We start from the raw sequence: 54,654 nt of genomic DNA, 5'->3' as shown, positions 1-54,654 counted from the left end.
GTACGGCTCGAAGGTGGCGGTGACGCGCTCGATGTACTCCGCGATCTCGGGGTGCGGCGCGGCCTCGCGGAGATGGGCTACGGCGTAGGCGGTCATGGGTCCTCCACGGCGTCGGCGATCATCGGATCTTCGTACCCCGGCGATGCTTCCACCCCCGCCGACCGGCGTCGATGGTCCGTCGGAAGATCGACTCCGACACGCCGTGCTGTGAGATCCACCCCCTCCGCCGGGCCGCACGTGTGCTAGTCTTTCTCTTGTTGCAGTTGTGGTACCCATGAACTTTATGTGCGCCTGACGGGAAATGTTTTCTCTTTGGGCGCATTTTGTTTTCCGGCATCTTCCGGATGGGGCCTCTGCCATCAGAAGGAGAAAGTCATGGCACAGGGAACCGTCAAGTGGTTCAACTCTGAAAAGGGTTTCGGCTTCATCGAGCAGGACGGTGGCGGTCCGGACGTCTTCGCCCACTACTCGAACATCGCCACCCAGGGCTTCCGTGAGCTCCAGGAGGGCCAGCGGGTCAGCTTCGACGTCACGCAGGGCCAGAAGGGCCCGCAGGCCGAGAACATCGTTCCCGCCTAATTGCGGGACGCGTATTCCGCTCACCGGGGTCCGCACCGTCATGGTGCGGACCCCGGTTTGTGCTGTGTTGAGGAAGGCAGTAACCGCATGCCCCGCAGGTATCAGAAGCCGAACCGCGGCTCGTCGCCGTCCAGGCCCTCGTCTGCTCCCCAGGCTCCCCAGGAATTCCGCCTGCCGGAGAGCACGACGCCCGCACTGCCCGCCGTCGCTGAGTTCGCCGACCTCGACATGCCCGCGGCACTGCTGAAGACGCTCACCGCGCAAGGGGTGACCACCCCCTTCCCCATCCAGGCCGCCACGCTGCCCAACTCGCTGGCCGGCCGGGATCTCCTGGGCCGTGGCCGCACCGGCTCCGGCAAGACCCTCGCCTTCGGCCTCGCCCTCCTCGCCCGTACGGCGGGCCGGCGCGCCGAGCCCAAGGCGCCCCTCTCACTGATCCTGGTGCCCACCCGCGAGCTGGCCCAGCAGGTGACCGACGCGCTGACCCCGTACGCGACGGCGGTCAACCTGCGGATGGCGACCGTGGTCGGCGGTCTGTCGATCACCAAGCAGGCCGCCACGCTCCGGCGCGGTGTCGAGGTGCTGGTGGCGAGCCCCGGCCGCCTCAACGACCTGGTGGAGCGCGGCGACTGCGTGCTGCACGACGTCGGCATCACGGTGCTGGACGAGGCCGACCAGATGACCGACATGGGCTTCCTGCCGCAGATCACCCGGCTGATCCAGCAGGTGCGCCCCGACGGCCAGCGGATGCTGTTCTCGGCCACCCTGGACAAGAACATCGACAAGCTGGTGCAGCGGTTCCTGACCGACCCCGTGGTGCACTCGGTGGACCCGTCCGCCGGTGCGGTGACCACGATGGAGCACCACCTGCTCCACCTCCAGGACGAGACCGACAAGAAGGCCGTCACCACGCGCATCGCGGCCCGTGACGGCCGGGTCATCCTGTTCCTGGACACCAAGCGCTCCGCCGACCGGCTCGCCAAGCGGCTGCTCTCGGTCGGCGTCCGCGCCGCCGCCCTGCACGGCGGCCGCTCCCAGCCGCAGCGCAACCGCGCCCTGGAGCAGTTCAAGACCGGCGAGATCACCGCGCTGGTGGCGACGAACGTCGCGGCGCGCGGTATACACATCGACGACCTCGACCTCGTCGTGAACGTCGACCCGCCGACCGACCACAAGGACTACCTGCACCGCGGCGGCCGCACCGCCCGCGCGGGTGGTTCCGGCAGCGTGGTCACGCTGGTGCTGCCCGAGCAGAAGCGGGAGGTCAACCAGCTCATGTCGGCCGCCGGCATCCGCCCGAAGACCGCCCGCGTCACCTCCAGCGCGCCCGAGCTGGTCACCATCACCGGCGCTCGTGAGCCCTCCGGCGTGGCCGTGGTCGTCGCGGTCCCGGAGCCCACGCCGCCGAAGGCGCGTCCGGCCCGCAGGTCCGGTGCCGGTGCCGAGGGTGCCGGCCGCGCCGGCCGCCGTCGTCGCCCGGCCGGTGCCGGCGAGGGCGCGGGCGGCCAGGGCCGCAAGCCCGAGGGCCGGTCCAAGCCGGGCACGGCGGGCGCCGGTGCGTCCGGTGGCCGCCGTACCAGCGCCGAGGGTGCCAAGGGCGGGGGCGCCTCCGGGCGCCGTAGCGCCGGTGGCGCGGCTCCCGGCAAGACGGGCGCGCGCGGCACCGCCCGCAGGGCGCCGGGTGAGCGCACGGCGGGCACCGGCGGCTCCGACCGCCGTGGCGGCCGCCGCCCGGCCGCGAGCTGAGCGCGAAGAAGAAACAGAACGCCCCCCGACCGGGCCGGTCGGGGGGTGTTTCGCGTATCCGGCTCACTTCCGCCGGGGCAGGCGGACCACCTGGACGAAGAAGTCGTCGATCTGGCGGACGGCGGCGATGAACTGGTCGAGGTCGACCGGCTTGGTGACATACGCGTTGGCGTGCAGCTTGTAGCTGCGGAGGATGTCCTCCTCGGCCGCCGAGGTGGTCAGGACGACCACCGGGATGTCCGCGAGGTCCTGGTCGGACTTGATGCGCTCCAGGACCTGACGCCCGTCGTACTTGGGCAGGTTGAGGTCGAGCAGGATCAGGTCGGGCCGGGGCGCGCCGGTGTGGTTGCCGCGCCGGTAGAGGAAGTCGAGCGCCTCCTCGCCGTCGCGGACCACGTGCAGCGTGTTGCCGATCTTGTTGTCCTCGAACGCCTCCCGGGTCATCAGCTCGTCACCGGGGTCGTCCTCCACCAGGAGGACGTCGATCGGGGTGGCGTCGGGAGTCGTCATGTGAGGGCCTTCTCCTGGGTGATGCCGGGCTCGTCCGGGGCGGTGGCCACGGGCAGGGTGAAGCGGAAACGGGTGCCGTCGGTGTGCTCGGTGTCCAGCCAGATCCTGCCGCCGTGATGTTCCACGATCTTCTTGCAGAGTGCCAGACCGATCCCGGTACCACCGTAGGCGTCCCGGCTGTGCAGTCGCTGGAAGATGACGAAGACCTTGTCGGCGAACTCGCCGGGGATGCCGATGCCGTTGTCCGTGACGCTGAGCTGGACGCTGCCGGGCTCGTCCGGGTCGGGCTCGCAGGTGACGGTGACCTGCGGGGCGCGGTCGGGGTGGCGGAACTTCAGGGCGTTGCCGATCAGGTTCTGCCAGAGCATGGTGAACAGGGTGGGGTCGCCCACCACCTCGGGCATCTCCTGGGGCCGTTCCACGCGGGCGCCGGACTCCTCCACGGCGGCGGCGAGGTTCATCATCGCCTTCTCCAGCGTCTTGTCCAGGCCGACGGGCACGCGGTCGTCGGTGAGACGGCCGACGCGGGAGAAGGTGAGCAGGTCGTTGATGAGCACCTGCATGCGCTTGGCGCCGTCCACCGCGAAGTCGATGTACTGCCGGCCGCGGTCGTCCAGCTTGTCGTAGTACCGCTTCTCCAGGAGCTGGCAGAAGGAGGCGACCTTGCGCAGCGGTTCCTGGAGGTCGTGGGAGGCGACGTAGGCGAACTGTTCCAGCTCGACGTTGGAGCGGCGCAGTTCGACCGCCTGGGCGTCCAGGTCGGCGGCCTGGGTGGTGAGGATGCGCTGCTGGGTGTGGGAGGCGTCCAGCTCGGCCACGATCCGCTTGCGCATGCCCTCCACGTCGACGGCCACGGCGGTCAGGTCGGCCGGCCCGGCGCCGGTGATGACGTGGTCGAAGTCGCCGCCCGCGACCCGGCGGGAGGCGGTGCGCAGCCGCTCCAGGGGCCGGGTGACGAGCAGGCGGACGAAGACGGCGAGGACCAGGCCGGTCAGCAGGAACGCGGCGACCATGGCGACGAGCACCGAGTTGCGCAGGGTGCGTTCGTGGGCGATGTGGGCGCGGCCGTCCTCGACCACGCGGGTCAGGTGGGCGTTCTGGTCGGCCCAGCTCTTGCGCAGCTTGTCGAAGTCCTCCTTGCCGCGTTCCACCTTGCGCAGGTCGACGGCCTTGGGGGCGCCGGGGGTGACGGAGCCGACGAGCGGCTCGGCGTAGGTGAGGCGCCACTGGGCCGCCTGGCGCTCGACGGCGTCCAGGTCGGCTCGCAGGTCGGGGCGGTCACCGACAAGACGGCGCAGCCGGTCGGCCGACTGCGCCTCGTTCTTCTTGCCCTCGGTGTACGGGGTGAGGAAGCGCTTGTCGGCGCTGATGGCGTAGCCCCGGATGCCGGTCTCCTGGTTGACCAGGGCGGCCTGGAGCCGGTACGCCTCCGTCTGCGCGGGCTGGACGCCCAGCAGCAGCTTGTCGGTGGCGTCGGCGGTGCGGTTGAGGAGGTTGGCGCCCACCACGGTGCCGACCAGCACCAGGAGGGTCATGAGCGACAGCACGAGGTAGAACCAGCCCTGCACGGTCAGGCGGCGCCCGGTCCACGGCTTGCCCGCGAGGTTGTTCACCCTGTGCTCCGTACCGACTCGTCACTCACGCGTCCCACTCGTTTCTCTCGTCTCACGTTTCTCAGTTCCAGCTCACATGGACGACGGCGACGTCGTCCGCGAGCCCGCCCTGTTCCTCGGCCAGTCCCTCGGCCTCGCCGATGAGCCGGTCCACGAACTCGTCGGGCGCCAGTCCGGCCGCCTCGCGGGCGAGTTCGAGCAGCCCCTCCTCGCCGAGGCGCTGCGGGCCCCGGCTGACGTGCCCCTCGAACAGCCCGTCGGTGAACAGGACGACGGAGGCGCCCGGCGGCACCGGCAGTTCCGCGGTGGGCCAGCGGGCACCGCCGGGGATGAGGCCCAGCGCGGGTCCGCCCGGCACCTCGACCCAGTCCACGTCCCGGGGACCGCGCCGCAGCAGTCCGTGGTGGCCGGCCCGCACCACGGTGGCGTGCTGCTCACCGGGTACGGCGGACAGGCTGACCAGGGTGGCGAAGACCTCGTCCCGGGCGCGCTCGGCGACCAGGATCTCCTCCAGGCGAGCCACCTGCTCGACGCCGGTGATACCGCTGAGGACCAGTGTGCGCCAGGCTATCCGCAGGGCGACACCGAGGGCGGCCTCGTCCGGGCCGTGCCCGGAGACGTCCCCGACGACGGCGTGCACGGTGCCGTCCGCGCTCTGCACGATGTCGTAGAAGTCGCCGCCGAGCAGCGCCTGGGCGCGGCCGGGGCGGTAGCGGGCGACGACCTGGACGCCGTCGGCGCGCAGCAGCGGGCGGGGCAGCAGGCCGCGTTCCAGGCGGGCGTTCTCCTGGGCCTGCATCAGGCTGGCCTGGAGCGCCACCGCCGACTGCTCGGCCTGCTTGCGCTGGATCGCGTAGCGGACCGCGCGGCCGAAGAGTTCGGGTTCGACGCGGCCCTTGACCAGGTAGTCCTGGGCGCCGGCGGTGACCGCGGCGAGCCCGGTCTGCTCCTCGGCGAGGCCGGTGAGGACGACGATGGCCACCCGGTCGGCGTGCGCCTTGACCAGGGAGACCGCTTCCAGACCGCTCGCGTCCGGCAGGTGCAGGTCGAGCAGGACGCAGTCCGGGCGCTCGGTGGCGAGCACCCCGGCGGCCTCGGCCATCGAACGCACCCAGCGCAGCCGCATCTTCAGGGCGCTGTCGGCGACCAGTTCCTCGACCAGCAGCGCGTCGCCGGCATCGTCCTCCACCAGCAGTACGGACGGCTGTCGCTCGTCCCACTCCGTGTCGATCCCGTCCACGGTCACCGGCATCAGCTCATCGGCATCAGCCCGCGACGTCACCATGGTCCCGCCCTTTCCGCGCCGCTCGTGCCGCCCGCCGTCATAAGTTGTCGACCGACAACATTGGATGAGCATACTCAGTGCGAAGATCCGGGCGTGACCAGTCCGGGTGACATCATTCACCCATCCGGACTCGAACGCGACGACATGGTGCCGGTCGGTGCGGGTTCAGCCCTCGAAGCGATAGCCCATGCCGGGCTCGGTGATGAGGTAGCGCGGGTGGGCGGGGTCCGCCTCCAGCTTGCGGCGTAGCTGGGCCATGTAGACGCGCAGGTAGTTCGTGCGGTCGCTCAGGGAGACCCCCCAGACCTCGCGCAGCAGGTGTTTCCGGCTCACCAGGCGGCCGGGGCTGGTGACAAGTATCTCCAGCAGATGCCACTCGGTCGGGGTGAGGCGGATGTCACGCCCGTCGCGCACCGCCTTCTTGGCGGCGAGGTCCAGGGTGAAGTCGGCCGTCCGCACCAGGGTGGTCTCCGGGGCGGCCCGGCCGGCCTCGGTACGGCGGACGGCGGCGCGGAGCCGGGCCAGGAGTTCGTCCATGCTGAACGGCTTGGTGACGTAGTCGTCGGCCCCGGCGTCCAGTGCGGCGACCTTCTCCTCGGACGCCTGGCGGGCGGAGAGGACGAGGATCGGCACCCGGCTGCGGCCGCCGCGCAGGGACCGTATGACGTCGGCGCCGTCCATGTCGGGCAGCCCGAGGTCGAGCACCACCACGTCCGGCCCGCGGTCGGCCGCGAGCCGGAGCGCGGTGGCGCCGTCCGGGGCCGCGTCGACGGCGTACCGGCGGGCCTTGAGGTTGATCACGAGGGCCCGTACGAGCTGCGGGTCGTCCTCCACCACGAGCACCCGTGTCATGGACGCGCGCCCTCCTGTCGTACGCCTCAGTGGACCGAGGGCAGCAACCTACGGCATCGGGGCGGGAGCCGGGGGCCCAGGTGCGGCTTCCGGACACCGTCGCGGCGGTTCAGGGCCGGGCCGTCAGCTCCTTGAGGGCGATGTTCAGCTCCAGCACGTTGACGCGGGGCTCGCCCAGGAAGCCCAGGGTGCGGCCCTCGGTGTGGTCGCGGACGAGCCGGGCGACCTCGGGCACGGGCAGGTGGTTGCGGGCGGCGACGCGGTGGATCTGGAGCCGGGCGTACTCCGGGGAGATGTCCGGGTCGAGGCCGGAGCCGGAGGAGGTGACGGCGTCGGCGGGCACGTCGGCCGGGCTCACCGGACGGCCGGGTACGGAGTTGTCCCGGACGACGGCGGCCTTGGCGTCCGCCACCCGCTGGACCAGGATCTTGTTGTCGGCGGCGAGATTGGTGGCGCCGGAGAGCAGCAGTGAGTAGCGGGTGTTCTCGGTGTTGGTGCCGAGCCCGGCCGCCGGGCGCCCCTGGAACCACCTGAGGTCCGGCTCCGCCGTCTCCTGTCCCTTCTTCAGCGGCAGTGTGTACGACTGCCCGATGAGGGAGGAGCCGACGACCCGCCCGTCCGACCGGACCTCGGAGCCGTTCGCCCGGCCTGGCAGGAGGAGCTGGGACACGCCGGTCACGGCGAGGGGATAGAGGACGCCGGTGACGAGGGTGAGCACGAGCAGGGCGCGCAGGCCCGCGCCGAGGGACCGGAGCTTGCCGGTGAGGGAGGTGTTCATGGTCAGCCGATCCCGGGGATCAAGGAGAGGAGCAGGTCGATGAGTTTGATGCCGACGAAGGGCGCGACGAGTCCGCCGAGTCCGTAGACGGCGAGGTTGCGCCGCAGCAGACGGTCGGCGCTGACCGGCCGGTACCGCACCCCGCGCAGGGAGAGCGGGACCAGCGCGATGATGATCAGCGCGTTGAAGACGACGGCCGAGAGGATCGCGGAGTCGGGCGAGGCCAGCCGCATGATGTTCAGCCGGTCGAGCCCCGGATACACGGCGGCGAACAGCGCCGGGATGATCGCGAAGTACTTGGCCACGTCGTTGGCGATGGAGAACGTGGTCAGCGCGCCCCTCGTGATGAGGAGCTGCTTGCCGATCCCGACGATCTCGATGAGCTTGGTCGGGTCGGAGTCCAGGTCGACCATGTTGCCGGCCTCCTTGGCGGCCGACGTACCGGTGTTCATGGCCACGCCGACGTCCGCCTGGGCCAGCGCGGGGGCGTCGTTGGTGCCGTCCCCGGTCATGGCGACGAGCTTGCCGCCCGCCTGCTCCCGCTTGATGAGGGCCATCTTGTCCTCGGGAGTGGCCTCCGCGAGGAAGTCGTCGACCCCGGCCTCCTCCGCGATGGCCTTGGCGGTCAGCGGGTTGTCCCCGGTGATCATGACGGTGCGGATGCCCATCCGGCGCAGCTCGGCGAACCGTTCCCGCATGCCGTCCTTGACGACGTCCTTGAGGTGGACGACACCGAGCACGCGGGCGCCTCGGCCGTCCCGCACCGCGACCAGCAGCGGGGTGCCGCCCGCGCGGGAGATCCGGTCGGCGGCGGCTTCCGTGTCCTCGGCGACCGTGCCGCCCTGCTCGCGCACCCAGCGCAGTACGGAGGCCGCGGCCCCCTTGCGGACGCTGCGCCCGTCCACGTCGACGCCGGACATCCGGGTCTGCGCGGTGAACGCGACCCACTCGGCACCGGCCAGCTCGCCCTGGTGGCGCTCGCGCAGGCCGTACGCCTCCTTGGCGAGGACGACGACGGAACGGCCCTCGGGAGTCTCGTCGGCCAGCGAGGAGAGCTGGGCCGCGTCCGCGAGTTCGGCCTCGTCCGCGCCGCCCACCGGCACGAACGCGGCGGCCCGGCGGTTGCCGAGGGTGATGGTGCCGGTCTTGTCCAGCAGCAGGGTCGACACGTCACCGGCCGCCTCGACGGCCCGGCCCGACATGGCCAGCACATTGCGCTGGACCAGGCGGTCCATGCCCGCGATGCCGATGGCGGAGAGCAGGGCGCCGATGGTGGTGGGGATCAGGCACACCAGCAGCGCGACCAGCACGACCATCGTCAGGTGCGTGCCCGCGTGCGCGGCGAACGGCGGCAGCGTGGCGCAGGCCAGCAGGAAGACGAGGGTCAGCGAGGCCAGCAGGATGTTGAGCGCGATCTCGTTGGGCGTGCGCTGCCGGGCCGCGCCCTCCACCAGTCCGATCATCCGGTCGATGAAGGTCTCCCCCGGCCGGGTGGTGATCCGGACGACGATCCGGTCGGAGAGCACCTTGGTACCGCCCGTGACGGCGCTCCGGTCGCCCCCGGACTCCCGGATGACCGGGGCCGACTCGCCCGTGATCGCGGACTCGTCCACCGAGGCGACGCCCTCCACGACATCGCCGTCGCCGGGGATCACCTCGCCCGCCTCGCAGACGACCAGGTCGCCGACGCGCAGCTCGGTGCCGGGGACGTGCTCCTCGGCGGTGCCGGTCAGCCGGCGGGCGACGGTGTCCGCCCTGGCCTTGCGCAGGGTGTCGGCCTGCGCCTTGCCCCGGCCCTCGGCGACCGCCTCCGCGAGGTTGGCGAAGAGCACGGTCAGCCACAGCCAGACGCTGATCGTCCAGCCGAACCAGTCGGTGGGGTCGGTGAGGGAGAACGCCGTGGTCAGCACGGAGCCGATCCACACCACGAACATCACGGGCGACTTGACCATGACCCGCGGATCGAGCTTGCGGAAGGCGTCGGGCAGCGATCTGACCAACTGCCGGGGATCGAACAGGCCCGCGCCGACCCGGCCCCCGCCGGACGGGCCCCCGGCCGCCGCCTCGTCGTGCGGCACGCGGGTGGGAGTGGCTGTGGACATGGCTGCCTCTGGATGGTGGGTACGGGTGGACGGCTCGTCGGTACGGGGAGGTGACGTGCGAGGTGTCATGCCAGCCCCTCCGCGAGCGGTCCCAGCGCCAGCGCCGGGAAGTACGTCAGGCCGGTGATGATGAGGATCGCCCCGACCAGCAGACCCGCGAACAGGGGCTTCTCGGTGCGCAGGGTGCCCGCGCTCTCGGGGACGGGCCGCTGCGCGGCGAGCGAGCCGGCCAGCGCGAGGACGAACACCATGGGCAGGAAGCGGCCCAGCAGCATGGCGAGCCCGGTCGTGGTGTTGAACCAGTCGGTGTTGGCGTTCAGCCCGGCGAAGGCCGAGCCGTTGTTGTTGGCGGCCGATGTGAAGGCGTAGAGCACCTCGGAGAACCCGTGCGCGCCCGGATTGAGCATCGAGTGCGGCGGGGTCGGCAGGGCCAGCGAGGCCGCGGTGAAGACGAGGACCAGCGCCGGGGTGACCAGGATGTAGCAGGCGGCGAGCTTCATCTCGCGCGCGCCGATCTTCTTGCCCAGGTACTCGGGGGTGCGGCCGACCATCAGACCGGCGAGGAACACCGCGATCACGGCCATGATCAGCATGCCGTACAGCCCGGAGCCGGTGCCGCCGGGCGCGATCTCGCCCAGCATCATGCCGAGCATGGTGACGCCGCCGCCGAGCCCGGTGAAGGAGGAGTGGAAGGAGTCCACGGCGCCGGTGGAGGTGAGGGTGGTGGACACCGCGAACAGCGCGGAGCCGCCGACGCCGAAGCGGACCTCCTTGCCCTCCATCGCACCGCCCGCGGCCTGGAGCGCCGGGCCGTGGTGACCGAACTCGGCCGCCATCATCAGGGCGGTGAAGCCCAGCCAGATGGTGGCCATGGTGGCGAGGATCGCGTAGCCCTGCCGGACGCTGCCGACCATCAGGCCGAAGGTGCGGGTCAGCGAGAACGGGATGACCAGGATCAGGAAGATCTCGAACCAGTTGGTGAAGGGGGTCGGGTTCTCGAAGGGGTGGGCGCTGTTGGCGTTGAAGTAGCCGCCGCCGTTGGTGCCCAGCTCCTTGATGGCCTCCTGGGAGGCGACGGCGCCGCCGTTCCACTGCTGGGTGCTCCCCATGAACTGGCCGACCTCATGGATGCCGGAGAAGTTCTGGACGGCGCCGCACGCGACGAGGATCAGCGCGCCGAGCACGGCCGCCGGGACCAGGACGCGCAGCGTGCCGCGCACCAGGTCGGCCCAGAAGTTGCCCAGTTCGCCGGAGCGGGACCGGGCGAAGCCGCGCACCAGGGCGACCGCGACGGCCATGCCCACGGCGGCGGACACGAAGTTCTGCACCGCGAGCCCGGCCGTCTGCACGACATGGCCCATGGTCTGTTCGCCGTAGTACGACTGCCAGTTGGTGTTGGTGACGAAGGAGACGGCCGTGTTGAAGGACTGCGCCGGGTTCACCGAGGAGAACCCGAGCGAGCCGGGCAGCACCCCCTGGAGCCGCTGGAGCAGGTAGAGGAAGAGAACACCGGCGAGGGAGAAGGCGAGCACCCCGCGCAGATACGCCGGCCAGCGCATCTCGGTGTCGGGGTCGGCGCCGATGGCCCGGTAGATCCAGCGCTCGACGCGCAGATGACGGCGCGAGGAGTACACCTTGGCCATATAGCCCCCGGCGGGGGCGTGGACGAGGGCCAGCGCGCCTATGAGGGCGAGGAGCTGGAGCACGCCCGCGAGTACGGAACCCATGTCTGCTCTCAGAACCTCTCCGGGAAGATCAGGGCGAGGACGAGATAGCCCAGCAGGGCGACGGCCACGACCAGGCCGACGACGTTCTCGGCGGTCACAGCTTCGTCACCCCCTTGGCGACGAGTGCCACCAGCGCGAACGCCGCGAGCACGGTGACGACGAAGGCCAGGTCGGCCATCTTGGGACTCCTGAACGGACTCGGGGTCGAAAGGGGAACGCTTCGAGGAAACCCCTGCTCCAAGGGGTCGGGGCCCCGCGTTGACGCCTCCCATACGGGCAGGGGCGCCCCTTTGACGGCTCTCTGACGGGGGCGCGCGACGGAGCGCGGCGAGGGGGGTGCGCTTCCCTCGATCGAACGAGTTTGGGAACGACGACCCTTGGCGCGCCGGGCCGAGCGGGGGATGCGAACACGCGTTCCGGAAATTGCCTCGCCCGAGCCGTAACAAGGCCGGTGCCCGGCGCGTTTTTAGAGCACCAGTTCACTTCCCACCCGGATGGAGGAGGTCGACGACATGAGTACGTTCGCCCCCGGTTCCGCCCACCTCACCTGCCGCGCGCTCGTCATCGACCACGAGGGACGGTTCCTGCGCGTCCGGGCCCCTTCCGAGTTGCCCGGCGCGCGGGCCGAGGCAGTCGACCACACCTTGCTGGAGACCGCACTGCGGGCAGCGACCGAGCGGACCGGTCTCGCCCGGGGCGACCTATGCCTCACCCCGGAGCTACTGACCACCCCGGCCCACGTCGAGACGATCGCACCGGGCCACTACGAATTCACCTTCGCCCTGTACTTGACCCACGACCTGCCCGAACCCTTCGAGGGCACCGACTGGTTACCTGTGGAGCAGCTCAAGGCGGGCTCCCTGCAAGCAAGGTTGAGCGCCCTGAAGCTGAACGGAGAACCGGCTCCCGTGAACGCCTCGGCCCCGGTGATCCCCCGCCCGGCCAAGGCGCCGGACGCTGGCGGTACGGAGTTGAACATCGTCGGGGTTCATCTGTATGCCGAGGACGACGGGGGCCGTGTGCTGCTCGGGCTGCGCCATCCGGACTCGGCCTTCGCGGGGGGCACCTGGCACTTTCTGGCCGGGCACTGCGAGCGGGAGTCGGCTGTGGCGTGCCTGGTGCGGGAGGCGTATGAGGAGGCCGGGCTGGTGATCGATGCCGCCGACCTGGAGCTGGCCCATGTGGTGCACGTGCTGCACGGGCCGAGTGCGCGGCCGCGCATGCAACTGGTCTTCCGTGCCCGCCGCTTGGGCGGGACGCCATGGCTGAGGGAGCCGGACAAGTGCCTCGCCTGGCGCTGGTGGGACCCGGACGTGCTGCCGGAGCCCCTCGTCCCCTACGCCCGCACGGCCATCGACGGCATCCGTGCCGGCCGGACCTACTCGGAGATGGGCTGGTGCCCGGCATGAGCGGGCGTCAGCGGTACACCGTGCCGGTGGACGTGCATCTGATCCTGCGCCGGGACAGCGAGGTGCTGGTGTCGCGCCGGGCCGGGGCGGTGTACGCCGCCGGGCTCTGGCATCTGCCCTCCGGGCACCTGGACGGCCCGCACGAGGACGTGGCCGACGCGCTGATCCGGGAGGCACGGGAGGAGACCGGTGTCGTCGTCGACCGGGCCGACGTGCGCGCCGCCGTCACCGTCCACCACCGCGAGCCCGGCGGTTCGGCCCGCGTCGGCTTCTTCTTCGAGGTGCGGCGGTGGACGGGCGAGCCCCGCGTCATGGAGCCGGACGTCTGCGACGCCATGACCTGGGTCCCGCTGGACGCGCTGCCCGACGGGACGGTGGCGTACTGCCGGGCCGGGCTGGAGGCGTACCGGGCCGGGGAGCACCTGGCCGTGCACTTCCTGCGGCCGGGCGACCCGATCGCCCACGACCCGGCGGCCGACCGGCTCCAGGCCGTCCCCGGCGTCAACCCCCTGCCCGCCCAGCGGAGTTCGGCCCCCTTGGAGACGCATCGTGAGCAGTGAGGCCCTGCACACCCGCCCCCAGCACCCCGGCACCGCGCACGCCGCACGGCTCGCCACGCCCGCCGACGCGGAGGGCATCGTCCGGCTCCGGTCCGCCTACATCCTCGCCGAGCCGCTGCCGGAGGAGTGGATCGTCCGCTCCGGCGCCGAACTCGCCGCCCGGCTGGCCCCGGGCGGGGACGCACGGGCCTGTGTCGTCGACGCCCCGGACGGCACCCTCGCCTCCTGCGCCCTCGCACTGCTCCATCCCGTACTGCCCGAACCGGCGTCCCCCACCGGGCGGGCGGCGCAAGTGCACACGGTCGTCACGCACCCCTCGTGGCGCCGCCGGGGCAACGCCCGGTCGGCCCTGACCGCGCTGCTCGACCGGCTCCGGGCGGAGGGGGTGGCGCCCGTGGAGGCCGACGCGCCCGGCGCCGCGGGGGCGCTCTTCCGTGCCTCGGGATTCTGCGGCAGCCTGGCGCCCATGCGGATGACATGGCCGGAGCCGGCGGTCCGGGGGCGGGTGGACGAGAAGACCGGCCATGTCTGGCTGCCGCCGGAGCAGTACGCGGAGACGGTCATGAAGGCCACCGGCTTCGCCTGCGTCCTCTTCACCGACGTCCACGACAGGCCCGTGCAGCTCCATGGGGTCTACAGCGCGACCCACCCCTGGCAGTTGGCCGGCGGCACGATGGACCCCGGTGAGCGGCCGTGGGAGACGGCCGTGCGGGAGTGCCGGGAGGAGACCGGCATCGAACTCGCCGGGCCGCCCCGGCTGCTGGCGACGGTGTACGGGCTGCCCGGTACCGAGTGGCCGTACAGCACGATGGGGCTCGTCTTCGACGGCGGGCGGCTGGACGAGGCGCGGCTCCGGGACATCGTGCTGGACCCGCGGGAGCACGACGAGGTGCGAGTGCTGCCGCTTCCCGAGTGGCGGCCGCTGATGCCACCGCGGGACTTCGCACGGCTCAGTGCGGTGATGGAGGCCCGCCGCACCGGCGTGGCCGCCTACTTCGACACCTGGGACTGGGGGACGGAATGAGCCTCGTACTGATGTCGGACCGGCGGGTGGCGGCGGTCCCGGTCCGGGAGTGCGGCGAGCCGCTGGTCGACGTCCGGGCGCACGGCGCCCTCCGGGTCGACCCGCGCAAGGAGGACGCCTCGGGGGCCTTCGCCTATCTGCGCCAAGGGGTGCTGCACCGCCTGCTGCACGCCCAGTCGCTCCTGCCGGAGGGCCTGCGGCTGCTGTTCGTCGAGGGGTACCGGCCGCCCGGCCTCCAGCGCCGGTACTTCGAGGAGTACGCCGGCGCGCTCGGCCGGGACAACCCCGGCTGGTCCCAGGAGCGCGTGCGGGACGAGGCCAGCCGGTTCGTCTCCCCGCCGGAGATAGCCCCGCACAGCGCGGGCGCCGCCGTGGACCTCACCCTGATGGACGCCGACGGCAACGAACTGGACCTGGGCACCCGGATGAACGCGGACCCGGTGGAGAGCGAGGGCGCCTGCTACACCTCGGCGACGAACATCGGCGCCGAGGCCACGGCCAACCGGAACACCCTGGCCACCGTGCTGTCCGAGGCAGGGCTGGTCAACTACGCGACGGAGTGGTGGCACTGGAGCTGGGGCGACCGTTACTGGGCGCTCCAGACGAACAACCCGACCGCGCCCTACGGCCCCACCGAACCGGGAGCCATATAAGCCGCATATCGCCTCATCGCTGGCATAGTGCCGCGCATGACCCTCACGCCCCCTCAGAACGGCACACCGCGGGGCGGCGGACGCCGTCGCGCGGTGCTCGCGCTGGCCTGTGTCCTCGGGATCACGGGCGGCGTCGTCCTCACGCTGAACCTGTCCGAGGACGAACCCCGCTCCCCCACCACCCTCCCCGGCCACCCCGCCCCCGGCCCGACGGACGTCCCCTCCCCCGGCGCCCCCGGCATCGGCGACCCCCTCATGCCGCTGGACGGGAACGGCGGCTACACGGTCCGCCGCTACACCCTGGACTTCGACTGGCAGGCGCCGAAAACCCCGTTCGCCGCCGCCACCACGATCAGCGCCACCGCCACCCAGGCCCTCTCCCGCTTCGACCTCGACTTCGCGGGCAACACCCTGCGCGGCGTAACGGTGGACGGCGCACCCGCGAAGACCGCGCGTCAGGGCGACGAACTGATCGTCACCCCGGCGAAGCCGCTGGAGCGCGGCCGCGCCTTCACCGTGAAGGTCACCTACACCGCCGACCCCACGCAACACCGCCACCGCACCGACGCCATCCAGGACTACGGCTGGGTACCCACGGCCGACGGCACCGTGCTGTCCCCGCAGCCGAACGGCGCCCGGATGATCTTCCCGGCGGACGACCACCCGAGCCTGCGGGCGCCGTTCACCTTCCACATCACCACCCCGCCCGGCCTGACGGCGGTGGCCAACGGACGGCTCGTCACCCGCGCGCCCCAGCAGGACGGCCGGGTCCGCTGGACGTACGACTCGGAGCATCCGGTCGCCCCGCAACTGGTCCAGTTGGCCATCGGGAAGTTCGACGTGGTCGACGGCACCGGCCCGCACGGGCTGCCCCTGCGGGACGTGGTGCCCGAGGGACTGGTGGCGGAGACGAAGGCGTACCGGTCGCTGACGCCGGACCACCTCGCCTGGCTGGAGCAGCGGCTCGGCCCGTACCCCTTCCGGCGCTACGGCGTGCTGGTGGGTGACACCGAGCTGCCGGTGGCGCTGGAGACGCAGTCCCTCTCGGTGGTGCCGAGCGCGGACCTGCTGGGGGATCAGGTTTCCGCCGAACGCAATCTCGTGCACGAGCTGACCCACCACTGGACCGGCGACAGCGTGGCCATCCGCCGCTGGTCGGACCTGTGGCTGAGCGAGGGTCACGCCCGGTTCTACGAACTGCTGTACGCCGACACGCGGGGCGGTCCGAGTCTGGAGGACATGATGCGTTCGGCCTACGAGCAGCACGACCAGTGGCGGCACGACGACGGCGCCCCCGCCGAGCCGCACGAGGAGGGTCTGTTCCGGCAGATGCGCTACGACGGCTCGGCGCTGGTGCTGTACGCGCTGCGGGAGAAGGTCGGCGCGGACACCTTCGAGCGCATCGAGAAAGCCTGGGTGACGACGTATCGGGGACGCGTGGCCGGCACCGGGGACTTCGTCAGGCTGGCCTCCAAGGTGGCCGGCCAGGACCTGACGGGCTTTCTGACCCCGTGGCTGTACGGGTCGCACACCCCGCCCATGCCGGGCCGCCCCGACTGGCGCGTCGACCCGGTCGAGGAGGGGTGAGGCGTGCGGGGGTGAAGCGCTGCCCCCACCCGGCGGGGTCCGCTGCCGCCGACCGGGTGGCCTGAGCGCGGGGGCTGGTCCACGCCAGTGACGCTCGGCGCGACGCGGCGCGCGAGGCAAGGAAACGTGAGCGGGGTGACATGCGGGGCGCGCCCTCCTTTCGCGCCCTGGCCGCATGTTCCGGCCGCGCCGAACCTCGTTGGAGCCACCCGTATGAGAAAACGCGTCGCCCCCCGCCTGTCCAGTGCCATGCGCGGGCATCGGCGGATCGTCTGCGTGACCGCCGCGTCGGCGGCGCTCCTGGTGCCCTTGCTGATCGACCGCTCGGACGACTCCGGCGGTCCCACCGACCAACGCCTCCAGGACGACTACACCGCCGCGGCGAAGGAGTTCCACGTCCCCCGCAGTGTCCTGATGGGGGTGTCCTACCTCCAGTCCCGGTGGGACTCCCACCAGGGCGCGCCGAGTGTCATCGGCGGCTACGGGCCGATGCACCTGGTGGACTCGGCCGGGCCGCCGGCCGCCACCCCGCCGCACCATGTGACGCCCCATCCGAAGGTGCAGAAGGCCAGCCCGTCCCCGGCGCAGAAGGCGGCCGAGGAGGCCGCGCGCTCCGCCGACCTGCGGCGGGCGGCCGACCTGGTCGGTCTCCCGGTGGAGCGGCTGCGCACCGACGATGCCGCCAATGTGCGCGGCGGCGCCGCCCTGCTCGCGGCGGCGCAGAAGAAGCTCGGCAAGCCGCTCAGCACCGACCCGGCCGACTGGTGGGACGCGGTCTCGCGCTTCCCGGGCTCCAGTGACGCGGGCTCGGCGGCGGCCTACGCCAACGATGTCTTCGACATCATCCGCAAGGGCGCGAACCGCGTCACGGACGCCGGTCAGCACGTCGTCCTGGCCGCGAGCCCCCAGGTGCGCCCGAAGGCCGGGGCGGCGGGCGCGTCCCGCTCGAAGAACGTGGAGTGCCCGGCGGAGCTGTCGTGCTCCTGGCTGAGCGCGCCGTACGTACGGATCGACGACGAGGCGTACGGCAACCACGACCTGGCCGACCGGCCGAAGGACCAGAAGATCGAGTACATCGTCATCCATGACACCGAGGCGCCGCTGGCCTCGATGCTGCTGACCGTCCAGGACCCGACGGAGGCGTCCTGGCACTACTCGATCCGGTCCAGCGACGGCAGTGTCACCCAGCACGTCAAGACCAAGGACGCGGCCTGGCACTCGGGCAGCCAGTTCGTGAACGGCCGCTCGATCGGCATCGAGCACGAGGGCTTCCTGCGGCAGCCGGACGCCTGGTACACGGAGCAGATGTACCGTTCCTCCGCCCGGCTGGTGAAGTACCTGACGAAGAAGTACGACATCCCGCTGGACCGTCAGCACATCTTCGGCCACGACAACGTCCCCGCGCCGACCGAGGACACCATCCCGGACATGCACGACGACCCGGGCCCGTTCTGGGACTGGCGGCACTACTTCGACCTGCTGGGCGCGCCGCTGAAGGCGACGGCGGGGCCGGACAGCGACACGGTGATGATCCTTCCGGAGTATGCCAAGCACAAGCCGGTGTTCACCGGGTGCGTGGAGAGCGGCGAGAAGTGCGCGCCGCACGGTTCCAGTGCGGTCCGGCTGCACACCGAGCCGAGCGAGGACTCCGGGCTGATCCAGGACCCGGGCCGCAAGCCGGACGGTGACGACACCACGGTGGACGTCAACGACCTGGGGTCGCGGGTGTCGGCGGGCCAGACGTTCGCGGTGGCCGGGCGGGAGGGCGACTGGACGGCGATCTGGTTCCAGGGCCACAAGGCGTGGTTCAAGAACCCGAAGGACCAGCCGACCGCGGTGGGCGCGCGCGCCCGGACCATCACGCCGAAGGAGGGCCGCCACGAGATCCCGGTGTTCGGGCGGGCGCTCCCGGAGGAGTCGGCGTATCCGGAGGGGATGGACGAGCAGCAGGAGGCGCCGCTGCCGTACACGATCCAGGAGGGCCAGCGGTATGTGACCCAGTCCACCGTGCACGGCACCTACGTCGACCGGTCCTCCTTCGGCGACACCCCGGCACCGGTGGTGAAGGGGCAGGAGGAGTACTACGAGATCCAGCTCGACCACCGGCTCGCCTATGTGCGGGCGAGCGACGTGGACGTGAAGGAGCCGCCGGCGGCCGCCGGTGCGCCGAAACCGGCCAAGCCGAAGCCGAAGAGCTGACAGAGCTGACACACTGCGGCCGGGACCGGACCAGCGAGGTCCGGCCCCGGCCGCTTGCGTGCCCCGACCGGCGAAGGAGACATGTGATGTCCGTACGGCGTGTGGTGCCCACCGTCCCCGCCGCTGCGCGGGAGGAGAGCGTGGCGTTCTACGGGGTGCTGGGTCTTGAGCAGGTCATGGACCACGGCTGGGTCACCACCCTGGGCTCCCCCGCGAACCCCACCGCGCAACTGAGCCTGATGGACGAGGACCGCACGGCTCCGGTGGCCCCGGATCTGAGCATCGAGGTGGACGACGTGGACGCGGTGTACGCGGCGCTTCTGGAGCGGGGCGCGGAGATCGTGCATCCCCTGACCGACGAGGAGTGGGGTGTGCGCCGCTTCTTCGTCCGGGACCCCGGCGGCCGGGTGGTGAACGTCCTGAGCCATCGCTGACCGCTGGACTGCCTCCCGGTGAGCGCCCAGACTGGGGGTGTCGGACGCCCCGCTCTTCCTGGACGGTGACCGTGGAAACGCAAGAGAGTCAGCGCGTCGAGTTCACGCCCGAGGCGGCCGCACTGGTGCGGAAGCTGCGCGAGCAGCACGGTCCGCTGATGTTCCACCAGTCCGGCGGCTGCTGCGACGGCAGCGCTCCCATGTGCTACCCCGAGGGCGAATTCCGCACCGGCGCCTCGGACGTCCTGCTGGCCGAACTGGCCCTGGACGGCGTCCCGGAACCGGTCGGCTTCTGGATGTCGAAGTCCCAGCACGACCTGTGGAGCCACACCCGGCTCATCGTCGACGTCGTCCCCGGCCGGGGCGGCGGGTTCTCGCTGGAGGCCCCGGAAGGCGTCCGCTTCCTGATCCGCTCCCGTGTGATCGGCACCTGACCTACCGGGCGAGGAACTCCGCCACGGCGGATCGGGCAGCGCGGAGACGATCGCACGGAGTTCCCGGCCGAGTCCGGGCCGCTCCTCCCAGACCGCCGGGCTTCTGGTCAGCACGGCGAACAGCAGGTCGCCCTCGTACATGTCGCCCTCGGCCATCGGGTTCTCGCGCAGCACCTCCAGCGCGAGCGGCAACAGGTGCGGGAGGCCCTCGTTCTGCCCGATCAGCAGGCGCAGGTCCTCGACGGACAGCGCGCCGACCGGCCGGCCGCGCAGGGCGTGCGCCACCGTCATCAGGCGGGTCGCGCCGGCCGGTGGAGCCGGCCGGCGGTCGTGTTCGAGCTGGTCCAACGAGCGGTCACGGCCTGCGGGTCGGGTCACCGGACGATCGTCCGGCATCCCGGCCGCCGCGACCAGTGGGATTCCTCACGGCCGCAGCCCGCTCACCAGGTCCGCCGTGGCCGTGAGGCCGTTGCTGATGGTGGGGGCCATGCTGGTGCTGGCCAGGGAGAAGCCGAGCATCATGCAGACCAGGGCGTGGGAGATCTTCAGCGCGCCGTTGCGCATGAAGACCACCGCCAGGATCAGGAGCAGCAGCACCACTGAGATGGAAACAGCCATCGGAACCTCCTCCGCCACGCCCGGTGTGCGGCGTTCGGCCGCAAGTGTGGCGTAGCGGAGGCTTGTTCCGGGGCGCTGACGTGTCCCCCGTAAGGGTGGTGTCAGGGTGCCTGGAGGTTCGCCAGGCCGGCGAGGGCCTCGCGGTGGGCGCCCGCGCTGCCGTACGCGAGGGAGTCGGCCTTGGCCCGCTTGAGGGACAGGTGGACGGGGTGTTCCCAGGTCATGCCGAGTCCGCCGTGGAGTTGCAGCGCCTCCTCGGTGGCGTGGACGGCGACGGGAGAGGCGTAGGACTGCGCGACGGCGACCGTGAGGTCCGTGTCGTGGCCCGTGGTGAGCGCGTCGGCGGCGGCGCGGGCGGCCGCGCGGAGATTGACCACCTCCAGCCAGAGCTGGGCGAGCCGGTGCTTGAGCGCCTGGAACCCGCCGACCGGCCGGTTGAACTGCTTGCGCTCCTTCAGATAGCGCACTGTCTCGGTCAACGCCCAGTCGGCGATACCCAGTTGCTCGGAGGCGAGCAGTCCGGCACCGGCCCGCAGCGCACGCCGTACGGCGGGTTCGGCGGGGCCGAGGGAGCGGCCGGGGGCGCCGTCGAGGGTGACGGTGGCGAGCGGGCGGGTGAGGTCGAGCGGGATCTGCGGGGTGAGCGTGACCGCGTCGGCGGCGACCGCGTAGAGATTCCCGTCGTCGGCCGGGACGAGCAGCACGTCGGCCGCGACCGCGTCCGCCACGGCGGTCAACTCGCCGTGCAGTACGCCGTTCTCGACCCGCCCGGTGGCGAAGGCGGCGCCCGGCGCGGTGGTCAGGGACACGGCGAGCGCGCCCACCGTGCGGCCGGAGGCGAACCGCTCCAGCAACTCGGCGTCGTCACAGGCGAGCAGCGCCTCGGTGGCGACCACGGCGCTGGTGAGGTACGGCACCGGCGCCACGGCCCGCCCCAACTCCTCCAGCACGACGGCGACTTCGCGGTGCGAGGCACCCTGGCCGCCCCGCTCCTCGGGGATCAGCAGCCCCGCCAGGCCCATGCCCTCGGCGAGCTGCTTCCACAAGGCGGGGTCGTGCGGGGTGTCCGACTCGGTGCGGGCGATCACCGCGGCGGGCCCGCAGTGGTCGGTGAGCAGGTCGCGGACGGCGGCGCGCAGCGCCTCCTCCTCCTCGGAGTAGAGGAGGTCGGGCTCGGCGTTCGGCGTGCTCATCGGGCCAGGTCCTTCCAGGGGACGTCCTTGTCGGTGCGCGGTTCGGCGGGCAGGCCGAGGACGCGCTCGGCGACGATGTTCAGCAGGACCTCGCTGGTCCCGCCCTCGATGCTGTTGCCCTTGGAGCGCAGATAGCGGTAGCCGGCGTCGCGCCCGGTGAAGTCGACCAGTTCGGGGCGGCGAAGCGTCCAATCGTCGTACAGCAGCCCCTCCTCGCCCCGGAGTTCGACCTCCAGGCCGCTGATCTCCTGGTTGAGGCGGGCGAAGGCGAGCTTCATGCCGGAGCCCTCGTAGCCGGGCTGGCCGGCGTTGAGCTGCTGGCGCAGGCGTTCGGCGGTGAGGCGGGACACCTCGGCCTCGACCCAGAGCTTCAGCAGCCGCTGGTGCAGGTCGTGGGTGCGCAGTTCGGGGCGCTCGCGCCAGGTCTTGGCGACCGGGCCGATCATGCCGCCCTCGCGGGGCAGCCGCATGCCGCCGATGGAGACGCGTTCGTTCATCAAGGTGGTCTGCGCGACCCGCCAGCCGTCGCCGACCTCGCCGAGGCGGTGGTGGTCGGGGATGCGGACGCCGGTGAGGAAGACCTCGTTGAACTCGGCCTCGCCGGTGATCTGGCGCAGCGGTCGGACCTCCACGCCGGGGTCGGTCATGTCGCAGATGAAGTAGGTGATGCCCGCGTGCTTGGGCGCGTCGGGGTCGGTGCGGGCGATGAGAATGGCCCAGCGGGCCAGATGGGCGCTGGAGGTCCACACCTTCTGCCCGTCGACCACCCAGTCCTCGCCGTCCCGGACGGCACGGGTGCCGAGCGCGGCCAGGTCGGACCCGGCGCCGGGCTCGCTGAACAACTGGCACCACACCTCCTCGCCGGTCCAGAGCGGGCGCAGGAAGCGGGCCTTCTGCTCGTCGGTGCCGTAGCGCAGCACGGTCGGGGCGGCCATGCCGAGGCCGATGCCGATGCGGCGCGGGTCGTTGTCGGGGGCGCCGGCGGCGGCCAGCTCCTCGTCCACGACGGCCTGCAGCGAGCGCGGGGCGCCGAGTCCGCCGAGGCCCTCCGGGTAGTGCACCCAGGCGAGCCCGGCGTCGAAGCGGGCCCGGAGGAAGTCGAGGCGGTCGGTGGCGGCGGGCGGGTGCGCGGCCAGCAACTCATGGGTGCGGCGGCGCAGTTCACCGGCGTCGGTCATGCGGTGGCTCCGTTCTGGGGCAGGACGGCGATCCGGCCGGTGGTCAAGCCGTCGGCGACGCGCTGCACGGCGTCGGCCGCTCCGGCGAGCGGTACGCGCTCGCTGACCAGCGGCTTGATCGCGCCGCGCGCGGCCAGCTCGGTCAGCTCCTCGTGGCAGCGCAGCACCAGCTTGGGGTTCTTGGTGTTGTACAGGCCCCAGTGCAGGCCCAGGATCGCGTAGTTCTTCACCAGGGCGTGGTTGAGCGCGGGGCTCGGGATGGAGCCGCCGGCGAAGCCGACGACCACGATCCGGCCCTCGAAGGCGACGAGCTTGGCGGACTGGGCGTACGCCTCTCCGCCGACGGGGTCGTAGATCACGTCGGCGCCCTTGCCGCCGGTGGCCTCCTTGACGGCGGCGACCACGTCCTCGGTACGGCGGTCCACGACCACGTCGCAGCCCAGCTCGCGGGCGACGGCGGCCTTCTCGGCGCCGCCGACGACACCGATGACCCGCGCCCCGGCGGCCTTGCCGAGCTGGACGGCGGCGCTGCCGACCCCGCCCGCGGCGGCGTGCACCAGCAGGGTCTCCCCCGCCTCCAGGTGCGCCCGGCGGTGCAGCCCGAACCAGCCGGTCTGATAGCCGATGTGCAGCGCGGCGGCCTCGGCGTCGTCCAGCGCCTCGGGCGCGGGCAGCAGCGCGCGGGCGTCGGCGAGCGCGTACTCGGCGAAACCGCCGTGCGGCAGCGCCGGGTTGGCGATGACACGGCGGCCGTCCTCGGTCTCGCCGCAGATCTCCACGCCCGGCGTGAAGGGCAGCGGGGGCCGGATCTGGTACTGGCCCCGGCAGAGCAGGGCGTCCGGGAAGTTGACGTTGGCGGCACGCACGCGGAGCAGCACCTGGCCCTCGCCGGGCGTGGGGGTCTCCACCTCCGCCAGGCGCATCACCTCGCGCGGCTCGCCGTTCTCGTGCACTTGCCATGCCTGCATGCCGGGCCTCCACGGGACTGCGTCGTCTGAACCGGGGTCCTGGGCATACTAAGCGGTCGCTTGCCAATCAGGGAACAGCCGCCGGGCAACGGAAACCCGGCAGCGGAAACCCTCAGCCCTCTCCCTCGGCCCGCCGCCCCGCCCGCGCCCGCAGATGCATCCGCTCCCCCTGCGGCCCGAACAGGCTGAGGAACTCCACCGGGCCGTCCCACGCCGACCCGAACCAGTGCGGTACGCGGGTGTCGAACTCGGCGGCCTCCCCCGGCCCCAGCACCACGTCGTGGTCCCCGAGGACCAGCCGGAGGCGCCCGGAGAGCACGTACAGCCACTCGTACCCCTCGTGGGTGCGCGGGTCCGGCTGCCGGTCGCGGCGCGGTTCGATCACCTTGTACGCCTGGGGGCCGCCGGGGCGCCGGGTGAGGGGGTAGAAGGTGCGCCCGTCCCGCTTGACCGGCTCGGTGCGCACCCTCGGGTCGCCGACCGGCGGGGCGCCGACCAGTTCGTCCAGCGGGACCCGGTGGGCCTGCGCGATGGGCAGCAGCAGCTCGAGGCTGGGGCGGCGCAGGCCGGACTCCAGCCGGGAGAGGGTGCTGACCGAGATGCCGGTCGTCTCCGACAGCGCGGCCAGGGTCACGTCCCGTTCCTTGCGGATGCGGCGCAGTCTCGGGCCCACGGCGGCCAGCACCTCGTCGGTGCTCTCCGCGCCCGCGTCGCTCGTCTCGCTCATGCCTGTATTGCAGATTCGGCAAGGTGGTTTGTCAATCCGGCAGGTGTGAAGGGGGCCTTCGCAGAGCACCAATGCTCCATGCTGCTCACTCGGCTCGCGGAGGTGTCGGGCCAGGTCGCCGCCACGGCGTCCCGGACCCGCAAGACGGATCTGCTCGCGGAACTCTTCCGGGATGCGGAGCCCGAGGACGTGCCCGTGGTCATCCCGTACCTCGCGGGACGGCTGCCGCAAGGGCGGATCGGGGTCGGCTGGAAGGTGCTCGGCCGCGAGGTGGCACCCGCCGCCGAACCCACGCTCACGGTGCGCGGGGTGGACGCCCTGCTGACCGAGCTGGCTTCGGTGTCCGGAGCCGGTTCGCAGGCCGAGCGGGCGCGGATCGTGGACGAGCTGATGGGCGCGGCCACCGAGGACGAACAGCGCTTTCTACGGGGCCTGCTGACCGGCGAGGTCCGCCAGGGCGCCCTGGACGCGCTCGCCGTGGAGGGGCTGGCCCGCGCCACGGAGGCCGACCCGGCCACGGTACGGCGGGCGGTGATGCTGGCCGGCTCGCTCCAGACGGTGGCCCAGGCGCTGTTGGCGGAGGGCCCCGGCGCGCTGGACGAGTTCCGGCTCACGGTGGGCTGCCCGGTGCTGCCGATGCTGGCCCGCAGCGCGTCCTCGGTCGCGGAGGCGGTGGAGAAGCTCGGGGCGTGCGCGGTGGAGGAGAAGCTCGACGGCATCCGCGTACAGGTGCACCGGGACGGTGACGAGGTGCGCGTCTACACCCGGACGCTGGACGACATCACCGACCGGCTGCCCGAGGTGACGTCCGCGGCGCGGGAACTGCCGGGCGAGCGGTTCGTGCTGGACGGCGAGGTGATCTCCTTCGGTCCGGACGGGCGCCCCCGGTCCTTCCAGGAGACGGCCGGCCGGGTCGGCTCGCGGGTTGACGTGGCCAGGGCGGCCGAGGAGGTCCCGGTCTCCCCGGTGTTCTTCGACGCGCTCTCGGTGGACGGCCGGGACCTGCTGGACCTGCCCTTCGCCGAACGGCACGCGGAGCTGGCCCGGCTGGTGCCGGAGCCGATGCGGGTGCGCCGGGCGCTGGTGGCCGGGGCGGAGGACGTCGCGGCGGCGGAGGAGTTCTCGGCCGCGACCCTGGCGCGCGGGCACGAGGGCATCGTGGCCAAGGGGCTCGACGCGCCGTACAGCGCGGGCCGGCGCGGCGCGTCCTGGCTGAAGGTCAAGCCCGTGCACACCCTCGATCTGGTGGTGCTGGCCGCCGAGTGGGGCCACGGCCGCCGCACCGGCAAGCTCTCCAACCTCCACCTGGCCGCCCGCACGGCCGACGGCGGTTACGCGATGCTCGGTAAGACCTTCAAGGGCATGACGGACGTGATGCTCGCCTGGCAGACCGAACGGCTCGGCGAACTCACGGTGGAGGAGAAGAGCTGGGGCGTGACCGTACGCCCCGAACTGGTCGTGGAGATCGCCTACGACGGGCTCCAGCGCTCCACCCGCTACCCGGCCGGGGTCACCCTGCGGTTCGCGCGGGTGATCCGCTACCGCGAGGACAAGCGGCCCGAGGACGCCGATACGGTGGAGGACCTGCTCGCGGCCCACCCGGAGGTCAAGGCGTGACAGTGCGTGTAACGAAGCGCAGCGCGGGACTCCTGTTGTTCCGCCACACCGACCGAGGTCTTGAGGTGTTGCTCGGCCATATGGGCGGCCCGTTCTGGGCCACGAAGGACGAGGGGGCCTGGTCGGTCCCCAAGGGCGAGTACGCGGCGGACGAACCCGCCTGGGACGCGGCCCGCCGGGAGTTCGAGGAGGAGCTGGGCATCGCCCCGCCGGACGGCCCGGCGCTGCCGCTGGGCGAGATCGCCCAGCGCAACGGCAAGATCGTCACCGCCTGGGCGGTGGAGGCCGACCTCGACCCGGCGACGATCGCGCCCGGCACCTTCACCATGGAGTGGCCGCCCCACTCGGGCCGTATCCAGGAGTTCCCGGAGCTGGACCGGGTGGCCTGGTTCACCCCCGAGGAGGCCCGGCCGCTGATGGTCTCCGGACAGGGCACGTTTCTGGACCGTCTGGCGGAGCACTCGGGCTGAACAGGGGATCGAAGCGTTGCGGCACCGCCTGCCGCGCGCGAAGGTCGACGCACACCCCGCACCAGGAGGTCAGCCATGCCCATCGCCACGGTGAACCCGGCCAACGGCGAGACGGTCAAGACGTACGAGCCGATGGACGACGCCGAGGTGGAGCGTCGGCTCCAGCTCGCCGAGGCCACCTTCCGGACCTACCGGACGACGTCGTTCGCCGAGCGCGCCGAGCATCTGAACCGGGCCGCCGACCTGCTGGAGTCGGACAACGACGAGGTCGCCCGGATCATGACGACCGAGATGGGCAAGCCGCTCGCGCAGGCCCGCGCGGAGGCCGCCAAGTGCGTCAAGGCGATGCGCTGGTACGCCGAGCGGGCCGAGAAGCTGCTCGCCGCCGAGGTGCCGGACGAGGCGGACGTGAAGGACTCCGGCGCCTCGCGGGTCAGGGTGGTCTACCGCCCGCTGGGCCCGGTGCTCGCGGTGATGCCGTGGAACTTCCCGCTCTGGCAGGTGATCCGGTTCGCCGCGCCCGCGCTGATGGCGGGCAACGTCGGCCTGCTCAAGCATGCCTCGAACGTGCCGCAGACCGCCCTCTACCTGGAGGACCTGTTCCAGCGGGCCGGGTTCCCAGTGGGCTGTTTCCAGACGCTGCTGATCGGCTCGGCCGCCGTCGACGAGATCCTCCGGGACGAGCGGGTCAAGGCCGCCACCCTCACCGGCAGCGAGCCGGCCGGGCGTGCGGTCGCCTCCACCTCCGGCGAGATGATCAAGAAGACCGTGCTGGAGCTGGGCGGCAGCGACCCCTATCTGGTGATGCCCTCCGCCGACATCGACCGGGCGGCCGAGGTCGCGGTGACCGCGCGGGTGCAGAACAACGGGCAGTCCTGCATCGCCGCCAAGCGGTTCATCGTGCACACGGACGTCTACGACACGTTCCTGGAGAAGTTCGTCGCCGGGATGAAGGACCTCACCGTCGGCGACCCCATGGACGACCACACCGACGTCGGCCCCCTCGCCACCGAGCAGGGCCGGGCGGACGTCGAGGAACTGGTGGACGACGCGCGCCGCAGCGGGGCCGACATTCTGTGCGGGGGCGAGCGGCCCGGTGGCGTCGGCTGGTACTACCCGCCGACCGTGATCGCGGGCGTCGAGCGCGAGATGCGCATCCACCGCGAGGAGGCGTTCGGGCCGGTGGCGACCGTGTACCGGGCGGAGGACCTGGAGGACGCGATCCTGATCGCCAACGACTCGCCGTTCGGGCTGAGTTCGAGTGTGTGGACGCGGGACGAGGACGAGATGGCGCACTGCGCGCGGGACCTGGAGGCCGGGGGCGTGTTCATCAACGGGATGACCGCTTCACACCCGGCGTTGCCCTTCGGCGGGGTGAAGCGGTCCGGGTACGGACGTGAACTGTCGGCGCAGGGAATCCGGGAGTTCTGCAACATCACCACCGTTTGGCAGGGAGCGTGAGGATCGCACGGATACGATCCGGTCTGTGAACGGCGAAGTGACTCTGCCTCTGATCGTGGACGAGCGTGGTGCGCTGCGGGTTTCGGCGGGCGACGTCAGCAAGTTGCTGCGCAGCGTTGGCGCGCGGTGGGTGCATCTTGTGGAGGCTGGGGAGCGGGGGCTTGATGAGGACACCGTTGCCGAGTTGACCATTGAGTTGGCCAAGTTGGCGGATCGGATCGATGTGGCGTGCATTGCTCATAGCAGTGGGGCGCCGTAGGGGTTGGCGTGTGTGGTGGGGTGCTGCTGCGTCGTGGCTTGTCGCGCAGTTCCCCGCGCCCCTTTTTGCAGTGGGCCTGAGCTGCGGAGATTGCCCTTTATTACTCTCTGTTCTCGCCGGTTCGGAGTAATTCGGCGCGAGATCGTCGGCCTTCCGGGTGAGTGTGGGTGGACCACCTTCTGACCGGCGGACGAAGGCCCGCCGGACGGCGAAAGCAGGGACCGCTCATGGCGACTTTGTGCAGACCCTCGGTGTCCGTGCCGGAACACGTGATCACCATGGAGGAGACCCTGGAGCTGGCCCGCACGCACCACGCGGACAACCCACAGCTCCCGCTGGCCCTCCGTCTGATCGAGAACACCGGAGTGCGCACCCGGCACATCGTGCAGCCCATCGAGGAGACCCTGAAGCACCCGGGCTTCGAGCAGCGCAACAAGCTGTACGAGTCCGAGGCCAAGGCCCGGGTGCCCGCGGTGATCCAGCAGGCCCTCGACTCGGCCGAACTCCTCACCTCTGACATCGATGTCATCGTCTACGTGTCGTGCACCGGCTTCATGATGCCGTCGCTCACCGCGTGGCTGATCAACGAGATGGACTTCTCCAGCACCACCCGGCAGCTCCCCATCGCCCAGTTGGGCTGTGCGGCCGGCGGTGCGGCCATCAACCGGGCGCACGACTTCTGTTCGGCCTACCCGGAGGCCAACGCCCTCATCGTGGCCTGCGAGTTCTGCTCGCTGTGCTACCAGCCCACCGACCTCGGCGTCGGCTCCCTGCTCTCCAACGGCCTGTTCGGCGACGGCATCGCGGCCGCCGTGGTCCGCGGCCGGGGCGGCACGGGTGTACAGCTCGAGCGCAACGGCTCGTACCTGATCCCCAAGACCGAGGACTGGATCTCGTACGACGTCCGCGACACCGGGTTCCACTTCCTGCTGGACAAGCGGGTGCCGACCACGATGGAGCCGCTGGCCCCGGCGCTCCAAGAACTCGCGGGCAATCACGGCTGGAACGCCTCCGACCTGGACTTCTACATCATCCACGCCGGCGGCCCCCGAATACTCGACGACCTCAGCAAGTTCCTGAAGGTCGAGCCGCACGCGTTCCGGTTCAGCCGGGCCACGCTCACCGAGTACGGCAACATCGCCAGCGCCGTCGTCCTGGACGCGCTGCGCCGGCTGTTCGACGACGGGGGTGCCGAGCACCGGGCGCGCGGGCTGCTGGCCGGGTTCGGGCCCGGCATCACCGCCGAGATGACCGTCGGCCGCTGGGTCGGCGACCAGGAGGGGCGATGACCGACGAGACCCTCACCGGGACCCCGCCCCCGATCCGGCAGTGGCCGGCCACCGACCTGGCGGGCACCGACTTCGACCCGGTGCTGACCGAGCTGATGAACGAGGGCCCGGTCACCCGCATCCAACTGCCCAACGGCGAGGGCTGGGCCTGGCTGGTCACCCGGTACGACGACGTACGCATGGTGACCAACGACCCCCGCTTCGGCCGGGAAGCCGTGATGGACAAGCAGGTCACCCGGCTCGCCCCGCACTTCATCCCGGACCGGGGAGCGGTCGGCTTCCTCGACCCGCCCGACCACACCCGGCTGCGCCGCTCGGTGGCCGCCGCGTTCACCGCCAAGGGCGTGGAACGGGTCCGGGAGCGGTCGCGGGCCATGCTGGAGGAGCTGGTGGACGAACTCCTCCAGGACGGGCCGCCGGCCGACCTCACCAGCGCGGTGCTCAGCCCGTTCCCCATCGCGGTGATCTGCGAGCTGATGGGCGTACCGGCCGCCGACCGGCACTCCATGCACGACTGGACGCAGCTCATCCTGTCCTCCGCGCACGGCAAGGAGGTCAGCGAGCGGGCCAAGCGCGAGATGAGCGCCTACTTCACCGACCTCATCGGGCACGGTGCGCGCGGTCCCGAGGGCTCGGTCTGCGCGCTGCTGAGCGAGGCCGTGGACCGGGACGAGGTCACGCTGGTGGAGGCGGTCGGCCTCGCCGTGCTGCTGCAGATCGGCGGCGAGGCGGTCACCAACAACAGCGGGCAGATGTTCTATCTGCTGCTGACCCGGCCGGAGTTGGCGGAGCGGCTGCGCTCGGACCGGGAGATCCGGCCGAGGGCGATCGACGAGCTGCTGCGGTACATCCCGCACCGCAACGCGGTCGGCCTCTCCCGGATCGCTCTGGAGGACGTGGAGATCGGGGGCGTCCGCATCCGTGCGGGTGACGCGGTCTACAACTCCTACCTGGCCGCCAACCGCGACCCGGAGGTGTTCCCCGACCCGGACACCATCGACGTCGAGCGCAGCCCCAACCCGCATGTGGCGTTCGGCTTCGGCCCGCACTACTGCCCGGGCGGGATGCTGGCCCGGCTGGAGTCCGAGCTGCTGGTGGACGTCCTGCTGGACCAGGTGCCGGGGCTGAAGTTGGCGGTGCCGCCGGAGGAAGTCCCCTTCCGCAAGGGCGCGTTGATCCGGGGACCCGAGTCCCTGCCGGTGACCTGGTGAGCCGGTCATGACGACGACCGAGGGACTGCTCGTACCGCCGGGACACGGCCGGGTCGTGGCGACGGCCGCCCAGCGGGTCACGTTCAAGGTCACCGGCACCCACTCGCGGACGGCCTCCACCTTCGAGGTGGAGGTCCCGCCGGGCTTCGACGTGGGCGCCCATGTGCACACGCGCAGCGAGGAGTTGTTCTACGTCCTGGACGGAGAACTCGACGTCCTCGCCTTCGAGCCCCGCGTCCGCACCCCCGACAACTGGCAGAAGTGGGAGTCGAGTTCGGGCACCAGGGTGGTCCGGGCGACACCGGGCACGGTCATCGTCGTCCCACCCGGCTGCCCCCACGCCTTCGCCAACCCCACCGACACCCCGGCCCGCATGTTCTTCCAGGCCGCTCCCCCACCGGACCACGAGCGCTACTTCGAAGAACTCCTGGAAATCCTGAACGCGGAGGGTCCTCCGGACCAGGAGGCCATCGAGGAGCTGCGAAAGCGCTACGACATAGACCAACTCACACCGTTGAAACACCGGTGAGCGTCTCGGCCTTTGAGGGGCGCGGGGAACTGCGCGACAAGCCACGACGAACCGTGAGCCCGCAAAGCACCCCCGCGCCCCCCGGCGCTACCGAATAGGCACCCCGGCCAAGGTCCGAGCGATCACCAGCCGCTGAATCTCACTCGTCCCCTCGAAGATCGTGTAAATCGCCGCATCCCGATGCATCCGCTCCACGGGATACTCCCGCGTATACCCGTTCCCCCCAAGAATCTGAATCGCCTGCCCGGTGACCTTCTTCGCCGTCTCACTGGCGAACAGCTTCGACATGGACCCCTCAGCCGCGGTGAACGGCTTACCGTTGACCGCCATCCAGGAAGCCCGCCACACGAGCAACCGAGCCGCGTCGATAGAGGTCCGCATGTCGGCCAACTGGAAGGCAACCCCCTGGTTGTCAACAATGGGCCGCCCGAACTGCTCACGCGTGGTGGCGTATTCGAGCGCGACCTCGTAGGCGGCACGCGCGGTACCGACAGCCATCGCCCCCACGGCGGGCCGAGACGCCTCGAACGTGGCCATCGCCGCGTTCTTGACCCGCTCACCACTGCGGGCACGCTCCCGCGCCCGCGCCAGTCGCTCGTCCAGCTTCTCCTTGCCCCCGAGCAGGCAGGAACCGGGCACGCGCACGTTCTCCAGGACGACCTCGGCGGTGTGCGAGGCGCGAATCCCGTGCTTCTTGAACTTCTGGCCCTGGCTGAGACCGGGCGTACCCGGCGGGACGATGAAGGAGGCGTGCCCCTTGGACCCCAGTTCGGGGTCGACCACGGCCACGACGACATGGACGTTGGCGATGCCGCCGTTGGTGGCCCAGGTCTTGGTGCCGTTGAGCACCCACTCGTCCTTGGCCTCGTCGTACACCGCACGCGTGCGCATGGAGGCCACGTCGGAGCCGGCGTCGGGCTCGGAGGAGCAGAAGGCGGCGACCTTGGCGTCGTTCACATCGCCGTACATCTGCGGAATCCAGGTGCCGATCTGCTCCTCGGTGCCGTTGGCGAGGACGCCCACGGCCGCGAGGCCGGTACCGACGATGGAGAGGGCGATGCCCGCGTCCCCCCAGAACAGCTCCTCCATGACCATCGGTATGCCGAGGCCGGTGGGGTCGAAGTACTGCTGGGCGTAGAAGTCGAGGGAGTAGACGCCGATCTTGGCGGCCTCCTGGATGACCGGCCAGGGAGTCTCCTCACGCTCGTCCCATTCGGCGGCCGCGGGCCGGATCACATCGGCGGCGAAGCCGTGCAGCCAGTCCCGGACCTCCTTCTGTTCGTCGTTGAGCTCCATGGTGAACTCGGCCATGTCCCCTCCAGCGGCGGCGCGTACGGTGTTACTAGCGGTAACCGAAGTATGTTACCGACGGGTAGGTGAAGTCAACTCCGGATGACGGCTCGGTATCCCGTTCGATGTCAGGCCCGCGGTGAGTGTTAGTTTGCGCAGGCGTCACCGAATCAGCACGGGTGGGGAGACCACATGGACACCACACAGCGGACCGATCAGCAGAGGTCCGCCGACCGACGACGGCGGGAACTGCTGGAGGCCGCCGACCGGGTGGTGCTGCGCGACGGCCCGCAGGCGTCGATGAACGCCATCGCCGCGGAGGCGGGCATCACCAAGCCGATCCTCTACCGCCACTTCGGCGACAAGGGCGGCCTCTACGCGGCCCTCGCCATGCGGCACACCGACGCCCTGCTCGACTCGCTGCGCGCGGCGCTGGACGCCCCGGCCGACCGCCGGGAACGGGTGGAGTCCACGCTCGACACCTACCTCGCCGCCATCGAGGCCCGCCCGCAGGTGTACCGGTTCCTGATGCACCCCTCCGAGGGCGGCCAGGGCGGCGACCACGGCTTCGACGTCGGCAAGCACAGCGCCCCGCTGCTACGCCGGATGGGCGAGGAGCTGGCCCAGGTCATCGAGGAGCGGGTGGACCTCGGTCCGGGCAGCCAGCAGTTGGCCCGCGTCTGGGGCCACGGGATCGTCGGCATGATGCACGCCGCCGGGGACTGGTGGCTGGGCGAGCGTCCCTGCTCGCGGGCCGAACTGGTGCGCTCGCTGGCCGACTTGCTGTGGGGACGGCTCGCGGCCGCCGGTGACCGGGTGGGCGGTCCGGGCTTCTGACCCGTCCGCCTCACGTGCGCCAGGGGGCCTTGCTCACCTGGCGGTCGAGCTTGCGCCGGCGGCGGCCCGTCACGCGGTCGGCGTAGACCGTACCGGCCAGATGGTCGCACTCGTGCTGGAGGCAGCGGGCGAAGAACCCGGTGCCGTCCACGGTGACCGGCTCCCCCGTCATCGTGACGCCCTCCACCACCGCGTGGTCGTACCGCTCCGTGCCCGCCTCCAGGCCCGGCAGCGACAGACAGCCCTCGGGGCCGAGGAACTCCAGGCCGTCGGTCGTCACCAGGCGGGGGTTGACCACATGGCCCAGGTGGCGGACCTCGTCGTCGTCCGGGCAGTCGTACACGAACACCCGCAGGTTCACGCCGATCTGGTTGGCGGCCAGGCCCACGCCCTCATGGGCGTACATGGTGGCGAACAAGTCCGCCACGAGTGCCGCGAGTTCCGGGCCGAAGTCGGTGACGTCCCCGCAGGGTGCGTGCAGCACGGGGTCGCCGAGGAGCGTGAGGGGCCGGACGCGCCCGTGGGCACCCGGTATCGAGCGGTGTCGCATGGCGGCAAGGGTACGGTTCGTTCGGCCCGCGCCGAGCGCGCGAGGGCGGGCCGGGCGGACCGGGATTCGGGTGTGCGAACGGTTCTCGATAGGCTGAGGCCCCCACCACGCTGCCGGATGGCCCCAGGCGCGGCGCGTACGCAAGGAGGATCGAGGACTGATGGCAGGCAACTCGGACCCGCTCTCGCCGCGGGCCAAGCTGGCCGTGACCGCGGGCAAGGCGGTCGCGGCGGCATCGCGCGCCGCGGGACGCGGCAGCGGGTCGGTGATCGGCGGAAAGGTCGCCCTGCGGCTCGACCCCGACCTGCTCGCCCGGCTCGCCACCCACCTGGACGTGGTCCTGGTGTCGGCGACCAACGGCAAGACCACCACCACCCGGCTGATCGCGGAGGCCCTGCGCGCCGCCGGTCCGGTGGTGTCCAACGCGCTCGGCGCCAACATGCCGGCCGGTATCACCTCCGCCCTCGCGGGCGGCTCGGACGCCAAGTTCGGTGTCATCGAGGTCGACGAGAAGTACCTGGCCGGTGTGGCACGTGACACCAGCCCCAAGTGCATCGCGCTGCTGAACCTCTCCCGCGACCAGTTGGACCGCGCGGCCGAGACCCGGATGCTCGCGGAGAACTGGCGCGAGGGCCTGTCCGGCTCCAAGGCCGTCGTCGTCGCCAACTGCGACGACCCGCTGGTGGTGTGGGCGGCCTCGTCCTCCCCCAACGTGGTCTGGGTCGCGGCCGGCCAGATGTGGAAGGACGACGCCTGGTCCTGCCCCTCCTGCGGCGGTGTGATGCAGCGCCCCGGCGACGACTGGTTCTGCGGCGAGTGCGGCTTCCGCCGTCCGACGCCGACCTGGGCGCTCTCCGGCGACCACGTCCTCGACCCGCACGGCTCGGCCTGGCCGATCCACCTCCAGTTGCCGGGCCGCGCCAACAAGGCGAACGCGGCCAGCTCGGCCGCCGTCGCCGCCGTGTTCGGGGTGCCGCCGCAGGTGGCGCTGGAGCGCATGTACCAGGTGCAGGCGGTCGCCGGACGCTACGACGTGGTCCAGTTCCAGAACCGCGACCTGCGGCTGCTGCTGGCGAAGAACCCGGCCGGCTGGCTGGAGACCTTCTCCCTGATCGACCCGCCGCCCACCCCGGTGATCCTCTCCGTGAACGCGCGCGGGGCGGACGGCACCGACACCTCCTGGCTGTGGGACGTGGACTACACCCGGCTCACCGGCCACCCGATCTTCGTCGTCGGTGACCGGAAGCTGGACCTCGCCGTCCGCCTGGAAGTGGCGAACCAGCACTTCCAGGTGTGCGAGAACCTCGACGAGGCCGTCGCCGCGGCCCCGCCGGGCCGTATCGAGGTCATCGCCAACTACACCGCGTTCCAGGACCTGCGCCGCCGCGTCGGCAACTGAGCCAGAAGGGCGAACACCTCCTCATGAGCGACAACCAACTGCGGCTGGTGTGGATCTATCCCGACCTGCTGAGCACCTACGGCGACCAGGGCAACGCCCTCGTCGTGGAGCGCCGGGCGCGGCAGCGCGGCCTGGACGTGGCCCGTCTCGACGTGCGCAGCGACCAGCCGATCCCCACCTCGGGCGACATCTACCTGATCGGCGGCGGTGAGGACCGTCCGCAGCGGCTGGCGGCCGAGCGGCTGCGCCGCGACGGGCACCTCCAGCGTGCGGTGGAGAACGGCGCGATCGTGTTCTCCGTGTGCGCCGGCTACCAGATCCTCGGCCACGAGTTCATCAACGACCTCGGCCAGCGCGAGCCGGGCCTCGGCCTGCTCGACGTGATGTCGACGCGCGGCGAGGGCGAGCGGTGCGTGGGCGATGTGCTCGGTGACATCGACCCGCGCCTCGGGCTGCCTCCGCTGACCGGGTTCGAGAACCACCAGGGCGTCACCCATCTGGGCCCGACCGCCCGCGCTTTCGCCCAGGTGACCATGGGCCGGGGCAACGGCACCGGCGACGGCACCGAGGGCGCGTACAACGGCACGGTGTTCGGCACGTACATGCACGGCCCCGTGCTGGCCCGTAACCCGCAGATCGCGGACCTGCTGCTGAAGCTGGCGCTGGACGTGAACGCGCTGCCCCCGATCGACGACCGCTGGTACGAGGCGCTGCGCGACGAGCGCATCGCGGCGGCGCAGCAGCCGGCCTAATCACCGCGTACCACCGCATATCAGTACACCCGTCAGGCGGGCCCGTGAGCTTTCGCGGGCCCGCCTGACGCGTCGTCCGCTCACCTGTGCGGGTGCGTCCAGCAGGCGGACGCCCGCTGGGTGAGGGGCCCCTGCCGCCGGTAGTGTGGCCGGGAACCCGCCGGACAACGTGGTCCGGCCTCCCGGCCCACGTCGAGAAGGTAATTCGGGCTATGCGCATTGGTGTCCTCACCTCCGGCGGCGACTGCCCCGGTCTGAACGCCGTCATCCGGTCGGTCGTGCACCGAGCCGTCGTCGACCACGGCGACGAGGTCATCGGCTTCCGCGACGGCTGGAAGGGCCTGCTGGAGTGCGACTGGCTGAAGCTCGACCTGGACGCCGTCAGCGGCATCCTGGCGCGCGGCGGCACGATCCTCGGCTCCTCCCGCGTCCGTCCGGAGCACCTGCGCGGCGGGGTGGAGCGGGTCAAGGGCCACGTCGAGGAACTCGGGCTGGACGCGATCATCCCGATCGGCGGTGAGGGCACGCTGAAGGCGGCCCGGCTGCTGTCGGACAGCGGGCTGCCCATCGTGGGCGTGCCCAAGACCATCGACAACGACATCTCGGCGACCGACGTCACCTTCGGCTTCGACACGGCCGTGGGGGTCGCCACCGAGGCGCTGGACCGGCTGAAGACCACCGCCGAGTCCCACCAGCGGGTGCTGATCGTGGAGGTCATGGGCCGCCACACCGGCTGGATAGCGCTGAACTCGGGCACGGCGGCCGGCGCGCACGCCATCGTGGTCCCCGAACGGCCCTTCGACATCGACGAGTTGACCCGCCGCGTCGGTGCCCGGTTCGAGGCGGGCAAGCGGTTCGCCATCGTGGTGGCCGCCGAGGGCGCCAAGCCGCGCGCCGGCTCCATGGAGTTCGACGAGGGCGGCCGGGACATCTACGGCCACGAGCGCTTCGCCGGGATCGCCCGCCAGCTCTCCGTCGAGCTGGAGCAGCGGCTCGGCAAGGAGGCCCGGCCGGTGATCCTCGGGCATGTGCAGCGCGGCGGCACTCCGACGGCGTACGACAGGGTGCTGGCCACCCGGTTCGGCTGGCACGCGGTGGAGGCGGTGCACCGGGAGGAGTTCGGCCGGATGACCGCGCTGCACGGCACGGACATCGTGATGGTGCCGCTGGCCGAGGCGGTCAGCACCCTGAAGACGGTCCCGGCGGAGCGGTACGCCGAGGCGGAGTGCGTGCTGTAGCGGCTCGCGGGGCCGGGCGGACCCCGCTCACGGGCGGGCGCGGGGGCGCCCGTACCCTGAGTGCGGACAGAAACCGCTCAACCCCCACGAACCAGGAGCCGCCGGATGGACCACAGCGGGCACGGCATGATGCCGGATCTGCCGCCGTTCACGCTGGGACGGGGGCTCGTGTGGTCGGCGGACCCCTTCTTCCTGATCGCCTGCCTGGCCGGGCTCGCCCTGTACGGCTGGGGGGTGCTGCGGCTGCGGCGGCGCGGGGACGCGTGGCCCGTCTCGCGCACCCTGTCGTACGTCGTCGGCGTGCTGACCATCGCTCTGGTGATGTGCACCCGGCTGAACGACTACGGCATGGTCATGTTCAGCGTGCACATGGTGCAGCACATGGTGATCAGCATGCTGTCGCCGATCCTGATCCTGCTGGGCGCGCCGGTGACGCTGGCCCTGCGGGCGCTGCCGACGGCGGGCCGGGGCCGCAAGGGTCCCCGTGAGCTGCTGCTGGCGCTCCTGCACAGCCGGTACATGCGGTTCATCACGCATCCGGCGTTCACGATCCCGCTGTTCATCGCCAGCCTGTACGCGCTGTACTTCTCGCCGGTCTTCGACTTCCTGATGGGGTCCAAGGCCGGGCACATCGCCATGATGGTGCACTTCCTGGCGGTGGGCGTGGTGTTCTTCTGGCCGATCATCGGCGTCGATCCGGGTCCGCACCGGCCGAACCATCTGATGCGGATGCTGGAGCTGTTCGCGGGCATGCCGTTCCACGCCTTCTTCGGCATCGCGCTGATGATGGCGTCCGAGCCGATGGTGGAGACCTTCAAGAACCCGCCCGCCTCGCTCGGCATCGACGCGCTCTCCGACCAGGGCGCGGCCGGCGGCATCGCGTGGGCGTTCAGCGAGATCCCGTCGGTGCTGGTGCTGATCGCGCTGCTCTTCCAGTGGTACCGCTCCGAGCAGCGGCAGGCCCGCCGCACGGACCGGGCGGCGGACCGCAACGGCGACCAGGAGCTGGAGGCGTACAACGCCTATCTGGCCTCGCTGAGCGCACGCGAGGGCTGATCCCGCGCGAAACCGCTCGGCCATCGGAGTGCCGGTGGCGGCGGAACCGGGGCACGATGGTGGTGGACGGACCACGAGGAGGGTGCCGCGATGCCCGGTTCCATGCGAGGTTCCAGCAAGGCGGACGGTTCCACCAGGGCGATGGGGGCGCTCACCGTGGGCGGTCTGGTCGTCGTCACCGCGTACACCGTCGCGCTAGGCGGCAACGGCTGGCTGTGGTTCGGCTGGGTGGTGCTGGGGCTGCTGACGGTGGCGCTGGCGGTCACCCAGAGGTGATTACAGTGGCCGGGTGAACAGCAGGGCCGCGTCCTTCGACGACCTCGACCGCAAGATCATCACCGCGCTGATGGCGAACGCCCGCAGCAGCTTCGCCGAGATCGGCGCGGCGATCGGGCTGTCGGCCACCGCGGTCAAGCGGCGGGTAGACCGGCTGCGCGAGACCGGGGTGATCACCGGGTTCACGGCGACCGTGCAGCCCTCCGCGCTCGGCTGGCGCACGGAGGCGTACGTCGAGGTCTACTGCGAGGGCGCCGCCCCGCCCCGGCGGCTCGCGGAGGTGGTCAGCAACCATCCGGAGATCACGGCGGCGATGACCGTGACCGGGGGCGCGGACGCCCTGCTGCACGTGCGGGCGCGGGACGTGGAGCACTTCGAGGGGGTGCTGGAGCGCATCCGCGCCGAGCCGTTCATCCGGAAGACGATCAGCGTGATGGTGCTGTCCCACCTCCTCCCGGAAAGCCCCGAGGCGGGCGCCACCCAGGCCGCTCCCGAGTGATCGCCGGTCAAACCCGCCGAACGCGCAGGTCTCCTGCGTCCTGACCGGAAGATGCGCAGCGATCCTGCGCGATCACGCAGCTTTTGTCGCTTGTCGTGCCTCGGCCGGAGTTTCTACCGTGGTGTCACCCCCGTGAGTAACACACTGGAAAGCGGAGGAAACCCTCTGTGGCCGAAACCCGTGTGCAGCGCCCCCGGCGCTTCCTGGTCTGCGAACCCAGGCACTTCACCGTGCAGTACGCGATCAACCCCTGGATGCGTCCCGACGCCCCCGTGGACGTCGACCTCGCCCAGTCCCAGTGGCAGGCGCTGATCGACGCCTACCGCGCCCACGGGCACACCGTGGACGCCGTCGACCCGGTGCCGGGTCTGCCCGACATGGTCTTCGCGGCCAACGCCGCCTTCGTGGTCGGCGGCCGCGTCTTCGGCTCGCTGTTCCACGCCCCGGAGCGCCGCCCGGAGTCGCTCCACTACGAATCCTGGTTCAGGACCGCGGGATACGACGTGTACCGCCCGCTGGCGGTCACCGAGGGCGAGGGCGACCTGGTGTGGACCGGCCGGTACGTGCTGGCCGGCACCGGGTTCCGCACCACACCCGACGCCCACCGCGAGGCGCAGGAGTTCTTCGGCCACCCGGTGATCACGCTGACCCTGGTGGACCCGTACTTCTACCACCTGGACACGGCGCTGTTCGTGCTGGACGACGACAACATCGCCTACTACCCGGAAGCCTTCTCGGCGGACAGCCGCGAGGTGCTCCGGCGGCTGTACCCGGACGCGGTGCTCGCCACCCGTGACGACGCGATGGCCTTCGGCCTGAACTCCGTGTCCGACGGCCGGCACGTCTTCATCGCCCCCCAGGCCGAGGTGCTCGCCGAGCGCCTGGCGACGCATGGCTACGACCCCGTGCCCGTCGATCTGTCGGAGCTGCACAAGGCAGGCGGCGGCATCAAGTGCTGCACTCAGGAGATCCGCTCATGACCGCACCCGCGCACGCGCGCACGTCCGCCGACCTGATCCGGGCGGAGGAGCCGGTGCTCGCGCACAACTACCACCCGCTGCCCGTCGTCGTGGCACGGGCCGAGGGCGCCTGGGTGGAGGACGTCGAGGGCCGCCGGTACCTCGACATGCTGGCGGGCTATTCGGCCCTCAACTTCGGCCACCGCCATCCGGCGCTGATCCAGGCCGCGCACGACCAGCTCGACCGGCTGACCCTGACCTCCCGCGCCTTCCACAACGACCGGCTGGCCGAGTTCGCCGAGCGGCTCGCCGCGCTGACCGGTCTGGACATGGTGCTGCCCATGAACACCGGCGCCGAGGCGGTGGAGAGCGGCATCAAGGTGGCCCGCAAGTGGGCGTACGACGTGAAGGGCGTGCCCGACGGGCAGGCCACGATCGTGGTCGCGGCGGACAACTTCCACGGCCGTACGACGACCATCGTCAGCTTCTCCACGGACGAGTCGGCGCGGGCGGGCTTCGGCCCCTTCACGCCCGGCTTCAAGATCGTGCCGTACAACGACCTGGCCGCGCTGGAGGAGGCGGTCGACGAGACCACGGCCGCGGTGCTGATCGAGCCCATCCAGGGCGAGGCCGGGGTGATCATCCCGGACGCGGGCTATCTGACCGGTGTCCGGGAACTGACCCGGCGCAAGGGGTGCCTGTTCATCGCGGACGAGATCCAGTCCGGGCTGGGCCGCACCGGGCGCACCCTGGCCGTCGAGCACGAGTCGGTGGTGCCGGACGTGCTGCTGCTGGGCAAGGCGCTGGGCGGCGGCATCGTGCCGGTCTCTGCGGTGGTGGCCCGGCGTGAGGTGATGGGCGTGCTGGGTCCGGGCGAGCACGGCTCCACCTTCGGCGGCAATCCGCTGGCGGCGGCGGTCGGCACGGCGGTGGTCGAGCTGCTGGAGACGGGTGAGTTCCAGCGCCGGGCCGACGAGCTGGGGCTGGTCCTGCGCGAGGGTCTCGAAGCGCTGCGCGGGCACGGGGTGACCGGGTTCCGGGCGCGCGGCCTGTGGGCCGGCGTGGACGTGGACCCGGCGCTGGGCACCGGCCGGGAGATCAGCGAGCGGCTGATGCGCGAGGGCATCCTGGTCAAGGACACCCACGGTTCCACGATCCGGCTCGCTCCCCCGCTGACGGTGACGGCGGACGAGCTGCGCTCCGCGCTGGGGACGCTGGAAAAGGTGCTGGGTCAGGCGGGCTGAGCATGGGCGGGCGGGGCCGGGGTACGACACCCCGGCCCCGCCCTTTGCTCACTTCTCGGCGAGCAGGCCCTTCATCTGCTTGATCTCGGCGCTCTGCGCGGCGATCACGTCGTCCGCCGTCTTCGTGGCCCGGCTGTCCCGGCCCTTGGCCTGCTCCGTCTTCGCCATCTCCACGGCGCCCTGGTGGTGGACGACCATCAGGGTCAGGAACTTCCTGTCGAAGTCGGCGCCGGTGCTCTTCTTCAGCGCGGTCATGTCGTCGGCGCTCATCATCCCGGACATGCCCGCCATGCCGCCGTGCCGCGAATGGTCCATGCCGGCCATCGGGGGCTCCTCGCCCCAGGACTTCAGCCAGCCGGTCATGGTGCGGATCTCGGGGTCCTGCGCCTTCTCGATCCGGGCGGCGAGGGCCTTCACCTCGGCGGAGGCTTCATGATCCGAGGCCAGCCGGGCCATGTCCACGGCCTGCTGGTGGTGCGGGATCATGCCCTGCGCGAAGGAGACGTCCTGGGGGTTGTGAGCGCGGGTCGTAGCGGACGGGGCCGGGGCGCCGTGGGCACCGGTGTGCGTGGTGCCGCCGCAGGCGGCGAGGAGCACGACGGCGGAGGCGGTGGCGACGCCGAGCGCGGCACGGCGGATCGCGTGGGAGGGGGTCATGCTTGAACTCCTGCTGTTGGGAGGGGGTTTGGGCACGCGTGGGGACGGCCGCGCTGCATGGGCGCGCGGTCGTGGGTGCCTCTAGATCCGCAGCAGTTGGAGTTCGGCCAGGGAGGGGGGTGCGCGGGCGCCGTCGGGCGCGGTGGCGGGACGGGTGCGGGGGTCGCCACACGGTTCGGGCGCGCCGGGCGGGCCCGCGAGGGGCTTCGGCAGGTCGGGGCCGTTGCTCACGGCGCCCGAGGCACAGGTCGGGTCGGCGTGGTGGAGCCGGTGGCCGCCGCAGTGGCCGTCGGGGCAGTCGCCGGGGGCGTCGATGACGGCGCCCGCATGGACGGCGTGGGTGTGTTCCCGGTGCCCGGTGCCGCCGGCCGGGGCCAGGGCGTGCATGCCGAGCAGCCCGAGCAGCACCGCGAGCACGAGCAGCGCGGGCGAGCGCCGGTGGGGCGGTCGCGGGGGGCGCTGGTGGGCGGTGCCGGGCATGCCGGTCATCCTACGAGCGCCCCTCACGCCCGCCGCGGCGGGACTCGCCGCTCAGCTCTTGGACGGCCCCCGGTGCCGGGGTTCGTGGTTGCGGGCGACGATCGAGGCGTTCAGGCAGGTGGCGTACGCGCACCAGGCCGCGTACGGCAGCAGGATGACGGCCGCCTTGCGGTCGGTACGGGCGACGCGGGTGAGGAGGCGGATGTTGCTCGCGTCCAGCAGGAGGGTGCCCGCGAGGCCCGCGAGCGGGCTGCGGAGCCGGAAGAAGAGGTTGCTCCAGCCGGCGTTCAGGGCGAGGTTGGCGGCGAACTCACCGGCCAGCGCCTTCCGCTGGGGCCCGCGTGCCGCGTTCAGGGCGCGGCCGCCCGCCACGGCGACGGAGGCGTACAGCGGGGTCCAGACCGCGCCGAACGCCCAGGGCGGCGGCTGCCAGTCGGGGGTGTTCAGCTCGCGGTACCAGCGGGCGTCCGGCCGCGTGGCCCGAGCCCCGGCGACCGCCGTCGCCGTGACGGCTCCGGCGCAGAGGACGTAGGGCACCCAGCGGTGGGGCTGGCCCTGGACGGCGGTGGGGCCGAGCGGGGCGGCGGGGGTGCGGGCGGTCTTCGCGCCGGTGCTTCGGGCGCCCTTGGTCAGCCTGGCCCCGGCACCCCGCCCGGCCTTGGCCGCGTCACTCCGATCGGCCTCGGCCGCCCGGCTGGCCCTGTCCGCTGCACTGCCCTCGGTCATGCCCTCCCCGCTACCCCGCTCCCCTTGCCGCACGCTGCTCCGAAAGGGCCGGTCGCCCACGCCCACGACGCCCCGGCCGCTGAGCCGGAACAGCAGCACCAGGGACGGCACGATCAGCAGGCCCGCGACGATGGCGACACCGACCACCACGGCCAGGCTGGCGTTCGGCGCGGCAGCCTCGGTGATGGAGAGGTGGGTGCCCAGGAGGTACGGCGTCTGGGCCACGCCCCAGCCGACGATGACCAGCGCCACCGCGCCCGCCGCCGCGACCCGGGTGCCCACCGTCCGCTTGGCCCAGAGCAGGGCCAGTCCGACCAGGCCGCCGACGGCCGCGAGGACCACCAGGGGCAGCGCCGGCCCGCTGAGGCGGTCGAAGAGGCGGGGCGAGTCGGCCTGGAGGACGAAGATCCCGGCGATGCTGACCGCGCCGGTGACCGCGCCGGCGGCCATCGCCCGGTCGCGGTAGTACCGGTAGAGCTTGTCGTCGTCGCGGTGCAGCGCCTCCACGGTCAGATAGGTGGCGGCGACGTAGGAGCAGGCCAGGACGGCGAGGACGCCGCCGAGGATGCTGGAGGGGTTGACCCAGCTCGAGATCGCGTCGCCGTTGCCCGCCGTGGGGACGCGGCCGGAGGCCAGGCCGCCCGCGATGGCGCCGAAGCAGTACGGCGTCAGGACCGAGGACACCGCGAAGGCGGCGCCGTACAGGCGTTGCTCCTCGGTGCGGACGGTGGCCTTGCGGAAGGCGAAGCCGGCGCCGCGCAGCACGATGCCGAGCAGGGCGAGGAGCAGCGGGATGTAGAGGGTGGTGGTGATGGCGGCGAAGGCGGAGGGGAAGCCGGTCCACAGGACGACGAGGCAGTAGATCAGCCAGGTGTGGTTGGCCTCCCAGACGGGGGCGAGGGAGACGTCGATCAGATGGCGTGGCTCGCGGCCGCGTTTGGCGCCGCCCGCGATCAGGTCCCAGAAGCCCGCGCCGAAGTCCGCACCGCCGAGCACCGCGTAGGCGACGACGCCGATGAAGAGGAATACCGCGACCAGCTCGGCCATTTACCGCACCTTCCCCTCGGAGCGCTCGCGCCCGGAGCCGGCTGCGTCGTCGGGGCCGTAGGGCACGGGGACGTTCTCGTCGCCCTGTTTCTGCCAGCGCCGTTTCATCGAGAGCAGGACCCAGATGGCGCCGGTGCCGACCGCCAGGTAGAGCACCAGCACCCCGGCGAAGGTCGGCCAGAGGTTGCCCTGGGTGGTCACCGCGTCTCTGGTGCGCAGCAGCCCGACGACGATCCACGGCTGGCGGCCGACCTCGGTGACCACCCAGCCGCTCTCCAGGCTGAGGATGGAGACGATGCCGCACAGGGAGGCGGCGCCCAGGAACCAGCGGTTGGTCTGGAGGGTGTTCCGGCGCTTCCACCACACCCACACGAACCAGACGGCGACGGCCAGCATCAGCATGGAGGTGCCGACCATGATGTCGAAGGCCCAGTGCACGATGTTGACCTGGGCGGTGGTGGGTCTGATGTCGGCCGGGACGGCGTCGAGCCCCTGGATACGGGTCGAGGGCTTGAATCCGGCCAGGATGGAGGCCACCCAGGGCACCGAGATGCCGTAGCGCACCTCGCCGTCGATGAGGACCCCGCCGAGGGTCTCCGGGACGTGGGTGCCGGTGGTGGGCAGCAGCTCGATGGCGGCGAACTTGGCGGGCTCGCTGTCGAAGACCTGGCGGGCGATGGTGTCCCCGACGAAGATCTGCACCGGCAGGGCGACGGCGGCGGTGATGAAGCTGATCAGGAAGCCGAGCTTCTGGTAGTGGCCGCGCCGGCCCCGGATCATGCCGACCGCGTAGACGCTGGCCACCACGAATCCGGCCACGATGTAGGCGGCGAGCAGCATGTGCCAGAACTGGAGCCAGAAGGCGTTGTTGAAGAAGACCTCGCCCGGCCGGACGTCGACCACCTTGCCGTTCCGCATGGTGATGCCGCCGGGCTGGTTCATCCAGCTATTGGCGGCGATGACGGCGCCCGCTCCCCCGATGCTGGCCAGCGCCACCGGTACGCCCGACCAGAAGTGGGCCCAGGGGCGCATGCGGTCCCAGCCGTAGATGTAGATGGCCACGAAAATGGCCTCGAGGAAGAAGAACAGGCCCTCGATGGCGAAGGGGAAGCCGAACGCGGCGCCGTAGGTCCCCATCAGGCCCGGCCAGAGCAGACCCAGTTCGAAGGACAGGACCGTTCCGGTGATGGCGCCGACCGCGAAGAGTACGGCGGCCACCTTGGACCAGCGCCGGGCCAGCACCAGAGCGGCCTCGTCCCCCTTGCGCAGTCCCCGGTAGTTGGCGATGAGCATCAGGGAGGTCAGGGCCACGCCGAAGGGCACCAGGATGATGTGGAAGCCCAGCGTGAAGGCCATCTGCTCCCTGGCCGGCAAGAGCTGGTCCGGCTCCGCCGCGGCGGCCAGGAGCAAGGGATACCTGGCCAGGTCGACCGTCAGCATGGACGGGCCCTCCTCTTCGCAGGTTCAGCCGCTCTCAGGCTGACTCTCAGGCTGATCTGTCACTATTTCGCCCAATGTAACGGCTGCGGATGCGGCGTGTTCTCGCCTGTGGACAGAGCCGCCGGACAGAGCCGCTTCCGCGAATTCGCCGCGTGCCGAGCATGAGCCCGGTGTCCGGCGGTAACAGGTGTCTGCACAGGCCGCTGCGAGCGAGGGGGAGCCGTTGTTCTACCACTTGCTGAAGTACGTGTTGCTGGGCCCGGTGCTCCGACTGGTCTTCCGTCCCCGCATCGAGGGCCTGGACCATGTGCCGGAGTCGGGCGCGGCGATCATCGCCGGGAACCATCTCTCATTCTCCGACCACTTCCTGATGCCCGCCATCCTGCGGCGCCGGATCACCTTCCTCGCCAAGGCGGAGTACTTCACCGGGCCGGGGCTCAAGGGCAGACTGACGGCGTTCTTCTTCCGCAGCGCGGGCCAGATCCCGGTGGACCGCTCCGGCAAGGAGGCCGGTCAGGCGGCGGTCCGCGAGGGGCTGAAGGTGCTGGACCGGGGCGAGCTGCTGGGGATCTACCCCGAGGGCACCCGCTCGCACGACGGGCGGCTGTACAAGGGGAAGGTCGGGGTCGCGGTGATGGCGCTGAAGGCCGGGGCGCCGGTCGTGCCCTGCGCCATGATCGGCACGTTCGAGGCCCAGCCGCCCGGCCGGAAGATCCCGAAGCTGCGCCCGATCACCATCCGCTTCGGCGAGCCGCTGGAGTTCTCCCGCTACGCGGGGATGGAGGACGAGAAGGCGGTCCTGCGGGCCGTCACCGACGAGATCATGTACGCGGTGCTGGAGCTGTCGGGCCAGGAGTACGTGGACCGCTACGCCGCCGAGGTGAAGGCGGAGGCGGAGGCGGCGAAGACCCGCCGGTTCGTGCGGCGGCACTGAGGCGCGCGGAGAGCCCGGAAGGGGCGGCCGGAGATCTCCGGCCGCCCCTTCCTCAGTGCTCCGTGCCGTTACGCCTTGGGCGTGGCGTGCGGTGCGCAACTGACGTCGGAGCTGTCCAGCTCACCGGTCAGCAGGTAGGCGTCGACCCGCTCGTTGACGCACGGGTTGACCAGGCCGGTGACGCCGTGGGAGCCGGCGCCCTCCTCGGTGATCAGACGCGAGCCCTTGAACCGCTTGTGCAAGGAGACGGCGCCCTCGTAGGGAGTGGCCGCGTCCCGCGTGGACTGCACGATCAGGACGGGCGGCAGACCCTTGTGGGTGCCGACCTCGACCGGATTCTGCTGCTTGGCGGGCCAGGTGGCACACGGCAGGTTCATCCAGGCGTTCGCCCAGGTCATGAACGGGTAGTCCTTGTGGAGCCGGGTGTTGTCCCGGTCCCACTTCTGCCAGCTCGTGGGCCACTTGGCGTCGGCGCACTCGACGGCGGTGTACACCGCGTTGCCGTTCTCCGCGGAGATGTTGCCCGCGGTGTCCGACAGGTCGGGCGCGGCCGCGTCCACGAGGGCCTGGGTGTCACCGGCGACGTACTTGCTGAACGCCGTGGCGACCGGCACCCACGAGGAGTCGTAGTACGGGGCGCTCTGGAAGAAGGAGATCAGCTCGGCCGGGCCGACGACCCCGCCGAGCGGGCTCTTCGCGGCGGTGGCGCGCAGCTTGAGCCACTGCTCCTGCACGGCGGCGCGGGTGGTGCCGAGGTGGAAGGCGGCGTCGTTGGCGGCGACCCAGTACTGCCAGTCCTTCCAGCGGCGCTCGAAGGCGATGTCCTGGTTGAGGTTGGCCTGGTACCAGATGTTCTCGCGCGCGGGGTCGACGACACTGTCCACGATCATCCGGCGGATGTGGTCCGGGAAGAGCGTGCCGTAGACGGCGCCGAGGTAGGTGCCGTAGGAGACGCCCAGGTAGTTGAGCTTCTTCTCGCCGAGCGCGGCCCGGATGACGTCCAGGTCGCGGGCGGTGTTCGGCGTGGTCATGTGCGGCAGCATGGCGCCGCTGTGCTCGGCGCAGCCCTCGGCGTACTCGCGGGCGAGCTTGCGCTGGGCGCGCTTGTCGGCCTCGTCGCGGGGCACCGGGTCGGCCTTGGGCGCCTTGACGAACTCCTGTGGGTCGACGCAGGAGATGGGGGCCGAGTGGCCCACGCCGCGCGGGTCGAAGCCCACGAAGTCGTACGCCTTGGCGGTGTTGGTCCACAGCGCGCTCTTGGTGGTGACCCGGCGCGGGAAGCGCAGGCCGGAGCCACCGGGGCCGCCGGGGTTGTAGATGAGGGCGCCCTGGCGCTCCTGCTTGGTGCCGGTGTTGCCGATCCGGTCGACGGCGAGCTTGATCTGCTTGCCGTTCGGCTTGGCGTAGTCCAGCGGCACGGAGACCCAGCCGCACTGGATGGGCTTCTCCAGCCCCCAGTCGGCGGGGCAGTCCTGCCAGTCGATGCCGGCCTTTGCGGCGCGGGCCGCGGCCGTGGCGGCGCCGAGGGCCTCGCGGTCCTGGCCCCGGCTGCTGTCGGCGGTGGCCGCGGGCGCGGTCACCGCGCCGGCTATCAGTGTGGCGGTGACGAGCGCGCCGGCCGAACTCAGCGCCAGCAGACGGCTCTTCGGCTTGTTCTCCCTCAAAGGGGTCCCCTCCCCGTGACTTCACTGCGAGTGGTCAGGCGGGGAATCCTCTCGGCTGTGAGCCGTCTGAGAACAGGGTTGGCCGACCTTCTTTACCAATCCGATAAACGGATGGTCATTTCCGATCGGCGGTCAGTAGCGCCAACGCCTCGTCCAGCCGGCGCCGCAGGGCGAGCGCGTCGGGCGCCACGGCACTGACGAGGACCCCCGGCCCGGCGAGCGGCATCAGGGCCGTGCCCTCCCCCAGCATCCGGGCTTCCGCCGTTCCTTCCTGCAACTCGGGAGTTACGAGGACCAGTTGGCCGACCGCCCGCTGTCCCCCGAGCACGGCGGGCCCGTCCCAGCCGCCCGGCGCTCCAGGGCCGCAGCTCAGCTCCTGGTCGAGCAGCGTGGTGCCCGCGATGCGGACGGTGAGCCTGCTGGTGAGCCGGCCAGACTCCTCCCCGGCCCGCCCGAGCACCTGCTCCTCGCGCAGCAACAGTCGTGCGCCGGGCGCCAGTTCGGCACGGGTGGTGACGTGCAGGTCGCTGCCCCGGGCCGAGATGAGCTGTTCGGGCAGCCAGTGCAGCTCGGCCCCGGCGGCCACGTCGAGCCGTACGTCGTAGCGGGCCTCGCCCTTGGCCTGGCCGGGCAGGGCGAGGGTGGCGGCGGCCGAGCCGAGGTGCAGCCGGGCGCCCTGCCCCACCTGGGCCTCGACGGAGAAGCGGTCGCCGCCGAGCGGGCCGCTCATCGCGCCGACCAGCAGGACGCGGGCCTCGGTGCCGTGGGCGCGGGTGCGGCGGGGGGCGAGGGGGCCGTCGCCCGCCAGCACCGGGAGAGCGGTGCCGCCCCGGCCGTCGGCGCGGGCCTCGATCCGGGCGCGGGCGCGGACGCCGGCCGAGGTCACGCCGTCCACGCGGCGAGCCGCTCGCGCACCCAGCCGGCCACCTCGCCGACCCCGTTCTCGACGCGCAACGTCTGGAACACCACGGGGAGTTCGGCCCGCTGGGCCTTGGCGTCGGCGGCCATCCGGGCGAGGTCGGAGCCGACGTAGGGGGCGAGGTCGGTCTTGTTGACCACGAGCAGGTCGGCGGTGGTGACGCCGGGGCCGCCCTTGCGCGGGATGTCGTCGCCGCCGGCCACGTCGATCACGAAGATCTGGGCGTCCACCAGGCCCTTGGAGAAGGTCGCGGTGAGGTTGTCGCCGCCGGACTCCACCAGGATCAGGTCGAGCGGGCCGACGGCGTCCTCCAGGTCCTCCACGGCTTCGAGGTTGGCGGAGATGTCGTCGCGGATCGCGGTGTGCGGGCAGGCGCCGGTCTCCACGGCCGTGATCCGCTCGGGCGGCAACACGGCTTCGCGCAGCAGGAATTCGGCGTCCTCGCGGGTGTAGATGTCGTTGGTGACGACGGCGAGGGAGAGTTCGTCGCGCAGTGCCCGGCACAGCGCGGCGACGGTCGCGGTCTTCCCCGAGCCGACCGGGCCGCCGAGCCCGATGCGCAGGGCGCGCCGGCTGCCGTCGGGGCGGTGCGCGTCGGCGCCGACGGCTGCCGGGCCGGTGTGGGTGTGGTCGAGATGCATGTGCGGCTCCAAGTGCGGTTCGTTCGGGGCCTCTAGGAGGCGAAGAGGCGGACGGGCCAGGCGGCGTGCGCCTGGGCGCCGATCTCCAGCAGGGGTGCGGACGCGGCGGGCAGGGCGTCCACCCCCTCGGTCAGTGCGCGCCGGGCGGCCTCCACGGCACGGTCCGCCACCCGGTCCAGCTCGGGCGCCAGCCGGGCGAGGACGCCGGTGGCGTCGAAGGGGTCGAGGCTGAGCAGCCGTACGGTGGCGGTCGCGGCGCCGCTCACGCTCTCGTACAGCGCGCAGTAGGCGGCGTCCAGGGGCTCCAGGCCGGCCGCGCGGGCGGTGAGGCCCAGGACGACGGGCTGGTGGGCGCCCTTGGGGAACTCCCGCGTCAGGGCGTCCAGTTCGGGTGAGGACCAGGTGGCGCGGGCCGCCCGTACCAACTGGCGGCCGAGCCGCCGGGCGGCGGTACGCAGGGCGGGTGACGGGGTGCGGGCGTCGGCGGCCGCGTCCAACTCCCGTGCGGGGAGGCCGAGTACGGCCGCCGCCGCGAGGGAAGCGGCGACCAGGCCGGTGGTGTGCAGGCGTCCCCGGCAGAAGTGCTCCAGGGTCGCGGCGTCGGTGATGCGCCCCGCCTTGACGGCGGCCTCCGCCCCGCCGGAGTGGGCGTGCCCTCCGGCGGGGAAGCGGCCGTCGGCCAGGACGAGCAGTGCGGCTCGGGACATCACAGACCTCAGAAGAGGAAGTAGCGCTGGGCCATGGGCAGTTCGGCCGCCGGTACCGCCTCGACCAGCTCGCCGTCGATGTGCACGGCGAAGCTGTCCGGGTCGATCCGTACGTCCGGCATGGCGTCGTTCTCGCGCAGGTCGGCCTTGGTGACCGCGCGGGTGGATTGGATCGCCACGAACTCCTTGCCGAGGCCGAGGCGTTCGGGCAGACCGTCCTCGATCGCCAACTCGGAGACGAAGTTGACGGAGTTGGCGGCCGGGGCACGGCCGATCGCGCCGAACATCGGGCGGGGCAGGATCGGTTGGGGGGTGGGGATGGAGGCGTTGGCGTCGCCCATCTGCGCGTAGGCGATCTGGCCGCCCTTGAGCACGAGCAGCGGCTTCACCCCGAAGAACGCGGGCTCCCACAGCACCAGATCGGCCAGCTTGCCGGTCTCCACCGAGCCGATCTCGGCGGCGAGGCCCTGCGCGAGCGCCGGGTTGATCGTGTATTTGGCGACATAGCGACGTACCCGGTGGTTGTCGGCCCGGCCGTCGCCGGGGAGCGCGCCCCGGCGGCCCTTCATCACGTGGGCGGTCTGCCAGGTGCGCAGGATGACCTCGCCGACGCGGCCCATGGCCTGGGAGTCGGACGAGATGATCGAGATGGCGCCGAGGTCGTGGAGGATGTCCTCCGCGCCGATGGTGGACGGCCGGATGCGGGACTCCGCGAAGGCGAGGTCCTCGGGGACGGCCGGGTTGAGGTGGTGGCAGACCATCAGCATGTCGAGGTGTTCCTCGGCGGTGTTGACGGTGAACGGCCGGGTCGGATTGGTCGAGCTGGGCAGCACGTTGGGCTGCGAGACGACCGTCATGATGTCCGGCGCGTGCCCGCCCCCGGCCCCCTCGGTGTGGTACGAGTGGATGCCCCGCCCGGCGATGGCGGCGAGGGTGTCCCCCACGAAACCGGCCTCGTTGAGCGTGTCGGTGTGGATGGCGACCTGGATGCCGGTGCGGTCGGCCACGGTGAGGGCCGCGTCGATGACGGCCGGGGTGGAGCCCCAGTCCTCGTGCAGCTTCAGCCCGACGGCGCCGCCCCTGATCTGGGACAGCATCGCCTCCTGCGAGACGGTGTTGCCCTTGCCGAGGAAGCCGACGTTGACGGGGTACGCCTCCATCGCCTCCAGCATCCGGGCGAGGTGCCAGGGGCCCGGTGTGACGGTGGTGGCCTTGGAGCCCTCGGCCGGGCCGGTGCCGCCGCCGACCAGGGTGGTGACCCCGGAGGACAGGGCCTCGTCGGCGATCTGCGGGCAGATGAAGTGCACATGGGCGTCGATGGCGCCGGCCGTGAGGATGCGCCCGTTGCCCGCGATGATCTCGGTCTCGGGGCCGATGACGAGGTCGGGGTGGACGCCGTCCATGGTGTCGGGGTTGCCGGCCTTGCCGATGCCGGTGATCCGGCCGTCCCGGATGCCGACGTCGGCCTTGATCACGCCCCAGTGGTCCACGACGACCACACCGGTGATCACGGTGTCCGGGGTGCCCTCGGCACGGGTGGCGCGGGACTGGCCCATGGACTCGCGGATGACCTTGCCGCCGCCGAACACCGCCTCGTCGCCGGAGGAGCCGGGGCCGCCGGAGCGGTCCTCCTCGATCTCGATGAGGAGGTCGGTGTCGGCGAGCCGGATGCGGTCGCCGGTGGTCGGGCCGAACAGGTCGGCGTAGGCGGCGCGGGAGATCTCAGGCATCGAGGGCACCTCCGGTCTCGCCGCGCAGACCGGGCACGATCCGGGCGCCCGCGAGGGGGACGAGTTCGACCTCGACCGGGATGCCGGGCTCGAAGCGGACGGCCGTACCGGCGGCGATGTTCAGCCGCCTGCCGTGCGCGGCGGAGCGGTCGAAGTCCAGGCCGGGGTTGGCCTCGGCGAAGTGGTAGTGGGAGCCGACCTGGACGGGCCGGTCGGCGGCGTTGAGGACGGTGAGCCGGATGGACTCGCGCCCCTGGTTGCAGACGACCGGGCCGTCCGCGAACAGCACCTCTCCGGGAATCATCGCGGGCCCCCTCAGACGATCGGCTCGTGGACGGTGACCAGCTTGGTGCCGTCCGGGAAGGTGGCCTCCACCTGGACGTCGTGGAGCATCTCGGGGATGCCCTCCATCACGTCGTCCCGGGTGAGCACCTTGCGGCCGGAGGACATCAGCTCGGCGACGGTACGGCCGTCGCGGGCGCCCTCCAGGATGTGCGACGTGATGAGCGCGACCGACTCCGGGTGGTTGAGCTTCACGCCGCGGGCCCGGCGCCGCTCGGCCACGTCGGCCGCCACATGGATCAGCAGTCGCTCTTGCTCGTGCGGGGTCAGTTGCACGTCCCACCTCACAGTCCTCGCTCCGGACCGTGCGGGGCCCGGTTGCCGCAGCCACGGCTCGGGGCCGGCTCGTACGAAAACCCCTGGTGGCGTGGGAGCGAAGGCTAGTTCGCCGGCGTTTCGGCGACGTTAACCGGCGGGCGTCCGGCGCGCCTTCAGGTGGTGCCGGGGCGGCGGTGCTCGGCGGCGATGCCGAAGCGCTGCCGCTCCTGCGGCGCGGAGGCGGGGACCTCGCGGACACCGGAGACGGAGCTGATCACCTGCTCGTCCCGCTCGGCCTCCTGCGCGTCGAGCGCTTCCAGACGTGCCAGGTCGGCGGCGGAGACCAGCGCGACGAGCGGTTTGCCGTGCCGGGTCACCACGACCCGCTCACTGCCGTAGACCACCCGGTTGATCAGGTCGGCGAGTTCAGCCCTGGCTTGCGTCACCGGAATCTCGTAGGCCATGACCCCATTCTAACGTCACGTACGTCCTGTACATTTTTTACAGAAGCGGGGTCGTCAGTGGTCCCGCCGCTCAGGAGGGGTGTGCCATGACCCGACCGAACGCCCGACATGTCCTGCCCGAGTTCACCGAGCGCGACGGAGGGGTCCGCCGCACGCTCGACCCGTACGCCAAGCTGTTCGAACACCGGATCGTGCTGCTGGGCACGCCGCTGGACGACACGGCGGCCACGGATGTGATCGCCCAGCTCATGCAGCTCGAACACGCGGCCCCGGACCGGGACATCACGCTGTACCTGAACTGCCCGGGCGGCGACTTCCACGCCATGACGGCGGTGTACGACACGATGCGCTACGTCGGCTGCGACGTGGAGACCTACTGCCTGGGCCAGGCCGTCTCGGTGGCCGCCGTGCTGCTCGCGGCCGGGACGCCCGGCAAGCGGTTCGCGCTGCCCGGCGCGCGGGTGGTGCTGCGCCAGCCGGAGCTGGCCGAGCCGGTGCAGGGGCAGCCGAGCGACCTGGAGATCAAGGCGGCGGAGCTGGTCCGGGCGCGAGAGCTGATGGAGGAGCTGCTCGTCCGGCACACCGGCCGGGACGCCGCCACCGTCCACGCCGGCCTGGAGCGCGAGCGGGTGCTGGACGCCACCGGCGCCCTGGAGCACGGCCTGGTCGACGGCATCGTGGGCGCCCGCGAGAACGGCACCCGGTGACCCGGCCGTGCTGCCGCAGGAGCTGCCGCCGCTGCCCGCGCTGACCCGGGCCGAGGGCGAGCTGATCGACCGTTACCTGGAGGCGGCCGACCTGCTGGGCCGGATCAACCCGGCCCGGCACGGCGACACGTACCGGGCACTGCGGGCCGCGCAGGCGCTGGCGCGCACGGCGGCCGCACTCCGCGACGCGCTCGCACTGATGCACGAGCGGGGCGAACGGGAGCTGTACGGGGGCACGCTGGCACACGCCCTGCGGGTGCTGGACGGCGAGCGCCGGACCGCGCGCGTCGCGCTCCCGCCCGATGGAGTCGGCTGACCCGGACACCGCCGTCGGCCGTACGGGGCCCGGCGTGTCGTCCGCCGAGCCGAAACGGGCCGAACGTGCTACCGCCGACCGGTGTATCTCCGGGCCCGTTTCCGGACCCGCCGAGTTGCGCGCGACGCGCCCGGCGGGCCACCGCGCGGCGAACGAAGCCCAGGTCCGGGGCTGTGGAGGGGAGTTGACGGCGGCTCGGACACACCTCTGTCCACCCGAACGGGTGAGTGGTGAGTAACACCACAAACCCCCGGTTCCATTGGGATTTTCGGACAGGAGTGGGCCAAGATCCCTGACTGACGACAAGACCCCGCCACAACGACGGGGCGCATCCGGGCGGACGCCGAGTCCTGCCGCCACCCGGATGACCGGTCGACAGAAGTGCATCGGCAGGAGTGGAGGACCCGAGCAAGCCGGGTCGCCGGGACGGATGTCCGCGAGCAGCGGACGATCGTGCCGAGCAACCCTTGGGGTGAAGCCGTGGTGACACGGCCGGGCAACTTCGCCAGC

The 54,654-nt window shown here is 71.7% G+C and carries 57 protein-coding genes, 1 pseudogene and 1 riboswitch (2 of these 59 cut by a window edge); of the genes and pseudogenes, 29 read left to right on the top strand and 29 right to left on the bottom strand.

Translation table 11 applies throughout. The annotated features are described in order from the left end of the window. Positions 1 to 96: the 5' end (the start) of a DUF1330 domain-containing protein gene (locus tag E5083_RS27980; RefSeq protein WP_135788457.1), read on the bottom strand. 252 nt of this gene lie to the left of the window's left edge; 96 of the gene's 348 nt are visible here — the first part of the coding sequence; the start codon lies at positions 94 to 96; its stop codon lies off the left edge, out of view. Positions 97 to 375: 279 nt separating this feature from the next. Here E5083_RS27980 and E5083_RS27975 point away from each other — a divergent pair, with 279 nt between their 5' ends. Both E5083_RS27975 and E5083_RS27970 read left to right on the top strand, forming a co-directional pair. Beyond that, positions 376 to 579, top strand: a complete 204-nt coding sequence (locus E5083_RS27975; RefSeq protein ID WP_007502648.1) for a cold-shock protein — start codon at positions 376 to 378, stop codon at positions 577 to 579. An 87-nt stretch (positions 580 to 666) separates the two neighbouring features. Continuing rightward, positions 667 to 2,325 carry a DEAD/DEAH box helicase gene (locus E5083_RS27970; protein ID WP_135788456.1) on the top strand — a complete coding sequence of 553 codons (1,659 nt, stop codon included), beginning with the start codon at positions 667 to 669 and terminating at the stop codon, positions 2,323 to 2,325. 63 nt (positions 2,326 to 2,388) lie between these two features. Here E5083_RS27970 and E5083_RS27965 read toward each other — a convergent pair whose 3' ends face one another. From E5083_RS27965 to kdpF, 8 genes are all read right to left on the bottom strand, one after another. Beyond that, positions 2,389 to 2,835, bottom strand: coding sequence for a response regulator (locus tag E5083_RS27965; RefSeq protein ID WP_135788455.1), 447 nt, complete (start codon positions 2,833 to 2,835; stop codon positions 2,389 to 2,391). Then, on the bottom strand, positions 2,832 to 4,370 hold the full coding sequence (locus tag E5083_RS27960) for a sensor histidine kinase (protein ID WP_135788539.1): 1,539 nt from the start codon (positions 4,368 to 4,370) through the stop codon (positions 2,832 to 2,834). Before E5083_RS27960 ends, E5083_RS27965 begins: the two co-directional genes overlap by 4 nt. Positions 4,371 to 4,509: 139 nt before the next feature. Continuing rightward, positions 4,510 to 5,733 (bottom strand): PP2C family protein-serine/threonine phosphatase, encoded by a 1,224-nt coding sequence (locus E5083_RS27955; RefSeq protein WP_135788454.1) that lies wholly within the window; start codon positions 5,731 to 5,733, stop codon positions 4,510 to 4,512. Positions 5,734 to 5,898: 165 nt separating this feature from the next. Then, positions 5,899 to 6,585, bottom strand: coding sequence for a response regulator (locus tag E5083_RS27950; protein WP_135788453.1), 687 nt, complete (start codon positions 6,583 to 6,585; stop codon positions 5,899 to 5,901). Between the two features lie 109 nt (positions 6,586 to 6,694). Next, positions 6,695 to 7,363, bottom strand: a complete 669-nt coding sequence (locus E5083_RS27945) for a potassium-transporting ATPase subunit C (RefSeq protein WP_135788452.1) — start codon at positions 7,361 to 7,363, stop codon at positions 6,695 to 6,697. A gap of 2 nt (positions 7,364 to 7,365) precedes the next feature. Then, a complete protein-coding gene (gene kdpB, locus E5083_RS27940) occupies positions 7,366 to 9,465 on the bottom strand; it encodes a potassium-transporting ATPase subunit KdpB (protein WP_135788451.1) in 2,100 nt (699 codons plus the stop codon). A gap of 65 nt (positions 9,466 to 9,530) precedes the next feature. Continuing rightward, the gene (kdpA, locus tag E5083_RS27935) at positions 9,531 to 11,192 is read right to left on the bottom strand and encodes a potassium-transporting ATPase subunit KdpA (protein WP_135788450.1); all 1,662 of its coding nucleotides are present in this window, start codon (positions 11,190 to 11,192) and stop codon (positions 9,531 to 9,533) included. A gap of 8 nt (positions 11,193 to 11,200) precedes the next feature. Next, positions 11,201 to 11,290, bottom strand: a complete 90-nt coding sequence (gene kdpF, locus E5083_RS27930) for a K(+)-transporting ATPase subunit F (protein ID WP_009326374.1) — start codon at positions 11,288 to 11,290, stop codon at positions 11,201 to 11,203. 414 nt (positions 11,291 to 11,704) lie between these two features. Here kdpF and E5083_RS27925 point away from each other — a divergent pair, with 414 nt between their 5' ends. The 8 genes from E5083_RS27925 (at position 11,705) to E5083_RS27885 (ending at position 19,492) form a co-directional block, all read left to right on the top strand. Then, a complete protein-coding gene (locus E5083_RS27925) occupies positions 11,705 to 12,601 on the top strand; it encodes an NUDIX hydrolase (protein WP_244317674.1) in 897 nt (298 codons plus the stop codon). Next, a complete protein-coding gene (locus E5083_RS27920) occupies positions 12,598 to 13,161 on the top strand; it encodes an NUDIX hydrolase (protein ID WP_135788448.1) in 564 nt (187 codons plus the stop codon). Before E5083_RS27925 ends, E5083_RS27920 begins: the two co-directional genes overlap by 4 nt. Next, on the top strand, positions 13,151 to 14,185 hold the full coding sequence (locus E5083_RS27915; RefSeq protein WP_244317673.1) for a bifunctional GNAT family N-acetyltransferase/NUDIX hydrolase: 1,035 nt from the start codon (positions 13,151 to 13,153) through the stop codon (positions 14,183 to 14,185). Before E5083_RS27920 ends, E5083_RS27915 begins: the two co-directional genes overlap by 11 nt. After that, complete coding sequence (locus E5083_RS27910; RefSeq protein ID WP_135788446.1) at positions 14,182 to 14,838, top strand: M15 family metallopeptidase; 657 nt, start codon at positions 14,182 to 14,184, stop codon at positions 14,836 to 14,838. The genes E5083_RS27915 and E5083_RS27910 overlap by 4 nt, the downstream gene beginning before the upstream one ends. A 36-nt stretch (positions 14,839 to 14,874) precedes the next feature. Continuing rightward, positions 14,875 to 16,425: a M1 family metallopeptidase gene (locus E5083_RS27900; protein WP_244317672.1), complete on the top strand. Its 1,551-nt coding sequence runs from the start codon at positions 14,875 to 14,877 to the stop codon at positions 16,423 to 16,425. A gap of 213 nt (positions 16,426 to 16,638) precedes the next feature. Beyond that, on the top strand, positions 16,639 to 18,624 hold the full coding sequence (locus E5083_RS27895; protein WP_135788445.1) for an N-acetylmuramoyl-L-alanine amidase: 1,986 nt from the start codon (positions 16,639 to 16,641) through the stop codon (positions 18,622 to 18,624). 86 nt (positions 18,625 to 18,710) lie between these two features. Beyond that, positions 18,711 to 19,058: a VOC family protein gene (locus E5083_RS27890; protein WP_135788444.1), complete on the top strand. Its 348-nt coding sequence runs from the start codon at positions 18,711 to 18,713 to the stop codon at positions 19,056 to 19,058. Between the two features lie 71 nt (positions 19,059 to 19,129). Further along, the gene (locus tag E5083_RS27885) at positions 19,130 to 19,492 is read left to right on the top strand and encodes a DUF779 domain-containing protein (RefSeq protein WP_161187959.1); all 363 of its coding nucleotides are present in this window, start codon (positions 19,130 to 19,132) and stop codon (positions 19,490 to 19,492) included. A 72-nt stretch (positions 19,493 to 19,564) separates the two neighbouring features. On the opposite strand, the pseudogene E5083_RS32070 reads toward E5083_RS27885, so the two are convergent. From E5083_RS32070 to E5083_RS27855, 6 genes and pseudogenes are all read right to left on the bottom strand, one after another. Next, a pseudogene (locus tag E5083_RS32070) lies at positions 19,565 to 19,888 on the bottom strand (contact-dependent growth inhibition system immunity protein); the annotation flags it as partial. Between the two features lie 27 nt (positions 19,889 to 19,915). Continuing rightward, on the bottom strand, positions 19,916 to 20,110 hold the full coding sequence (locus tag E5083_RS27875) for a hypothetical protein (protein WP_135788442.1): 195 nt from the start codon (positions 20,108 to 20,110) through the stop codon (positions 19,916 to 19,918). A 101-nt stretch (positions 20,111 to 20,211) separates the two neighbouring features. Next, positions 20,212 to 21,303 carry an acyl-CoA dehydrogenase family protein gene (locus E5083_RS27870; protein WP_135788441.1) on the bottom strand — a complete coding sequence of 364 codons (1,092 nt, stop codon included), beginning with the start codon at positions 21,301 to 21,303 and terminating at the stop codon, positions 20,212 to 20,214. Then, positions 21,300 to 22,481, bottom strand: a complete 1,182-nt coding sequence (locus E5083_RS27865) for an acyl-CoA dehydrogenase family protein (protein WP_135788440.1) — start codon at positions 22,479 to 22,481, stop codon at positions 21,300 to 21,302. Before E5083_RS27865 ends, E5083_RS27870 begins: the two co-directional genes overlap by 4 nt. After that, positions 22,478 to 23,449 carry an NADPH:quinone oxidoreductase family protein gene (locus E5083_RS27860; RefSeq protein WP_135788439.1) on the bottom strand — a complete coding sequence of 324 codons (972 nt, stop codon included), beginning with the start codon at positions 23,447 to 23,449 and terminating at the stop codon, positions 22,478 to 22,480. The genes E5083_RS27865 and E5083_RS27860 overlap by 4 nt, the downstream gene beginning before the upstream one ends. A gap of 112 nt (positions 23,450 to 23,561) precedes the next feature. Then, positions 23,562 to 24,176 (bottom strand): helix-turn-helix domain-containing protein, encoded by a 615-nt coding sequence (locus E5083_RS27855; protein ID WP_135788438.1) that lies wholly within the window; start codon positions 24,174 to 24,176, stop codon positions 23,562 to 23,564. A gap of 78 nt (positions 24,177 to 24,254) precedes the next feature. Between E5083_RS27855 and E5083_RS27850 the strand changes: the two genes are divergently transcribed. From E5083_RS27850 to E5083_RS27820, 7 genes are all read left to right on the top strand, one after another. Continuing rightward, complete coding sequence (locus tag E5083_RS27850) at positions 24,255 to 25,793, top strand: ATP-dependent DNA ligase (RefSeq protein ID WP_135788437.1); 1,539 nt, start codon at positions 24,255 to 24,257, stop codon at positions 25,791 to 25,793. Next, entirely contained in the window at positions 25,790 to 26,263 is a 474-nt protein-coding gene (locus E5083_RS27845) for an NUDIX hydrolase (RefSeq protein ID WP_135788436.1), read from the top strand. Before E5083_RS27850 ends, E5083_RS27845 begins: the two co-directional genes overlap by 4 nt. 75 nt (positions 26,264 to 26,338) lie before the next feature. Beyond that, complete coding sequence (locus E5083_RS27840) at positions 26,339 to 27,724, top strand: NADP-dependent succinic semialdehyde dehydrogenase (protein WP_135788435.1); 1,386 nt, start codon at positions 26,339 to 26,341, stop codon at positions 27,722 to 27,724. Positions 27,725 to 27,749: 25 nt separating this feature from the next. Then, complete coding sequence (locus tag E5083_RS27835) at positions 27,750 to 27,983, top strand: DUF6213 family protein (RefSeq protein WP_031181873.1); 234 nt, start codon at positions 27,750 to 27,752, stop codon at positions 27,981 to 27,983. A gap of 227 nt (positions 27,984 to 28,210) precedes the next feature. Further along, positions 28,211 to 29,272, top strand: coding sequence for a type III polyketide synthase (locus E5083_RS27830; RefSeq protein WP_135788434.1), 1,062 nt, complete (start codon positions 28,211 to 28,213; stop codon positions 29,270 to 29,272). Continuing rightward, complete coding sequence (locus E5083_RS27825; protein WP_135788433.1) at positions 29,269 to 30,483, top strand: cytochrome P450; 1,215 nt, start codon at positions 29,269 to 29,271, stop codon at positions 30,481 to 30,483. The genes E5083_RS27830 and E5083_RS27825 overlap by 4 nt, the downstream gene beginning before the upstream one ends. 7 nt (positions 30,484 to 30,490) lie before the next feature. Continuing rightward, positions 30,491 to 31,012, top strand: coding sequence for a cupin domain-containing protein (locus E5083_RS27820; protein ID WP_135788432.1), 522 nt, complete (start codon positions 30,491 to 30,493; stop codon positions 31,010 to 31,012). Positions 31,013 to 31,099: 87 nt separating this feature from the next. On the opposite strand, the gene E5083_RS27815 is transcribed toward E5083_RS27820, so the two are convergent. Continuing rightward, on the bottom strand, positions 31,100 to 32,323 hold the full coding sequence (locus E5083_RS27815; protein WP_135788431.1) for an acyl-CoA dehydrogenase family protein: 1,224 nt from the start codon (positions 32,321 to 32,323) through the stop codon (positions 31,100 to 31,102). Positions 32,324 to 32,494: 171 nt separating this feature from the next. Here E5083_RS27815 and E5083_RS27810 point away from each other — a divergent pair, with 171 nt between their 5' ends. Then, positions 32,495 to 33,139 (top strand): TetR/AcrR family transcriptional regulator, encoded by a 645-nt coding sequence (locus E5083_RS27810; protein ID WP_135788430.1) that lies wholly within the window; start codon positions 32,495 to 32,497, stop codon positions 33,137 to 33,139. A 10-nt stretch (positions 33,140 to 33,149) separates the two neighbouring features. Here E5083_RS27810 and def read toward each other — a convergent pair whose 3' ends face one another. Beyond that, complete coding sequence (gene def, locus E5083_RS27805) at positions 33,150 to 33,689, bottom strand: peptide deformylase (RefSeq protein ID WP_135788429.1); 540 nt, start codon at positions 33,687 to 33,689, stop codon at positions 33,150 to 33,152. Between the two features lie 160 nt (positions 33,690 to 33,849). Between def and E5083_RS27800 the strand changes: the two genes are divergently transcribed. From E5083_RS27800 to rocD, 8 genes are all read left to right on the top strand, one after another. Next, entirely contained in the window at positions 33,850 to 35,088 is a 1,239-nt protein-coding gene (locus E5083_RS27800) for a MurT ligase domain-containing protein (protein ID WP_135788428.1), read from the top strand. 23 nt (positions 35,089 to 35,111) lie between these two features. Continuing rightward, on the top strand, positions 35,112 to 35,840 hold the full coding sequence (locus E5083_RS27795; protein WP_030809066.1) for a type 1 glutamine amidotransferase: 729 nt from the start codon (positions 35,112 to 35,114) through the stop codon (positions 35,838 to 35,840). Between the two features lie 212 nt (positions 35,841 to 36,052). Next, positions 36,053 to 37,078: a 6-phosphofructokinase gene (locus tag E5083_RS27790; protein WP_135788427.1), complete on the top strand. Its 1,026-nt coding sequence runs from the start codon at positions 36,053 to 36,055 to the stop codon at positions 37,076 to 37,078. Positions 37,079 to 37,183: 105 nt separating this feature from the next. Further along, complete coding sequence (locus tag E5083_RS27785) at positions 37,184 to 38,134, top strand: cytochrome c oxidase assembly protein (RefSeq protein WP_135788426.1); 951 nt, start codon at positions 37,184 to 37,186, stop codon at positions 38,132 to 38,134. A gap of 90 nt (positions 38,135 to 38,224) precedes the next feature. Then, the gene (locus E5083_RS27780; protein ID WP_031181883.1) at positions 38,225 to 38,410 is read left to right on the top strand and encodes a hypothetical protein; all 186 of its coding nucleotides are present in this window, start codon (positions 38,225 to 38,227) and stop codon (positions 38,408 to 38,410) included. Between the two features lie 13 nt (positions 38,411 to 38,423). Beyond that, positions 38,424 to 38,909: an Lrp/AsnC family transcriptional regulator gene (locus E5083_RS27775; protein WP_135788425.1), complete on the top strand. Its 486-nt coding sequence runs from the start codon at positions 38,424 to 38,426 to the stop codon at positions 38,907 to 38,909. Positions 38,910 to 39,076: 167 nt separating this feature from the next. Then, positions 39,077 to 39,889, top strand: a complete 813-nt coding sequence (gene ddaH / locus E5083_RS27770; RefSeq protein ID WP_135788424.1) for a dimethylargininase — start codon at positions 39,077 to 39,079, stop codon at positions 39,887 to 39,889. Further along, positions 39,886 to 41,112 carry an ornithine--oxo-acid transaminase gene (rocD, locus tag E5083_RS27765; protein ID WP_135788423.1) on the top strand — a complete coding sequence of 409 codons (1,227 nt, stop codon included), beginning with the start codon at positions 39,886 to 39,888 and terminating at the stop codon, positions 41,110 to 41,112. The genes ddaH and rocD overlap by 4 nt, the downstream gene beginning before the upstream one ends. 48 nt (positions 41,113 to 41,160) lie before the next feature. Here the strand turns inward: rocD and E5083_RS27760 are convergent, their stop codons facing one another. The 4 genes from E5083_RS27760 to E5083_RS27745 form a co-directional block, all read right to left on the bottom strand. Further along, positions 41,161 to 41,769, bottom strand: coding sequence for a DUF305 domain-containing protein (locus E5083_RS27760; protein WP_135788422.1), 609 nt, complete (start codon positions 41,767 to 41,769; stop codon positions 41,161 to 41,163). A gap of 81 nt (positions 41,770 to 41,850) precedes the next feature. Then, positions 41,851 to 42,249: a DUF6153 family protein gene (locus E5083_RS27755; RefSeq protein WP_208754173.1), complete on the bottom strand. Its 399-nt coding sequence runs from the start codon at positions 42,247 to 42,249 to the stop codon at positions 41,851 to 41,853. 51 nt (positions 42,250 to 42,300) lie between these two features. After that, a complete protein-coding gene (locus E5083_RS31870; protein ID WP_135788421.1) occupies positions 42,301 to 44,022 on the bottom strand; it encodes a cytochrome d ubiquinol oxidase subunit II in 1,722 nt (573 codons plus the stop codon). Next, positions 44,023 to 45,462, bottom strand: a complete 1,440-nt coding sequence (locus tag E5083_RS27745; protein WP_135788420.1) for a cytochrome ubiquinol oxidase subunit I — start codon at positions 45,460 to 45,462, stop codon at positions 44,023 to 44,025. Positions 45,463 to 45,685: 223 nt separating this feature from the next. Between E5083_RS27745 and E5083_RS27740 the strand changes: the two genes are divergently transcribed. Beyond that, on the top strand, positions 45,686 to 46,396 hold the full coding sequence (locus tag E5083_RS27740) for a lysophospholipid acyltransferase family protein (RefSeq protein WP_135788419.1): 711 nt from the start codon (positions 45,686 to 45,688) through the stop codon (positions 46,394 to 46,396). A 68-nt stretch (positions 46,397 to 46,464) separates the two neighbouring features. Here the strand turns inward: E5083_RS27740 and E5083_RS27735 are convergent, their stop codons facing one another. The 8 genes from E5083_RS27735 to E5083_RS27700 all read right to left on the bottom strand — a co-directional run bounded on the left by E5083_RS27735 (position 46,465) and on the right by E5083_RS27700 (position 53,121). Beyond that, a complete protein-coding gene (locus E5083_RS27735; RefSeq protein ID WP_167513646.1) occupies positions 46,465 to 48,060 on the bottom strand; it encodes an alpha/beta hydrolase in 1,596 nt (531 codons plus the stop codon). Positions 48,061 to 48,175: 115 nt separating this feature from the next. Continuing rightward, positions 48,176 to 48,946: an urease accessory protein UreD gene (locus tag E5083_RS27730; RefSeq protein ID WP_135788534.1), complete on the bottom strand. Its 771-nt coding sequence runs from the start codon at positions 48,944 to 48,946 to the stop codon at positions 48,176 to 48,178. Continuing rightward, the gene (gene ureG / locus E5083_RS27725; protein WP_135788418.1) at positions 48,943 to 49,620 is read right to left on the bottom strand and encodes an urease accessory protein UreG; all 678 of its coding nucleotides are present in this window, start codon (positions 49,618 to 49,620) and stop codon (positions 48,943 to 48,945) included. The genes E5083_RS27730 and ureG overlap by 4 nt, the downstream gene beginning before the upstream one ends. Before the next feature lie 32 nt (positions 49,621 to 49,652). Then, complete coding sequence (locus E5083_RS27720) at positions 49,653 to 50,327, bottom strand: urease accessory protein UreF (protein WP_135788417.1); 675 nt, start codon at positions 50,325 to 50,327, stop codon at positions 49,653 to 49,655. Between the two features lie 8 nt (positions 50,328 to 50,335). Beyond that, on the bottom strand, positions 50,336 to 52,057 hold the full coding sequence (locus E5083_RS27715) for an urease subunit alpha (RefSeq protein WP_135788416.1): 1,722 nt from the start codon (positions 52,055 to 52,057) through the stop codon (positions 50,336 to 50,338). Next, the gene (locus E5083_RS27710; RefSeq protein WP_135788415.1) at positions 52,050 to 52,361 is read right to left on the bottom strand and encodes an urease subunit beta; all 312 of its coding nucleotides are present in this window, start codon (positions 52,359 to 52,361) and stop codon (positions 52,050 to 52,052) included. Before E5083_RS27710 ends, E5083_RS27715 begins: the two co-directional genes overlap by 8 nt. 11 nt (positions 52,362 to 52,372) lie before the next feature. After that, complete coding sequence (locus tag E5083_RS27705; RefSeq protein ID WP_135788533.1) at positions 52,373 to 52,675, bottom strand: urease subunit gamma; 303 nt, start codon at positions 52,673 to 52,675, stop codon at positions 52,373 to 52,375. A gap of 155 nt (positions 52,676 to 52,830) precedes the next feature. Further along, positions 52,831 to 53,121: a type II toxin-antitoxin system Phd/YefM family antitoxin gene (locus tag E5083_RS27700; RefSeq protein ID WP_135788414.1), complete on the bottom strand. Its 291-nt coding sequence runs from the start codon at positions 53,119 to 53,121 to the stop codon at positions 52,831 to 52,833. An 86-nt stretch (positions 53,122 to 53,207) separates the two neighbouring features. Between E5083_RS27700 and E5083_RS27695 the strand changes: the two genes are divergently transcribed. Beyond that, positions 53,208 to 53,828, top strand: coding sequence for an ATP-dependent Clp protease proteolytic subunit (locus tag E5083_RS27695; RefSeq protein WP_135788413.1), 621 nt, complete (start codon positions 53,208 to 53,210; stop codon positions 53,826 to 53,828). A 7-nt stretch (positions 53,829 to 53,835) separates the two neighbouring features. Continuing rightward, the gene (locus tag E5083_RS27690; RefSeq protein WP_135788412.1) at positions 53,836 to 54,144 is read left to right on the top strand and encodes a hypothetical protein; all 309 of its coding nucleotides are present in this window, start codon (positions 53,836 to 53,838) and stop codon (positions 54,142 to 54,144) included. 372 nt (positions 54,145 to 54,516) lie between these two features. After that, positions 54,517 to 54,654: riboswitch (cyclic di-AMP (ydaO/yuaA leader) on the top strand (it continues 45 nt past the right edge of the window).

Origin of the sequence: Streptomyces bauhiniae, assembly GCF_004784475.1 — a bacterium.
GTDB classification, from domain to species: domain Bacteria; phylum Actinomycetota; class Actinomycetes; order Streptomycetales; family Streptomycetaceae; genus Streptomyces; species Streptomyces seoulensis.
The sequence above is the reverse complement of the archived record's forward strand: the minus strand, read 5'-3'. Positions and strand labels throughout refer to the sequence as shown.

What these genes read in the sequence shown, in the direction of transcription:
- E5083_RS27785 (WP_135788426.1), top strand. Translation starts at nt 37,184, where the DNA reads ATGGACCACAGCGGGCACGGCATGATGCCGGATCTGCCGCCGTTCACG.
- E5083_RS27865 (WP_135788440.1), bottom strand. Translation starts at nt 22,481, where the DNA reads ATGACCGACGCCGGTGAACTGCGCCGCCGCACCCATGAGTTGCTGGCC.
- E5083_RS27820 (WP_135788432.1), top strand. Translation starts at nt 30,491, where the DNA reads ATGACGACGACCGAGGGACTGCTCGTACCGCCGGGACACGGCCGGGTC.
- E5083_RS27870 (WP_135788441.1), bottom strand. Translation starts at nt 21,303, where the DNA reads ATGAGCACGCCGAACGCCGAGCCCGACCTCCTCTACTCCGAGGAGGAG.
- E5083_RS27790 (WP_135788427.1), top strand. Translation starts at nt 36,053, where the DNA reads ATGCGCATTGGTGTCCTCACCTCCGGCGGCGACTGCCCCGGTCTGAAC.
- E5083_RS31870 (WP_135788421.1), bottom strand. Translation starts at nt 44,022, where the DNA reads ATGGCCGAGCTGGTCGCGGTATTCCTCTTCATCGGCGTCGTCGCCTAC.
- E5083_RS27955 (WP_135788454.1), bottom strand. Translation starts at nt 5,733, where the DNA reads ATGGTGACGTCGCGGGCTGATGCCGATGAGCTGATGCCGGTGACCGTG.
- kdpB (WP_135788451.1), bottom strand. Translation starts at nt 9,465, where the DNA reads ATGTCCACAGCCACTCCCACCCGCGTGCCGCACGACGAGGCGGCGGCC.
- E5083_RS27715 (WP_135788416.1), bottom strand. Translation starts at nt 52,057, where the DNA reads ATGCCTGAGATCTCCCGCGCCGCCTACGCCGACCTGTTCGGCCCGACC.
- rocD (WP_135788423.1), top strand. Translation starts at nt 39,886, where the DNA reads ATGACCGCACCCGCGCACGCGCGCACGTCCGCCGACCTGATCCGGGCG.
- E5083_RS27700 (WP_135788414.1), bottom strand. Translation starts at nt 53,121, where the DNA reads ATGGCCTACGAGATTCCGGTGACGCAAGCCAGGGCTGAACTCGCCGAC.
- E5083_RS27840 (WP_135788435.1), top strand. Translation starts at nt 26,339, where the DNA reads ATGCCCATCGCCACGGTGAACCCGGCCAACGGCGAGACGGTCAAGACG.
- E5083_RS27830 (WP_135788434.1), top strand. Translation starts at nt 28,211, where the DNA reads ATGGCGACTTTGTGCAGACCCTCGGTGTCCGTGCCGGAACACGTGATC.
- E5083_RS27795 (WP_030809066.1), top strand. Translation starts at nt 35,112, where the DNA reads ATGAGCGACAACCAACTGCGGCTGGTGTGGATCTATCCCGACCTGCTG.
- E5083_RS27760 (WP_135788422.1), bottom strand. Translation starts at nt 41,769, where the DNA reads ATGACCCCCTCCCACGCGATCCGCCGTGCCGCGCTCGGCGTCGCCACC.
- E5083_RS27895 (WP_135788445.1), top strand. Translation starts at nt 16,639, where the DNA reads ATGAGAAAACGCGTCGCCCCCCGCCTGTCCAGTGCCATGCGCGGGCAT.
- ureG (WP_135788418.1), bottom strand. Translation starts at nt 49,620, where the DNA reads ATGCATCTCGACCACACCCACACCGGCCCGGCAGCCGTCGGCGCCGAC.
- E5083_RS27900 (WP_244317672.1), top strand. Translation starts at nt 14,875, where the DNA reads ATGACCCTCACGCCCCCTCAGAACGGCACACCGCGGGGCGGCGGACGC.
- E5083_RS27965 (WP_135788455.1), bottom strand. Translation starts at nt 2,835, where the DNA reads ATGACGACTCCCGACGCCACCCCGATCGACGTCCTCCTGGTGGAGGAC.
- E5083_RS27695 (WP_135788413.1), top strand. Translation starts at nt 53,208, where the DNA reads ATGACCCGACCGAACGCCCGACATGTCCTGCCCGAGTTCACCGAGCGC.
- E5083_RS27970 (WP_135788456.1), top strand. Translation starts at nt 667, where the DNA reads ATGCCCCGCAGGTATCAGAAGCCGAACCGCGGCTCGTCGCCGTCCAGG.
- E5083_RS27720 (WP_135788417.1), bottom strand. Translation starts at nt 50,327, where the DNA reads ATGTCCCGAGCCGCACTGCTCGTCCTGGCCGACGGCCGCTTCCCCGCC.
- E5083_RS27910 (WP_135788446.1), top strand. Translation starts at nt 14,182, where the DNA reads ATGAGCCTCGTACTGATGTCGGACCGGCGGGTGGCGGCGGTCCCGGTC.
- kdpA (WP_135788450.1), bottom strand. Translation starts at nt 11,192, where the DNA reads ATGGGTTCCGTACTCGCGGGCGTGCTCCAGCTCCTCGCCCTCATAGGC.
- E5083_RS27800 (WP_135788428.1), top strand. Translation starts at nt 33,850, where the DNA reads ATGGCAGGCAACTCGGACCCGCTCTCGCCGCGGGCCAAGCTGGCCGTG.
- def (WP_135788429.1), bottom strand. Translation starts at nt 33,689, where the DNA reads ATGCGACACCGCTCGATACCGGGTGCCCACGGGCGCGTCCGGCCCCTC.
- E5083_RS27755 (WP_208754173.1), bottom strand. Translation starts at nt 42,249, where the DNA reads ATGCCCGGCACCGCCCACCAGCGCCCCCCGCGACCGCCCCACCGGCGC.
- E5083_RS27815 (WP_135788431.1), bottom strand. Translation starts at nt 32,323, where the DNA reads ATGGCCGAGTTCACCATGGAGCTCAACGACGAACAGAAGGAGGTCCGG.
- E5083_RS27710 (WP_135788415.1), bottom strand. Translation starts at nt 52,361, where the DNA reads ATGATTCCCGGAGAGGTGCTGTTCGCGGACGGCCCGGTCGTCTGCAAC.
- E5083_RS27855 (WP_135788438.1), bottom strand. Translation starts at nt 24,176, where the DNA reads ATGAGCGAGACGAGCGACGCGGGCGCGGAGAGCACCGACGAGGTGCTG.
- E5083_RS27945 (WP_135788452.1), bottom strand. Translation starts at nt 7,363, where the DNA reads ATGAACACCTCCCTCACCGGCAAGCTCCGGTCCCTCGGCGCGGGCCTG.
- E5083_RS27850 (WP_135788437.1), top strand. Translation starts at nt 24,255, where the DNA reads ATGCTGCTCACTCGGCTCGCGGAGGTGTCGGGCCAGGTCGCCGCCACG.
- E5083_RS27890 (WP_135788444.1), top strand. Translation starts at nt 18,711, where the DNA reads ATGTCCGTACGGCGTGTGGTGCCCACCGTCCCCGCCGCTGCGCGGGAG.
- E5083_RS27780 (WP_031181883.1), top strand. Translation starts at nt 38,225, where the DNA reads ATGCCCGGTTCCATGCGAGGTTCCAGCAAGGCGGACGGTTCCACCAGG.
- E5083_RS27975 (WP_007502648.1), top strand. Translation starts at nt 376, where the DNA reads ATGGCACAGGGAACCGTCAAGTGGTTCAACTCTGAAAAGGGTTTCGGC.
- E5083_RS27860 (WP_135788439.1), bottom strand. Translation starts at nt 23,449, where the DNA reads ATGCAGGCATGGCAAGTGCACGAGAACGGCGAGCCGCGCGAGGTGATG.
- E5083_RS27950 (WP_135788453.1), bottom strand. Translation starts at nt 6,585, where the DNA reads ATGACACGGGTGCTCGTGGTGGAGGACGACCCGCAGCTCGTACGGGCC.
- E5083_RS27960 (WP_135788539.1), bottom strand. Translation starts at nt 4,370, where the DNA reads ATGACCCTCCTGGTGCTGGTCGGCACCGTGGTGGGCGCCAACCTCCTC.
- E5083_RS27875 (WP_135788442.1), bottom strand. Translation starts at nt 20,110, where the DNA reads ATGGCTGTTTCCATCTCAGTGGTGCTGCTGCTCCTGATCCTGGCGGTG.
- E5083_RS27825 (WP_135788433.1), top strand. Translation starts at nt 29,269, where the DNA reads ATGACCGACGAGACCCTCACCGGGACCCCGCCCCCGATCCGGCAGTGG.
- E5083_RS27925 (WP_244317674.1), top strand. Translation starts at nt 11,705, where the DNA reads ATGAGTACGTTCGCCCCCGGTTCCGCCCACCTCACCTGCCGCGCGCTC.
- E5083_RS27920 (WP_135788448.1), top strand. Translation starts at nt 12,598, where the DNA reads ATGAGCGGGCGTCAGCGGTACACCGTGCCGGTGGACGTGCATCTGATC.
- E5083_RS27810 (WP_135788430.1), top strand. Translation starts at nt 32,495, where the DNA reads ATGGACACCACACAGCGGACCGATCAGCAGAGGTCCGCCGACCGACGA.
- E5083_RS27745 (WP_135788420.1), bottom strand. Translation starts at nt 45,462, where the DNA reads ATGCTGACGGTCGACCTGGCCAGGTATCCCTTGCTCCTGGCCGCCGCG.